This is a genomic window from Paracoccus sp. R12_2 (assembly GCF_017744015.1).
Taxonomy (GTDB): Bacteria; Pseudomonadota; Alphaproteobacteria; order Rhodobacterales; family Rhodobacteraceae; genus Paracoccus.
Genome location: NZ_JAGHRA010000009.1, coordinates 110,433 through 164,096 on the forward strand (window position 1 = coordinate 110,433; position 53,664 = coordinate 164,096).

General features: G+C 63.3%; 48 protein-coding genes and 1 riboswitch (1 of these 49 cut by a window edge). Of the genes, 14 read left to right on the forward strand and 34 right to left on the reverse strand.

Features of this window, described 5'->3' with window-relative positions; all coding sequences use genetic code 11:
- On the forward strand, positions 1–998 hold the 3' portion of the coding sequence (locus J7359_RS12325) for a hypothetical protein (protein ID WP_209056993.1). 25 nt of this gene lie to the left of the window's left edge; the window shows 998 of its 1,023 coding nt (coding positions 26–1,023); the start codon falls outside the window, past its left edge; it ends in the stop codon at positions 996–998.
- Positions 999–1,029: 31 nt separating this feature from the next.
- On the opposite strand, the gene J7359_RS12330 is transcribed toward J7359_RS12325, so the two are convergent.
- Positions 1,030–1,974 (reverse strand): methyltransferase domain-containing protein, encoded by a 945-nt coding sequence (locus J7359_RS12330; RefSeq protein WP_209056994.1) that lies wholly within the window; start codon positions 1,972–1,974, stop codon positions 1,030–1,032.
- An 83-nt stretch (positions 1,975–2,057) separates the two neighbouring features.
- Positions 2,058–2,819 carry an NAD kinase gene (locus J7359_RS12335; RefSeq protein WP_209056995.1) on the reverse strand — a complete coding sequence of 254 codons (762 nt, stop codon included), beginning with the start codon at positions 2,817–2,819 and terminating at the stop codon, positions 2,058–2,060.
- Between the two features lie 179 nt (positions 2,820–2,998).
- Here J7359_RS12335 and glyA point away from each other — a divergent pair, with 179 nt between their 5' ends.
- Both glyA and J7359_RS12345 read left to right on the forward strand, forming a co-directional pair.
- Positions 2,999–4,294, forward strand: coding sequence for a serine hydroxymethyltransferase (glyA, locus tag J7359_RS12340; protein WP_209056996.1), 1,296 nt, complete (start codon positions 2,999–3,001; stop codon positions 4,292–4,294).
- 214 nt (positions 4,295–4,508) lie between these two features.
- Positions 4,509–5,399, forward strand: coding sequence for a DMT family transporter (locus tag J7359_RS12345; protein WP_209056997.1), 891 nt, complete (start codon positions 4,509–4,511; stop codon positions 5,397–5,399).
- A 4-nt stretch (positions 5,400–5,403) separates the two neighbouring features.
- Here J7359_RS12345 and J7359_RS12350 read toward each other — a convergent pair whose 3' ends face one another.
- The 5 genes from J7359_RS12350 to J7359_RS12370 all read right to left on the reverse strand — a co-directional run bounded on the left by J7359_RS12350 (position 5,404) and on the right by J7359_RS12370 (position 11,420).
- Complete coding sequence (locus J7359_RS12350) at positions 5,404–6,186, reverse strand: crotonase/enoyl-CoA hydratase family protein (protein WP_209056999.1); 783 nt, start codon at positions 6,184–6,186, stop codon at positions 5,404–5,406.
- A complete protein-coding gene (locus J7359_RS12355; protein ID WP_209057001.1) occupies positions 6,179–7,042 on the reverse strand; it encodes a hydroxymethylglutaryl-CoA lyase in 864 nt (287 codons plus the stop codon). The genes J7359_RS12350 and J7359_RS12355 overlap by 8 nt, the downstream gene beginning before the upstream one ends.
- Positions 7,035–7,688, reverse strand: a complete 654-nt coding sequence (locus tag J7359_RS12360) for a glutathione S-transferase (protein ID WP_209057002.1) — start codon at positions 7,686–7,688, stop codon at positions 7,035–7,037. Before J7359_RS12360 ends, J7359_RS12355 begins: the two co-directional genes overlap by 8 nt.
- Positions 7,685–9,613, reverse strand: coding sequence for an acetyl/propionyl/methylcrotonyl-CoA carboxylase subunit alpha (locus tag J7359_RS12365; protein WP_209057003.1), 1,929 nt, complete (start codon positions 9,611–9,613; stop codon positions 7,685–7,687). Before J7359_RS12365 ends, J7359_RS12360 begins: the two co-directional genes overlap by 4 nt.
- 202 nt (positions 9,614–9,815) lie before the next feature.
- On the reverse strand, positions 9,816–11,420 hold the full coding sequence (locus J7359_RS12370; RefSeq protein WP_209057004.1) for a carboxyl transferase domain-containing protein: 1,605 nt from the start codon (positions 11,418–11,420) through the stop codon (positions 9,816–9,818).
- A 137-nt stretch (positions 11,421–11,557) separates the two neighbouring features.
- On the opposite strand from J7359_RS12370, the gene J7359_RS12375 reads away from it, so the two are divergent.
- Entirely contained in the window at positions 11,558–12,175 is a 618-nt protein-coding gene (locus J7359_RS12375; RefSeq protein WP_247740363.1) for an OmpW family outer membrane protein, read from the forward strand.
- A gap of 89 nt (positions 12,176–12,264) precedes the next feature.
- Here the strand turns inward: J7359_RS12375 and J7359_RS12380 are convergent, their stop codons facing one another.
- Genes J7359_RS12380 through J7359_RS12390 form a run of 3 tightly spaced genes read right to left on the reverse strand, consistent with a single transcriptional unit; the run spans position 12,265 to position 15,462 of the window.
- Entirely contained in the window at positions 12,265–12,723 is a 459-nt protein-coding gene (locus J7359_RS12380; protein WP_209057006.1) for a lysozyme inhibitor LprI family protein, read from the reverse strand.
- Positions 12,723–14,258: an AMP-binding protein gene (locus tag J7359_RS12385; RefSeq protein ID WP_247740364.1), complete on the reverse strand. Its 1,536-nt coding sequence runs from the start codon at positions 14,256–14,258 to the stop codon at positions 12,723–12,725. Before J7359_RS12385 ends, J7359_RS12380 begins: the two co-directional genes overlap by 1 nt.
- 43 nt (positions 14,259–14,301) lie before the next feature.
- A complete protein-coding gene (locus tag J7359_RS12390) occupies positions 14,302–15,462 on the reverse strand; it encodes an isovaleryl-CoA dehydrogenase (protein WP_209057007.1) in 1,161 nt (386 codons plus the stop codon).
- Positions 15,463–15,503: 41 nt separating this feature from the next.
- Between J7359_RS12390 and J7359_RS12395 the strand changes: the two genes are divergently transcribed.
- Together J7359_RS12395 and cbiB are read left to right on the forward strand one after the other, a co-directional pair.
- The gene (locus tag J7359_RS12395) at positions 15,504–16,190 is read left to right on the forward strand and encodes a histidine phosphatase family protein (protein ID WP_247740365.1); all 687 of its coding nucleotides are present in this window, start codon (positions 15,504–15,506) and stop codon (positions 16,188–16,190) included.
- Positions 16,190–17,092, forward strand: a complete 903-nt coding sequence (gene cbiB, locus J7359_RS12400) for an adenosylcobinamide-phosphate synthase CbiB (protein ID WP_247740366.1) — start codon at positions 16,190–16,192, stop codon at positions 17,090–17,092. Before J7359_RS12395 ends, cbiB begins: the two co-directional genes overlap by 1 nt.
- On the opposite strand, the gene J7359_RS12405 is transcribed toward cbiB, so the two are convergent.
- The 8 genes from J7359_RS12405 to thiC form a co-directional block, all read right to left on the reverse strand.
- A complete protein-coding gene (locus J7359_RS12405; RefSeq protein WP_209057009.1) occupies positions 17,070–18,569 on the reverse strand; it encodes a tripartite tricarboxylate transporter permease in 1,500 nt (499 codons plus the stop codon). The two genes, cbiB and J7359_RS12405, sit on opposite strands and share 23 nt — an antisense overlap.
- Positions 18,566–19,015, reverse strand: coding sequence for a tripartite tricarboxylate transporter TctB family protein (locus J7359_RS12410; RefSeq protein ID WP_209057010.1), 450 nt, complete (start codon positions 19,013–19,015; stop codon positions 18,566–18,568). The genes J7359_RS12405 and J7359_RS12410 overlap by 4 nt, the downstream gene beginning before the upstream one ends.
- A gap of 6 nt (positions 19,016–19,021) precedes the next feature.
- The gene (locus J7359_RS12415; protein WP_209057011.1) at positions 19,022–20,014 is read right to left on the reverse strand and encodes a tripartite tricarboxylate transporter substrate binding protein; all 993 of its coding nucleotides are present in this window, start codon (positions 20,012–20,014) and stop codon (positions 19,022–19,024) included.
- Positions 20,015–20,127: 113 nt separating this feature from the next.
- Positions 20,128–20,913 carry a transglutaminase family protein gene (locus J7359_RS12420; RefSeq protein ID WP_209057012.1) on the reverse strand — a complete coding sequence of 262 codons (786 nt, stop codon included), beginning with the start codon at positions 20,911–20,913 and terminating at the stop codon, positions 20,128–20,130.
- A gap of 106 nt (positions 20,914–21,019) precedes the next feature.
- The gene (locus tag J7359_RS12425) at positions 21,020–22,273 is read right to left on the reverse strand and encodes an AGE family epimerase/isomerase (RefSeq protein WP_209057013.1); all 1,254 of its coding nucleotides are present in this window, start codon (positions 22,271–22,273) and stop codon (positions 21,020–21,022) included.
- 11 nt (positions 22,274–22,284) lie between these two features.
- Positions 22,285–24,612, reverse strand: coding sequence for a Tex family protein (locus J7359_RS12430; RefSeq protein ID WP_209057015.1), 2,328 nt, complete (start codon positions 24,610–24,612; stop codon positions 22,285–22,287).
- 60 nt (positions 24,613–24,672) lie between these two features.
- Positions 24,673–27,192, reverse strand: a complete 2,520-nt coding sequence (locus tag J7359_RS12435; RefSeq protein ID WP_209057016.1) for a cation:proton antiporter — start codon at positions 27,190–27,192, stop codon at positions 24,673–24,675.
- 220 nt (positions 27,193–27,412) lie between these two features.
- The gene (gene thiC, locus J7359_RS12440; protein WP_209057017.1) at positions 27,413–29,212 is read right to left on the reverse strand and encodes a phosphomethylpyrimidine synthase ThiC; all 1,800 of its coding nucleotides are present in this window, start codon (positions 29,210–29,212) and stop codon (positions 27,413–27,415) included.
- Positions 29,213–29,310: 98 nt separating this feature from the next.
- Positions 29,311–29,435: riboswitch (TPP riboswitch) on the reverse strand.
- A gap of 149 nt (positions 29,436–29,584) precedes the next feature.
- Here thiC and J7359_RS12445 point away from each other — a divergent pair.
- Complete coding sequence (locus J7359_RS12445) at positions 29,585–30,652, forward strand: alkene reductase (RefSeq protein WP_209057018.1); 1,068 nt, start codon at positions 29,585–29,587, stop codon at positions 30,650–30,652.
- A 76-nt stretch (positions 30,653–30,728) separates the two neighbouring features.
- Here J7359_RS12445 and J7359_RS12450 read toward each other — a convergent pair whose 3' ends face one another.
- From J7359_RS12450 to J7359_RS12460, 3 genes are all read right to left on the reverse strand, one after another.
- Positions 30,729–30,992, reverse strand: coding sequence for a hypothetical protein (locus J7359_RS12450; protein ID WP_209057019.1), 264 nt, complete (start codon positions 30,990–30,992; stop codon positions 30,729–30,731).
- A gap of 191 nt (positions 30,993–31,183) precedes the next feature.
- Positions 31,184–32,590, reverse strand: a complete 1,407-nt coding sequence (gene glnA, locus J7359_RS12455) for a type I glutamate--ammonia ligase (protein ID WP_209057020.1) — start codon at positions 32,588–32,590, stop codon at positions 31,184–31,186.
- A gap of 80 nt (positions 32,591–32,670) precedes the next feature.
- The gene (locus J7359_RS12460) at positions 32,671–33,009 is read right to left on the reverse strand and encodes a P-II family nitrogen regulator (protein ID WP_209057021.1); all 339 of its coding nucleotides are present in this window, start codon (positions 33,007–33,009) and stop codon (positions 32,671–32,673) included.
- Between the two features lie 155 nt (positions 33,010–33,164).
- On the opposite strand from J7359_RS12460, the gene J7359_RS12465 reads away from it, so the two are divergent.
- A complete protein-coding gene (locus J7359_RS12465) occupies positions 33,165–34,802 on the forward strand; it encodes an NAD(P)H-hydrate dehydratase (RefSeq protein WP_209057022.1) in 1,638 nt (545 codons plus the stop codon).
- A gap of 606 nt (positions 34,803–35,408) precedes the next feature.
- On the forward strand, positions 35,409–35,540 hold the full coding sequence (locus tag J7359_RS20165; RefSeq protein WP_280637508.1) for a hypothetical protein: 132 nt from the start codon (positions 35,409–35,411) through the stop codon (positions 35,538–35,540).
- 1,432 nt (positions 35,541–36,972) lie between these two features.
- Here the strand turns inward: J7359_RS20165 and J7359_RS12470 are convergent.
- The 5 genes from J7359_RS12470 to J7359_RS12490 form a co-directional block, all read right to left on the reverse strand.
- On the reverse strand, positions 36,973–37,641 hold the full coding sequence (locus J7359_RS12470) for a DUF1236 domain-containing protein (protein WP_209057023.1): 669 nt from the start codon (positions 37,639–37,641) through the stop codon (positions 36,973–36,975).
- A 202-nt stretch (positions 37,642–37,843) separates the two neighbouring features.
- Positions 37,844–38,482, reverse strand: coding sequence for a hypothetical protein (locus J7359_RS12475; protein WP_209057025.1), 639 nt, complete (start codon positions 38,480–38,482; stop codon positions 37,844–37,846).
- A 494-nt stretch (positions 38,483–38,976) separates the two neighbouring features.
- The gene (locus tag J7359_RS12480) at positions 38,977–39,324 is read right to left on the reverse strand and encodes a DUF305 domain-containing protein (protein WP_209057026.1); all 348 of its coding nucleotides are present in this window, start codon (positions 39,322–39,324) and stop codon (positions 38,977–38,979) included.
- Between the two features lie 628 nt (positions 39,325–39,952).
- Positions 39,953–40,336 (reverse strand): hypothetical protein, encoded by a 384-nt coding sequence (locus J7359_RS12485; protein WP_247740367.1) that lies wholly within the window; start codon positions 40,334–40,336, stop codon positions 39,953–39,955.
- A gap of 893 nt (positions 40,337–41,229) precedes the next feature.
- Complete coding sequence (locus tag J7359_RS12490; protein ID WP_209057028.1) at positions 41,230–42,348, reverse strand: hypothetical protein; 1,119 nt, start codon at positions 42,346–42,348, stop codon at positions 41,230–41,232.
- A gap of 266 nt (positions 42,349–42,614) precedes the next feature.
- Here J7359_RS12490 and J7359_RS12495 point away from each other — a divergent pair, with 266 nt between their 5' ends.
- The 4 genes from J7359_RS12495 (at position 42,615) to J7359_RS12510 (ending at position 46,369) form a co-directional block, all read left to right on the forward strand.
- On the forward strand, positions 42,615–42,869 hold the full coding sequence (locus tag J7359_RS12495) for a hypothetical protein (RefSeq protein ID WP_209057029.1): 255 nt from the start codon (positions 42,615–42,617) through the stop codon (positions 42,867–42,869).
- Positions 42,870–43,545: 676 nt separating this feature from the next.
- Positions 43,546–43,827: a hypothetical protein gene (locus J7359_RS12500; RefSeq protein ID WP_209057030.1), complete on the forward strand. Its 282-nt coding sequence runs from the start codon at positions 43,546–43,548 to the stop codon at positions 43,825–43,827.
- 364 nt (positions 43,828–44,191) lie between these two features.
- Positions 44,192–44,593 (forward strand): hypothetical protein, encoded by a 402-nt coding sequence (locus tag J7359_RS12505; protein ID WP_209057031.1) that lies wholly within the window; start codon positions 44,192–44,194, stop codon positions 44,591–44,593.
- A gap of 141 nt (positions 44,594–44,734) precedes the next feature.
- Positions 44,735–46,369: a calcium-binding protein gene (locus tag J7359_RS12510; RefSeq protein ID WP_209057032.1), complete on the forward strand. Its 1,635-nt coding sequence runs from the start codon at positions 44,735–44,737 to the stop codon at positions 46,367–46,369.
- Between the two features lie 199 nt (positions 46,370–46,568).
- Here J7359_RS12510 and J7359_RS12515 read toward each other — a convergent pair whose 3' ends face one another.
- The 6 genes from J7359_RS12515 to J7359_RS12540 form a co-directional block, all read right to left on the reverse strand.
- Positions 46,569–46,778 (reverse strand): hypothetical protein, encoded by a 210-nt coding sequence (locus tag J7359_RS12515; protein ID WP_209057034.1) that lies wholly within the window; start codon positions 46,776–46,778, stop codon positions 46,569–46,571.
- A gap of 147 nt (positions 46,779–46,925) precedes the next feature.
- On the reverse strand, positions 46,926–47,549 hold the full coding sequence (locus J7359_RS12520) for an SOS response-associated peptidase (RefSeq protein WP_209057035.1): 624 nt from the start codon (positions 47,547–47,549) through the stop codon (positions 46,926–46,928).
- A gap of 89 nt (positions 47,550–47,638) precedes the next feature.
- Positions 47,639–48,871: a Hint domain-containing protein gene (locus J7359_RS12525; RefSeq protein ID WP_209057036.1), complete on the reverse strand. Its 1,233-nt coding sequence runs from the start codon at positions 48,869–48,871 to the stop codon at positions 47,639–47,641.
- A 406-nt stretch (positions 48,872–49,277) separates the two neighbouring features.
- Positions 49,278–49,418, reverse strand: a complete 141-nt coding sequence (locus J7359_RS12530) for a hypothetical protein (RefSeq protein ID WP_209057037.1) — start codon at positions 49,416–49,418, stop codon at positions 49,278–49,280.
- Entirely contained in the window at positions 49,402–49,755 is a 354-nt protein-coding gene (locus J7359_RS12535) for a hypothetical protein (protein WP_209057038.1), read from the reverse strand. Before J7359_RS12535 ends, J7359_RS12530 begins: the two co-directional genes overlap by 17 nt.
- A 12-nt stretch (positions 49,756–49,767) precedes the next feature.
- Positions 49,768–50,298, reverse strand: coding sequence for a lysozyme (locus tag J7359_RS12540; protein WP_209057039.1), 531 nt, complete (start codon positions 50,296–50,298; stop codon positions 49,768–49,770).
- A 282-nt stretch (positions 50,299–50,580) separates the two neighbouring features.
- Here J7359_RS12540 and J7359_RS12545 point away from each other — a divergent pair, with 282 nt between their 5' ends.
- On the forward strand, positions 50,581–50,844 hold the full coding sequence (locus J7359_RS12545) for a hypothetical protein (protein ID WP_209057040.1): 264 nt from the start codon (positions 50,581–50,583) through the stop codon (positions 50,842–50,844).
- On the opposite strand, the gene J7359_RS12550 is transcribed toward J7359_RS12545, so the two are convergent.
- Together J7359_RS12550 and J7359_RS12555 are read right to left on the reverse strand one after the other, a co-directional pair.
- Entirely contained in the window at positions 50,841–51,416 is a 576-nt protein-coding gene (locus tag J7359_RS12550) for a hypothetical protein (protein WP_209057042.1), read from the reverse strand. The two genes, J7359_RS12545 and J7359_RS12550, sit on opposite strands and share 4 nt — an antisense overlap.
- A gap of 86 nt (positions 51,417–51,502) precedes the next feature.
- Positions 51,503–53,664 (reverse strand): hypothetical protein (locus J7359_RS12555; RefSeq protein ID WP_209057044.1); only part of this gene is annotated, 2,162 nt, incomplete at its 5' end.

Below are 53,664 nucleotides of genomic sequence, written 5' to 3' on the forward strand. Positions count from 1 at the left end.
GGCTCGAGGCTCAGGGCTCGTGGCGCGAGACGCCCCGTGCCAGGCTGCGCGAGGTGGTCGTGTCGGTTGGGGACGCCACGCTGATCCTGACCGATCCGAAATCCGATACACCGTTGTCGCACTGGTCGCTGCCCGCCATTGCCCGCCTGAACCCCGGCCAGATCCCGGCGATCTATTCGCCAGACCCCGAAGGCGAGGGCGAGACGGTCGAAATCGACGACCGGCTGATGATCGAGGCGATCGAACGCGTGCACCGCGCCATCGCGTCGCACCGCGCGCATCCGGGTCGGCTGCGCGGCGGTCTGACCATCATCGCCGCGATGACGATGCTTGGCGCCGCGGTGATGTGGCTTCCCGGCGCGATCATCGGCCATGCCTCCCGGATCGCCCCGCCCGCGCAGGCACGACAGATCGGTCTGGCGACACTGGCCGATCTGGAACGCAGCACCGGCGCCGTCTGCGCACGCAAATCGGGCCAGGCGGTTCTGGACTGGCTGGCGCCCCAACTTGTCGAAGACGACGCGCTGCTGCGCGTGGTGCCCGGCCCTCTGAACGGCGCGCTGCGCCTGCCCGGCGATGTCTATGTGCTGGGCGACGACCTTCTGGACGGCGCCGCCGGTCCCGAAGCCGCGGCCGGACATCTGGTCGCGGCAAGCCTTGCCGCCGATCCCGACGAGATCGCCCACGAGGCGCTGGACCATGCGGGCCTGCGCGCCGCGTTGCAACTGATGACGCTTGGCGATCTGCCGCAGCGCGCGATGACCGGCTATGGTGAGCAGCTGTTGTCACGTGCCGTGCCGCGCCCGGACACACCCGACCTGCTGGCAGCGCTGGAATCGGCCGGTGTTCCGGCTGAACCCTATGCGAACAGTATCGACCCGACCGGCGCATCCGTGCTGCCGCTGATCGAGGGCGATGCGTTTCGTGACCAGTTGCCGGAACGGCCGCTGCTGACCGACGAACAATGGCTGGCACTGCAGCAGATCTGCGCCGGCTGATACCTGCGGCAGGCGGCCTGAAACGCCGGGTTCAGACTGGCAGATGCTGCGCAGACCCGCCCGCCCCGTGCGGGTCTTGCAGGGCCAAAGGCCGTTTGACGGCGTGAATCACATGCCCGTGGATCGGCGCGCCGCCATCCTGCCGCAGAACGCCCGGCATGAAACGGGCTTCGAATCCCGCCTGATCCAGAAGCTCGGCAAGATGCGCCTGTGCGTGGGCATAACGGCGCGTCGGGCGCAGGACATAGGCTTCGGGCCCGGTATGCGCCTCGACCGTGAAGGCGAACCGCCCACCCGGACGCAGGGCCTGCGACACCCATCCGACGATCCGTTCCAGCGCACCCAGATAGGCAAAGACATCGGCGGCCGTGATAACGTCCCAGACCGCCTGCGGCGGCGCCAGCCGGGACAGGTCGTGCTTTTCCAGCCGGTCATAGATGGCCTTCTGCCGCGACGCCCGAAGCATTTCCGTTGAAATGTCCCAGCCCTCCAGCCATTCGGACCCCGCGCGCAATTCGGCACCCATCAAGCCCGTGCCGCAGCCCAGATCCAGAACGCGCCCGTACGGCACGGTCAGCATCTTTGCCATCAGGCACGGTGCGCGATAGTCCAGACGATCCAGCAATGCGCCATCAAATGCCGGCGCATATTGATCGAACAGGGTTTCGACAAAGGCCGACGGCATCGTGTCTGCCAGGGAGCGGTCGCGCAGCAGGTCGCGCCGCAACCCCGCCCCCAGCCGATCGGCGGGATCGGCGGCAATCGCCGCCTCGAAGGCGATTGCGGCATCGGGCAGCCCGGCATCGGCACGGATCTCGCCCAGGCGGAACCACCCGGCGGCCCATCCGGGCACTAGGTCCAGCGCCTGAAGATACAGTTCGGCGGCGGCGTCGGGGTCGCCGGGCAGCAGCGCCTCGGCATAGTCGGCGCGACGATCGGCAAGCAGATCGCCGGACGACAGGGAAATGGGAATCATGACAACTCGGGGAAAGCACGGGACGGTTCGCCCACCAGCGCCATTTACGCCTGACCGTAGGGCGGTCAAGGGGTCACGCGCCGTCAGACGAATTGTTCGCGCAGCAGCCGTTCCTCCAGCCCGTGACCGCGGTCGAACAGCAGCCGATGCCGGATATCCGCGGCGCTGCGGATCGAGACCCGCGTGACATGGCGGACCGACCGCGAATCCGCGTCCGCCATCACCGGACGACGGTCGGGCGTCAGCACCTCGATATCGACATGCGCGGATTTCGGCAGCAAGGCGCCGCGCCATCTGCGCGGACGGAACGGCGCGATGGCCGTCAGCGCCAGCACCTCGGACCCGATCGGCAGGATCGGGCCATGTGCGGAATAGTTGTAGGCCGTCGATCCCGCAGGCGTGGACACCAGCGCGCCGTCGCAGACCAGTTCCGCCATCCGCATCTTGCCGTCCACGTGAATGCGCAGCTTGGCCGCCTGCGGCCCCTCGCGCAGCAGGCTGACCTCGTTGATGGCCAGCGCGTCATGGGTGGTGCCGTCGGCACATAGCGCATGCATCCGCAGCGGGTTGATGACGGCCTCTTCTGCGGCCAGCAGGCGACGCGGCAGGTCATCTTCCGAATAGCGGTTCATCAGGAAGCCGACGGTTCCGCGATTCATGCCATAGACCGGCAGATCGCGCCCCTGCATCGCGTGCAGCGTCTGCAGCATGAAGCCGTCACCGCCCAGTGCGACGACCATCTGCGCACGGTCCAGCGGGGTGTCGCCATAGCGCGCGATCAGCCGCGTCAGCGCCTCTTGCGCGGGTTCGGCATGGCTGGCGGTGAAATGCACTTCTGGCGTCATCGCGGCGCGCGCCCCTTCGTTGATCCGGGCGCAGCATCGGACGCCCCCGCGCCGATGACAAGCCCGCCCGCGCAAGGCACCCGGCGCGGGGTCAACCTTTTTGCCGCTTTTCGCCAGACCGGCGTTGCGGTATGAGAGCGCAGTTTCAGCCGACCACAGCCTGAGAGGATGCGAAGGACATGAACGCTCCCACCCGCGAGACCGGATTCTTCACCGAAACGCTGGCCAGCCGCGACCCCGACATTGCCGACGCCATCCAGAAAGAGCTGGGCCGTCAACGCGACGAGATCGAACTGATCGCATCCGAGAACATCGTCAGCCGGGCGGTGCTGGAAACGCAGGGTTCGGTTCTGACCAACAAATACGCCGAAGGATATCCGGGCAAACGCTATTACGGTGGCTGCCAGTATGTCGATATCGTCGAGAACCTGGCGATCGAGCGGGCCAAGAAGCTGTTCGACTGCGAATTCGCAAATGTCCAGCCCAACAGCGGCAGCCAGATGAACCAGGCCGTGTTCCTGGCGCTGCTGCAGCCGGGCGACACATTCATGGGTCTGGACCTGAATTCGGGTGGCCACCTGACCCATGGCAGCCCGGTGAACATGTCGGGCAAGTGGTTCAACGTCATCAGCTATGGCGTGCGCCAGCAGGACCAGTTGCTGGACATGGAGGCGATCGCCGAAAGCGCGCGTCAGCACAAGCCCAAGCTGATCGTCGCCGGTGGCACCGCCTACAGCCGGGTCTGGGACTGGGCCGCGTTCCGCAAGATCGCGGACGAGGTCGGCGCCTATCTGATGGTCGACATGGCCCATATCGCGGGGCTGGTCGCGGGCGGTCAGCATCCCTCGCCTCTGCCGCATGCGCATGTCGTGACCACCACCACCCACAAGTCGCTGCGCGGCCCGCGCGGCGGGATGGTCCTGACCAACGACGCCGACATCGCGAAGAAGATCAACTCGGCCGTGTTCCCCGGCCTTCAGGGCGGCCCGCTGATGCATGTGATCGCCGCCAAGGCCGTCGCTTTCGCCGAGGCGCTGGAGCCGTCGTTCAAGGACTATGCCGCACAGGTGGTCAAGAATGCGCAGGCCATGGCGGACGAGCTGATGAAGGGCGGCATCGACATCGTGTCGGGCGGCACCGACAACCATCTGTGCCTGGCCGACCTGCGTCCCAAGAGCGTCACCGGCAAGGCGACCGAAGCCGCGCTGGGGCGTGCCCATATCACCTGCAACAAGAACGGCGTGCCGTTCGACCCGGAAAAACCCTTCGTGACCTCGGGCATCCGCCTTGGTGCGCCCGCTGGCACGACGCGCGGCTTCAAGGAAGACGAATTCCGCCAGATCGCCCGCTGGATCGTCGAGGTCGTGGACGGGCTTGCCGGGAATGGCGAGGACGGCAATAGCGCGGTCGAGGACAAGGTCCGCGCCGAAGTCGCCGAACTGTGCGCCCGCTTCCCGCTTTACGCGGGGATGTGATCGCCGGTCCGGTCCCTGTCGGACCAGACGCCATCGAACAGGCCCGCCGCGCAGCAGCGCGGCGGGCTTTCTTGTGGCTGGACGGTCGCGCCGAAAATGAGATTCCCTATCCCCGACCGGTCCGGTGTAATCAGCCGCCGCTCAAATCTGCATTGAGTGCAATCCGCGCAATCTGTAGATGCGACAGGAACGCATCCGATCACCGAGCCTGCCCATGACCTCTGCCCCCGACATCACCCGGCCCGACAGCAAGCCGCTGGTTGCGGCGATCTGGATGCTGGGGGCGGTCGCCTCGTTCACCTCGATGGCGGTCGCGGGGCGTGCCGTGTCGCTGGAACTGGATACGTTCGAGATCATGGCCTATCGATCGGTCGTGGGCGTGTTGATCGTGACGATCGCGATCACGCTGCGTGGCCGCTGGAATGTCATCGAACTGCGCCATCCGATGATGCATCTGGGCCGCAACATCGCCCATTTCACCGCGCAGAATCTGTGGTTCTTCGCCATCGCGACGATCCCGCTGGCCCAGGTCTTTGCGCTGGAATTCAGTTCGCCACTTTGGGCGTTGCTGCTGTCGCCGCTGTTTCTGGGCGAACGGCTGACGCGCGCCCGTATCCTGTCGGCCTGCCTTGGCTTTGCCGGCATCCTGCTGGTTGCACAGCCCGGCGCCGCGCCGATCACGCCGGGACTGATCGCGGCAGCGGCGGCGGCGGTCGGGTTCGCCGCCACCTATATCTTCACCAAGCGGCTGACCGGGCTGACCCATATCCTGTGCATCCTGTTCTGGATGACCGTGATGCAGGCCGTCTTCGGCTTTGTCTGCGCCGGGATCGACGGCAGCGTCTCGGTTCCGTCCGCTGCCGCGCTGCCGTGGGTGGCGCTGATCGGCGCCGCCGGATTGTGCGCGCATTTCTGCATCGCCAACGCGCTTCGGGTTGCGCCCGCGACGGTGGTGATGCCGTTCGACTTTCTACGCCTGCCGATGGCGGCGATGATCGGGATGCTGTTCTATGGCGAGCCCGTCGGCATGGCCGTGATCGCGGGCGCCGCCCTGATCCTGGGCGGCAACTGGCTGAACATCCGGTCCGAGGCAAGGAAGTCCTGACCGCTCAGCCCTGCCAGTTCGGCTTGCGCTTGTCGAAGAACGCGGCGATCCCCTCGGGCGCCTCGTCGCCTTCCCAGACCGCGACCAGACGTTCGATACTGTCCTCGATCGCGGCCATGTCGATGCGCGGCCCAAGCGCGCGGCACTGCGCCTTGGCGGCGGCGACAGCGCCGGGTGCGGCTTGCAGGAACGGCGCGACCTCGGCCTCGATCGCGGCGTCAAGATCGCCCGGAGATACGGCGCGGGCCGCCAGATTCAGCGTCACCGCCTCGTCGGCGCCGAAGATGCGGGCGGAAAAGAACACCCGCCTTGCCTTGTCCTCGCCCATCCGCGCAACGACATAGGGTCCGATCGTCGCCGGGATCAGCCCCAGCCGAACCTCGGTCAGGCCGAACTTGGCGTCGGTGGCCGCGATGGCGATGTCGCAGACCGACATCATCCCGACGCCGCCGCCGAAGGCATTGCCATGCACCCGGCCGATCAATGGCTTGGGCAGGGAGTTCAGTGCCGACAGCATCCCGGCCAGCAAACGCGCGCCGTTGCGACGGGTCTCGGCATCCGCGTCCATCTGCGCCTTCATCCAGCCCAGATCCCCGCCGGCGCAGAAGCTTGCGCCCTCAGCCGCCAGAACCACCACCCGCACTGCCGGGTCGGCGCCAAGCCGGCCTGCAGCCTCGGTCAGTTCTTCCATCATGGTCTGCGACAGGGCGTTGTGCTTGTCGGGTCGCCCAAGGCTTAGCGTGGCCACGCCCCGCGCATCGGTCTCGATCCGTATCGTCTCAGTCATCTTCACCCTCCCGCATGGCGCGCGCCATCGCTGCCGCCTTGTCGATCACCTGCATGTCCAGCCCGTGCGCAAACCCGCGTGCGGCAAGATGTCCGGCGACCTTTTCCGTTGCCACATTGCCTTTCGCGCCGGGGGCATAGGGGCATCCGCCCAGCCCGCCCACCGCCGCGTCGAAAACCCGCACGCCGCGCGACAGGCTGGCGTCAATGTTCTGCAGCGCACGCCCTGAGGTGTCATGATAGTGACCGGCAAGCCGGGTCGCGGGCATTTCGTCCAGCACTGCCGACAGCATGGCGTCGATGGTTTCGGGGCGTCCCTGCCCGATCGTATCGCCAAGGCTGATCTCATAGCATCCCATGTCGCGCAGCGCCGCAGCCACGCGGGCGACATTCGCGGGCGGGGTCGGCCCGTCGAAGGGACAATCGGTCACGACACTGACATAACCCCGCACAGGTATCCCATCGTCGCGTGCGGCCTGCGCGACGGGCAGAAACCGTTCCAGGCTTTCGGCGATGGTCGCGTTCAGGTTGGCCTTGCTGAAACCTTCGGACGCGCTGGCAAAGATCGCGATCTCGCTGGCCCGCGCCGCCTTCGCGCCCTGATATCCCTTCATGTTCGGCGTCAGCACGGCGTAGCTGACACCGGGCACACGGGTGATGCCCGCCATCACCTGCGCCGCGTCGGCCATCTGCGGCACCCATCTGGGCGACACGAAGCTGGTCACCTCGATCCGCCGGAAACCTGCCTGAGACAGCAGGTCCACCAGCGCGATCTTGTCCGATGCCGGGATCAGCCGCTTTTCGTTCTGCAGCCCGTCACGCGGACCCATCTCGAAGATCTCGACGGTGTCAAGCATCGGGCACCTCGTAAAAGTCGCGTTCGTAAATGCTGTCGCCGCCAGCCCGCGCCATGGCCCGCTGATAGGCGGGCCTGGCAGTCATGCGGTCGCGATAGGCGGCAAGTGCGGGATATTCAGCTGTGGGCAGGAAGCGGAAGACCGCGTCGATATTGAAACCCATCATGCAGTCGGCGGCGGAAAACCCGGATGGCAGCAACGCATCCTGACCGGTCAGATGCCGTTCCAGGGCGCGCGCGGTCACCGCCAGCCTTTTGGTGTCCAGCTTCATCAGGGGGATCGACCGTGCGGCTGCTGGACGCAGAAAAATATGCTGGATGTTCAGCGCCTGAAGGATGTTCGCCTGAGTCTCGGCGAAACCGACCCATTCAAGAAACGCGGCGCGGTCGGTCGTGCCGGGTGCCGGGGCCAGGCGACCTTCGCGTTCGGTCAGGTATTGGACGATCGCGCCGGATTCGAAGATCGCGCGGCCATCGATCTGCAACGCGGGAACCCGGCCCGCCGGCGACATGGCCTGAAATTCCGGGCTGCGAAGTCCGCCATCGGTCAGCGACCAGACCTGCAATTCGCAGGGCAGACCAAGCTCTTGCAGCAGCCACAGCACCCGCATGGATCGAGAGCCGGGCACATGATGCAGCCGGATCATGCCGTTTCCTCTTCCTCCAGCCGGATCAGCGGCGCACCGGCCTCGACCTGATCGCCTGCCGCCGCCAGCACCTCGGCCACGACGCCGTCGCGGGCGGCGGTCAGGCTGTGTTCCATCTTCATCGCCTCCAGCACCGCCAGACGGTCGCCGGCCTTGACCTGCTGGCCGGCCTCGACATGGACCGATTTCACAAGGCCCGGCATCGGCGACAGCGTCAGCGCCTCGCCGCCCGCAACGGCGTCACGCGCCAGCGGGTCCAGCGGCACCAGCGTCACCGTCCGGCCGCCGAACACGCTGACACCGGCGCTGTGGCGAACGATGCGGTTGCGGCGCAGCGTGTCGTCCACCCACCAGCGTTCGCCCTGCCAACGCACCTCATGCGGCGTGCCGTCCAGCGTCACACGCGCCGCCCCCGGTCCCAGCACCTCCACCAGCGCGTCACCGCCATCCCAGGATATCGTGCGGCGCAGCGGCTGCCACAGCGTCGCGCCGCCCTTGACCGCCGGATCGGCCAGCCCGGCCAGCCCGATCACCGCCAGCGCCCGCGCCCGCGGATCCGGCTCGGCGGCGGCGATCAGATCATCCAGATCGCGTGCGATCAGGCCCGTATCCACCTGGCCGGCGCGGAACCCGTCATGCCGGGTCAGCGCGATCAGGAAATCCAGATTGGTGACGGCCCCCGCCACTTCGGTATCGACCAGCGCGGTTTCCAGCGCCCGCAGCGCGACGGCCCGGGTCGGACCGTGGGTAACGATCTTGGCGATCATCGGATCGTACCAAGGGCTGATCGTGTCGTCCTGCCGGACGCCGGTTTCGATCCGGGCCCAGTCGGGAAACGCCAGATGCGCCAGCCGTCCGGTCGCGGGCAGGAACCCGGCAGGCACGTCCTCGGCGTAAAGCCGCGCCTCGAAGGCATGGCCGGTGATGTGCAGATCCTCCTGCCTGGCGGGCAGCGGCTCGCCCGAGGCGACGCGCAACTGCCATTCGACAAGGTCGATGCCGGTGATCGCCTCGGTCACCGGATGTTCGACCTGAAGGCGGGTGTTCATCTCCATGAACCAGAAACCGTCTTCGCGCAGCCCGTCGCTGCCATCGACGATGAATTCGATGGTGCCCGCCCCCTTGTAGCCGATGGCCTCGGCGGCACGGACGGCGGCGGCGCCCATGACCTTGCGGATTTCGGGGGTCATGCCGGGGGCCGGCGCTTCCTCGATTACCTTCTGGTGGCGGCGCTGCAACGAGCAATCGCGTTCGAACAGATGCACGGCGCGGTGTCCGTCGCCGAAGACCTGAACCTCGATATGGCGGGGTTGCAGGATGTATTTCTCGATCAGGACCGAAGGGTTGCCGAAGGCGTTGCGGGCTTCGGACTGTGCCGACGCCAGCGCATCGGCAAAATCCCGTGCATCGTCGACCCGTCGCATTCCCTTGCCGCCGCCGCCCGCGACCGCCTTGATCAGCACGGGATAGCCGATCCGACCGGCTTCGGCCTCAAGGTCCGCGGGATCCTGGTTTTCGCCGTGATAGCCCGGCACGACAGGCACGCCGGCCTTTTCCATCAATGCCTTGGCGGCGTCCTTCAGACCCATTGCGCGGATCGCCCGCGTCGACGGCCCGATGAAAACCAGCCCCGCGGCTTCGACCGCCTGCACGAAATCGGGATTTTCGGACAGGAAGCCATAGCCGGGATGGATCGCCTGAGCGCCGGTTGCCCGGGCCGCCTCGATGATCGCGTCGCCCCTGAGATAGCTGTCCGAGGGCGCAGGTCCGCCCAGATGCACAGCCTCGTCGGCCATCGCGACATGGCGTGCGGCGCGGTCGGCATCCGAAAATACGGCGACCGTCGCGACGCCCATTCGCCGGCAGGTGTCGATGACGCGGCAGGCGATTTCGCCGCGATTGGCGATCAGGATCTTCTGGAACATGTCAGCTCCTGCTGGGAAGGACGAGGGCCGGGGGTTTTACATCCCCGGACCGCCGTGGGGTATTTGTGCAAAGAAGATGTCATGGCAGGGCATCCTTGCGTCAGCGCAGGCAGGCCACGTCGGAACCGGTCGCCCTCACGATGCGCGTCGCGCATGCGGATCGTCATATTACGGTCGGACCCGAAGCGGCACATGGCGGCCATCACATCCGGAACACGCCGAAGCGCGTCGGTTCGATGGGCGCGTTCAGCGAGGCGCGCAACGACAGCGCCAGCACATCGCGGGTCTTGCGCGGGTCGATGATGCCGTCATCCCATAGCCGCGCCGAGGCATAAAGCGGGTGCGATTGGCGGTCGAACATCTCGATCGTCGGGCGCTTGAACTCGGCCTCGTCCTCGGCCGACCAGCTTCCGCCCGCGCGTTCGATGCCGTCGCGCTTTACCGTCGCCAGCACGCCCGCCGCCTGTTCGCCGCCCATCACGCTGATCCGGCTGTTGGGCCAGGTCCACAGGAACCGCGGCGAATAGGCGCGACCGGCCATGCCGTAATTGCCCGCGCCGAAGCTGCCGCCGACCAGCATGGTGATCTTGGGCACGCTGGTCGTGGCGACCGCCGTGACCATTTTCGCCCCGTTGCGCGCGATGCCTTCGTTCTCGTATTTGCGGCCGACCATGAAACCGGTGATGTTCTGCAGGAACACCAGCGGAATGCTGCGCTGGCTGCACAATTCGATGAAATGCGCGCCCTTCTGGGCCGCCTCCGAGAACAGAACGCCGTTATTGGCGACGATACCGACGGGGCAGCCCTCGACATGGGCGAAGCCGGTGACCAGCGTTTCGCCGAAACGCGCCTTGAACTCGTCGAAGCGGCTGCCGTCCACGGTGCGGGCGATCACCTCGCGAATATCGTAGGGTGTGCGCAGATCGGCGGGCACGACACCCAGGATCTCGTCGGGATCGTAGGCCGGAGGTTCGGGCGATTGCCAGACCACGCTGTCGGGCATGCGGCGGTTCAGGTTGCCGATCGCGCGGCGCGCCTGGGCCAGCGCATGCGCGTCATCCTCGGCCAGGTAATCGGCCACGCCTGAAAGGCGGGTGTGGACATCGCCGCCGCCCAGATCCTCGGCGGTCACGACCTCGCCCGTGGCGGCCTTGACCAGCGGCGGTCCGGCCAGAAAGATCGTGCCCTGATCGCGCACGATGATCGTCACATCGGACATCGCGGGCACATAGGCACCACCCGCCGTGCAGGATCCCATGACGACCGCGATCTGCGGGATGCCCTTTGCCGACATCTGCGCCTGGTTGTAGAAGATACGCCCGAAATGGTCGCGGTCGGGGAACACCTCGTCCTGGTTGGGCAGGTTGGCGCCGCCGCTGTCCACCAGATAGACGCAGGGCAGATTGCACTGTTCGGCGATCTCTTGCGCGCGCAGATGCTTCTTGACGGTCATCGGGTAATAGGTGCCGCCCTTGACCGTGGCATCGTTGGCAACGACCATCACATCCTGCCCGTGAACGCGCCCGACCCCGGCGATCACGCCTGCGCCGGGTGCCGCATCATCGTAGAGGCCATGCGCCGCCGCCGCGCCGATTTCCAGAAACGGCGAGCCGGGGTCCAGCAGATTGGCGACCCGTTCGCGGGGCGGCATCTTGCCGCGACCGACATGGCGTTCCATCGCCTTGGCCCCGCCGCCGGACGCGGCGGCCAGCGCCGCCTCTTGCGCGGTCTGCAGCAGATCCAGATGCGCCTTGCGATTGGCGCGGAAGGCGTCGGAATTCGTCAGGGCATTGCTGGTCAGCTTCATTGGCGGCTCTTTCGCGTTCCGGCTGCGTGGCAGGTTGTCGCAGCCCGGTCTTCAGGGGCGGTCGGTTGATCTGGATCATGTCCCCCGCAGGCCCCGCGGGTCACAGCGTCATGCGTGAACATCAAAGGAGCCAAGCGATGAACATCTCTTGCATCGCAGTCGCAGCCGCGCTTTGTCTGGCTGCCGCCGCGCCGGTTGCCGCGCAACAGGCCGGGGACTGGACGATCGGTCTGGGGATCCACAATGTCGATCCGCGATCCGACACCGGTACCCTGGCGGGCGGGACCGTCCCGACCAGAATCGACGACAATACCCGGCCCACGGTCACGGTCGAATATTTCCTGCGCGACAATCTGGGGGTCGAGCTTCTGGGGGCGCTGCCCTTCAAGCATTCGATCCGCTCGGGCGGCGTGGAAATCGGCACCGTCAAGCATCTGCCGCCGGTGATCTCGCTGCAGTATCACTTCGACGCCACGCCGCGGTTGAAGCCGTTCGTCGGCGTCGGCGTCAATTTCACCGGCTTCTGGGACGCCGAGGCCAAAGGGCCGCTGGCGGGCAGCGATCTGCGCGTCAAGAACAGCTGGGGCCTTGCCGCGCATCTGGGTGCCGATTACTGGTTGAACGACCGTTCGGCCCTGCGACTGGACGCACGCTGGATCGACATCGACCCCGATGTCGAACTGAACGGCGCGCGGATCGGCCAGGTCCAGATCGACCCGGTCGTGATCGGGGCGGCCTATGTCATGAAGTTCTAGCAAAAGACGGCATTCGGGGGAATGTTGACGGCGCATTCCGCAAGGGGTGCGCCGTGTCACAGAAGGCGGTTTCGGGTGCCGCAGCATCGTCACCCTCCCTGCATGTCGCGCAGGTCCAGCGCCCGCTGCGCGGTACGCTGCAACCTGCAATAAGCGGCGGCGATGACACGCATGGACCCACCGTCGTAGCGATCATAGGCCAGGCCACAATCGGCGTCGCGAAACACGATCCAGGCGCGCTGCGCGGACAGCAGCTGTTCGGCCAGCGCCGGACGGTCGGAGAACGTCTCACGCAGGTTTCCGTATTCGCGGTTCAGGATATCGTCCCACACGGCGTGTTCGGCCATCGCGCATTCGCTGATGCCGACCGTCGTCTGGCCCTGGGGCTGCGTGGTCTGACAGGTGTCTGCCGCATCGCCGATGCAGGCGGCCGAGGACGGGTCGGATTGCGCGAAGCACGCCTCGACCGCCGATGGGTCGATCATGTCGTCCTGCGCCATCACACCGGACGGCAACGACATAATCACGGCCATCAGAAAAGCCCGCATCATTTTTCCTCCTCCGCCAATCGGCGCAGTTCGCGCCGCATCACCTTGCCCGTCACCGTCAGCGGCAGGCTGTCCAGAAAGCCGATCTCTCGTGGATAGGAATGCGCCGCCGACAGGCGCTTTGCGTGATCCCGCAGGCGGGCGGCAAGATCATCGGACGGCGCATAGCCATCGCGCAGGACGACATAGGCCTTGACGATCTCGGTGCGCAGCGGGTCCGGCTTGCCGATCACACCCGCCTGCGCGACAGCGGGATGCTTCAGCAGACAGTCCTCGATCTCGGAGGGGCCGATGCGATACCCCGATGAGGTGATCACATCGTCGTCGCGTCCGACGAAACGAATGTAGTCGTCCTCGATCACACCCCGATCGCCGGTCAGCAGCCAGTCGCCGCGAAACTTCTCGGCGGTGGCGTCGGGGCGATTCCAGTATCCCAGCATCATGCTTGCCGCACCCTTGCGGATCGCGATGTCACCTTCGGCGTCGCCGGGAACCCCGTCGGCATCGATCACCTGAACGTCAAAGCCCGGCACGGCCTTGCCGATCGCGCCGGGCCGCGGCGCGAACAGCGATCCGGCCGAACTGGCGACCATATTGCATTCGGTCTGGCCGTAGAATTCGTTGATCGTCAGGCCGAAGGCGCGCCGGCCCCAGTCCAGCATCTCGGCGCCCAGGGTCTCGCCGCCGCTGGCAACGCTGCGAAGGCCGGAAATCGTCACCTCGCCTGCCTTCAGCATCTTCAGCGCAGTGGGCGGGAAGAACACGTTTCGCACCCCGCAATCAGCGATCAGGCGGCGCGCCGTATCGGCGTCGAATTTGGGCATGCGCGCGGCGACGACCGGAACGCCAAGCGCCAGCCCCGGCATCAGCACATCGAACAGGCCGCCGATCCAGGCCCAATCCGCCGGAGTCCACAGGCAGTCGCCCGGCTGGCCCAGAAGGTCATGGCTCATCCCCACCCCGGGCAGATGGCCGGTCAGGACGCGATGGCCATGCAGCGCCCCTTTCGGCGCACCGGTGGTGCCCGACGTATAGATGATGACAGCAGGATCGTCGGGGCCGGTGTCGCGGGTCGCGAAACCGGGGGCCTCGGTCAGACCGTCCTCGGGCACGATCACCCGCAGATCGGGAAAGTCGCGCAGCATGTCACGGCCTTCGGGATCGGCGATGACCGTCCTCACCCCGGCATCGCGCAACCGCAGTTCCAGCGCGTCCGGCCCGAACAGCTTGAACAGCGGGACCGAAATCGCCGCCGATTTCCAGATTGCCAGATGCGCGGCGGCGGTCCATGCCGACTGGGTGCGCAGCACTGCCACGCGCTCGCCCCGTTCGGCATCCAGCGCGACGGCGAGGCGCGCGGTCATCGTGGCCAGTTCACCGAACCTGACCGGGCGCGGCGCCCCGTCATATTCTATCAGCGCCACCTGCCCTTCGGGATGCGAGAGGCATTGATCGGCCATGTTCAGGCGAGCCGGCAGGTTCCAGCGGAACCCGTCGCGCATCGCCTGATAGTCGGGACCGTCCGGCATCCTCATCGCTTCCCCCTATGGCCACGCCCCGCGGCGCGGCCTTCCGGCCTCAGACCAGGTTCATCAGTTCCCGGCCGATCAGCATGCGGCGGATCTCGCTGGTACCTGCGCCGATCTCCATCAGCTTGGCATCGCGGAACAACCGGCTGACGACGCTGTCGTTCAGGAAACCGGCCCCGCCAAGCGCCTGGACCGCCTGATGCGACTGCACCATCGCCTGTTCGCTGCAGTACAGCACCGCGCCTGCCGCGTCCTGCCGCGTGACCTTGCCCGCATCGCAGGCCCGCGCCACGTCATAGAGATAGGCCCGCGAGGTGTTCAGCGCGACATACATGTCGGCGATCTTGGCCTGCATCAGCTGGAACGATCCGATCGGCTGTCCGAATTGCTTGCGGTCGCGGATATAGGGCATGACCTCATCCAGACAGGCGGCCATGATGCCGGTGCCGATCCCGGACAGGACGACACGCTCGTAATCCAGACCCGACATCAGCACGCGCACGCCGCGGCCTTCATCGCCCAACACGTTCTCGAACGGGATCTCGCAATCCTCGAAGATCAACTCGCCCGTGTTGGACCCGCGCATCCCCAGCTTGTCGAAATGCGGGCTGGTCGAGAATCCCTTCATGCCGCGTTCCACGATGAAGGCGGTGATGCCCTTGCTGCCCGCATCCGGGTCGGTCTTGGCATAGACGATCAGCGTCTGCGCGTCGGGGGCGTTGGTGATCCAGTACTTGTTGCCGTTCAGGACATAGCGGTCATTCTTCTTGTCGGCCCGCAGCTTCATGCCGACCACGTCGCTGCCCGCCCCTTCCTCGGACATGGCCAGCGCGCCGACGGCCTTGCCGCTGCACAGGTCGGGCAGGTATTTGGCCCGCTGTTCATCGGTGCCGTTCAGCTTGATCTGGTTCACGCACAGGTTGGAATGCGCACCATAGGACAGGCTGACGCTGGCGCTGGCCCGCGCGATTTCCTCGGTCGCGATGACATGCGCCAGATAGCCCATGCCACTGCCGCCCCAGGCTTCGGGCACGGTGATCCCCAGAAGGCCAAGTTCGCCCATCTCGGTCCACAATTCGTTCGGAAACTCGTTCCGGCGGTCCACCTCGGCGGCAAGCGGCTTGACCCGCTCTTGCGCCCACCGATGCACCATCTCGCGAAGCGCGTTCACGTCTTCGCCCAGATCGAACTCCATGCCCTGCGTGAACATCGAGAAGCCTCCTCCCGGTTTATTGAACGTACGTTCATTTAATGCCCATTTACGGCATCCACGTCACGCCCGTCAAGCAAAGCCTGCGCCGGAACGGCGGATGCGTCAACACGGGACGGCTTGCCCACGGCCTCATGGCGCGACATGGTCGCGCGGCCGGAACGATGCAGAGAAAAAGCCGCAACATGACCCGATTGCTGATCCTGCGGCACGCCGCGCCGCTGACCGGCGGACGCCTTGCCGGACGGAGGGATGTCGATGCAGATTGCAGCGACGCGGCTGCCTTCGACTGGATCCGCGCCCGGATCGGGCAGATCGGGCATGTTCTCAGCAGCCCGGCGCGACGCTGCCTTCAGACGGCCGAGGCGTTGTCGATGCCGCCCCACGCCACAAGCGAGGCGCTGTGGGAACAGGATTACGGCGCATGGGAGGGACTGGCCTATGGCGATCTGCCCGATCTGGGCCCCCTGCCCCCGGCCCGGCTGGCGCAGCACCGTCCCGATGGCGGCGAAAGCTTTGACGACATGGCCGCGCGGGTCCTGACCGAGCTGCGCGGGATCGACCGCGATACGCTGATCGTCGGGCACGCGGGCACGGTCCGCGCGGCCCTGTCTATGGTCGTCGGACCGGCGGCGCTGTCATTTGCCGTAGCACCACTGTCGCTGACGGTGCTGCGCCGCGCCGGCGACGAATGGGCGGTCGAATTCGTCAACGTCACCGCGCCATGATGCCGCTTGTCCCCCTGATCGCACTTGCGCTGGATGCCGTCATCGGCTGGCCGGACGGGGTCTATCGCCGGATCGGGCATCCCGTGACGTGGCTGGGACGGTTGATCGTGGCGCTGGATCAGCGGATGAACCGCGGCAAGGCGCGGTTCTGGCGCGGGATGGCTGCAAGCCTGCTGGTGATCGCCGCCGCGACCCTTCCGGCGATCATTTTGCAGGATATGCTGGGGGCGTGGCTGGCGGGCATTCTTGCCTGGCCGTTGGTCGCCGCGCGGTCCCTGCACGATCATGTCCGTGCCGTGGCGCGACCATTGCTGAAGGGTGAACTTGCCGCGGCCCGGCAGGCCACCGCGATGATCGTCGGTCGTGACGTGAGCCAAGCGGATGAGGCCGCGCTGGCCCGCGCCAGCATCGAAAGCCTGGCCGAAAACGCTTCGGACGGGGTGGTGGCGCCGCTGGTCTGGGCGGCAATCGCGGGACTGCCGGGGATCGCTGCCTACAAGGCGATCAACACGCTGGATTCGATGATCGGTCACCTGACCCCGCGCCATGCCGAATTCGGCCGCTTTGCCGCGCGGCTGGACGATGTCGTAAACTGGCTGCCCGCGCGGCTGACGGCGGTGCTGATCGCGCTGTGCCGCGGCGGCGCGGCATGGACGGCTGCGCGGCGCGACGCGGGCGCGCACCGGTCGCCGAATGCCGGCTGGCCCGAGGGCGCGATGGCGGGTGCCCTGGGCGTGCGCCTGTCCGGCCCGCGCATCTATGCCGACCGGATCGCGGACGAGCCGTGGCTGAACGGCGGCGCGCCCGATCCCGTCGCCGCCGATATCGACCGGGCGCTGGCGATCTATCGCCGCACGATATGGCTGCTGGCGGGGGGGCTTACGCTGCTGGTCCTGATCTGAACCGCCGCCACGCGCCCCACAGCGACGATCCGATCAGCGCCAGCGTCGCGACGACGAACACCGCCGAGATCGGCCGTTCCAGAAACACCACCGGATCGCCACGAGAGATCAGCATGGCGCGGCGCAGATTGGTCTCGATCAGCGGTCCCAACACGAAACCCAGCAGCAGCAGCGCCGGGTTGAACCGGGCCAGCGCCAACAGATAGCCCAAGGCCCCGATCACCGCGACGGCGGCGATGTCGAAGCCTGATCCGCGCACCGAATAGACGCCAAGGCAGACGAACACGATGATGGCCGGGTACAGCCAGCGAAACGGAATGCGCAGCATCGACACCCAGATGCCGATCAGCGGCAGGTTCAGAATCAGCAGCAACAGGTTGCCGATCCCGAAACTGACGACCAGGCCCCAGAACATCTCGGGCCGGGCCTCCAGCATCAGCGGGCCGGGCTGGACACCGTGGATCACCAGCGCGCCCAGCATCAGCGCCATGATCGGATCGCCCGGAATTCCCAGAGTCAGCGTCGGCACGAAGGCCGAGATGGCGGCGGAATTGTTCGCGGCTTCCGGACCTGCGACACCTTCGACGGCGCCCTCGCCGAACCTTTCGGGACGGCGGGCGATGCGCCGCTCCATCGCGTAGGACAGGAATGACGAGATCGTCGAACCTGTGCCGGGCAGCGCGCCGAAGAAACTGCCAAGTGCACCGCCACGGGCGATGGGTCCGGGCATGCGCCGCAGATCGTCGCGCGTCGGCAGCAACTGGCGCAGGCTGACATGGGGCGGGCTGCCCTTGCGTTCGGCGCTGGTGATGTTGCCGATGATCTCGGCCACGCCGAACAGCCCCATGGCGAGTGCGACAAGGTTGATGCCGTCCAGAAGCTCGGTCCGGCCGAAGGTCAGGCGCGCGACGCCGCTGTTCACGTCGGTTCCGACGCAGCCAAGGATCAGGCCCAGCACCACCATCGCGAAGGCCTTGGACGGTCGCTTGGCGCCGATGGTCGAGGCCGCGACAAGGCCCAGCACCATCATCGCCGCGTAATCGGCCGCACCAAAGCTGGTCGCCGCCCGCGACAGGAAGCCAGCCAGCAGAACCAGGACCACGATCCCGATGATCGAACCGCAGAAGGACGCCACCATCGACGCGAACAGCGCGACGCCCGCGCGTCCCTGACGCGCCATCGGATATCCGTCCAGCGAGGTGACCGCCGATTGCGGGGTGCCGGGCAGACGCAAGAGGATCGAGGCGACGGCCCCGCCATACTGCGCCCCGTAATAGACTCCGCCCAGCATGATCAGCGCAGCTTCCGGGGTGATGTAATAGGTGATCGGCAGCAGCAGCGAAATCGCCGCCATCGCGCCGATCCCGGGCAGCACGCCTATAAAGGTGCCCATCACGACGCCAAGCACGCAATAGATCAGGATGTCCGGCCGCAATGCAACCGTCAGCCCGTAAAGAAGTCCTTCAAGCGTCGTCATGTGCCAAGACGCGGCCAAACCGGCATGGTCATCTGCAGGCCCTCTTTGAACACAAGCCATGTCAGCGCGGCAATCGCCACGGCCAGCATCACCCGCCACCGCCAACCGCGACGCGGCGCAGGCAGGCTGGCGACCAGAACGGCGGCGGCGGTTGTCGGGATCAGCCCGAGACGCTGCAGGCCCAGACCGAACAGGCCGATGGCTGCCAGAACGGCCAGCGCCTCTTGCGCGGCAAAGGGGCGCGCGTCGCCGGACCGGCGCCACGCGGGCAGCGCAATCATCAGCCCAAGCCCGGCCAGCAACGCCCCAAGAACGGTGGGGAAAAAGCCCGGTCCCATCCGGCGCAACGTCCCGAATTCATACTGACCCAACGCATAGAACGCGACCGCCGCACCGATCGCGGCCATTGCCGCACCACCCCAGATGTCATGCCAGTCGCGCCGCATCGCTGATTACTGCGCCGCCTCGATCCGGTCGATGACCGCGCCCCAGACCTGGGTATCGTCGGTAATCCGCTGCGCCAGATCCGCAGGCGCGCCCCCCTCGGCCTTCCAGCCCATCGCCAGCATCCTTTCCTGCACGTCGGGATCTTGCAGGATCTCGTTGATGGCAGTGTTCAGCCGGTCGATGATCGCGGGATCGGTTCCCGCAGGCGCGATGAACGCGTTCCACAGCTCTGCCCGGAAATCGTCCGGCATTCCGGCGTTAGCCGCGATGACCGGCACGTCGGGCACCTGCGCAAAGGGCTGCTGCGATGTGACGCCCAGCATCTTCATCTTGTCCGCCTCGACCTGCGGCAGCGCGGCAGACGGCGCCATGAAGCCCGCGTCGATCTCTCTTCCGATGATCGAGGTCGTGACCTCGGCATAGCTGGTGAAGGGGATATGCAGCATCTCTATTCCGGCAGCATCCGCGAACAGTTCCGCCGTCAGATGCGCGCCCGATCCCTGCCCGACCGAACCATAGGCGATGCCGCCCGGATCGGCCTTCGCCGCCTCGATGAAACCGGCCAGATCGGCGGGTCCGGCGTCAGCGGCCATCGCCAGAACCAGCGGCGCCGTCGCCATCAGCGCGACCGGCGCGATGTCGTTCTGAACGTCGTAAGAAATATCGGCCACCAGTCGCGGCGAGGTGGTCAGCGGGCCATTGATCGTCGTGCCGAAGGAATGGCCGGGTTCGCCCGCCAGCATCTGCTGGACTCCGATCACCCCGCCCGCGCCGGGCTTGTTCTCGACCACCACCGGCTGGCCCAACCTTTCGGCCAGCGGCTCGGTCACCAGCCGCGCCAGCACGTCGGGCGACGATCCGGCGGGAAAGCCGACATAGACATGCACCGGCTGGGTGGGCCATTCGGCCTGCTGCGCGGCGACCAAGGCCGGAAGAAGCGCGCAAGCCCCTGCCAGCGCCGATGCAACCAGCAGGTTGCGGCGGTCGATTGCGGCCATGTTTTCCTCCATCATGCTGTTCGAGCGGCAGTCTTGACCCGCAGCCGGGCAAGGTCAAGCAAGCAGCGGGTCATTTCGACAATCCGAACGCAAGATATTGTAAAGACGTAATTTCAGTCCTGATCCACGCGTGTGACGCGCACCACCTGACGGCGCATGTCCGCAAAGCTCATGGTGGTCATGAACGCGACATCGGTCGCATCGCGGCCAACCGCGATCAGGGCCATCTCATCGGCGCGTGCCATCCCGGTCGGATCGACCAGATGCCAGGCGCCCTGCAAGAACACCTCGACCACGGCATGAAAGTCAGGTGGCTGGACCGACGGTGCATAGGCACTGGCGATCCGCGCGGGGATCTGCGCGGCCCGGCACAGCGCGATCATCAGATGCGCGTAATCGCGGCAGACACCCTGGCGTTGCAGGAACGTATCCGCGGCGGTGGTATCGGCATTGCTGGCGCCGGCGACATAGTCCAGCCGATCCTCGACCCAGTCGCGGATCGCCGCGACCTTCCGGCCGCCTGCCAGATCGCCGAAACGCCGGCTTGCGAAAGCGGCAAACCGTTCAGCCTGGCAATAGCGCGACGGCAGCAGATAGCGCAGCGCGTCCCCGGGCATCTGGTCCACCTCGCAGCCCGCGAGCGTGTTCAGATCGGGACAACCCCGCGTCACCTGAATTTCGGCAGAGTAACGGCATTGAACGCGGTCCTTTGCGCGCAGGATGATCCGTTCGCCGATCCCCTCTTCGCCCGGCACGCGGGCGACGCGTTCGACCGTGCCAAAATCGATGGAGACACGTTGCAGATCCTGGCCATCGGCCCCTGCGGCCTCCAGCATCAGCAGCACCGGCCCTTCTTCGGACAGCGCGTAGTCAAGTTCGACATCAACGCTCATGCGCATCGCTGGCCTCCATGGGTAAGGGAACCCATGCCTGATCGCAGAGGATGGCCGCAGACACAACCCGTGACGTGGGATTGCGCGCAGTCGCGAAGGCTGCTGAATCTGCCTATACGGCCGCACCCAGAGGCGCTTGCCCCGCCAACGCCCGACCCGTCTGAGACAGGCCGGATGCCAGCGGCAGCAGATCGGCCTGCAGCGCGTGATAGATGTCGGGCTTGCCCGCAAACTGCGTCATGGCGGGCTGGTCGTCCGGGCCGATTTCCGGGAACCAGCCGCCCGACGCATGGTCGATCAGGTGCCGGTCGGCGAATGTCCACAGCCTGCGATACCACGCCTCGTCCTCGGGGCGCCGGTCCAGCTTGATCAGCGCGGCCAGCGCGCCGATCGCCTCGGTCACGGGCCACCAGTATCGGGCAGGATTGTCCACCGATCCATCGAAGCGCAGCGTATATGCCAGCCCGCCGCGCTGTGTGTCCCAAGCGTCCGCCAGCGCGGTGGCGACCAGCAGACGCGCCTGCGCCGGGGCATCCGTCGCAGGTCGGCCGGACTGGTCCCAGCATTGCAGATGCAGCCGCGCCATCTCGAAGGAATGGCCGGGCGTGGTGCCTGCGGGACGGAACATGGGATTTCCGGCGTAATCGTGGTCGGGGCGCCAGTCCGCGTCGTAATGTTCGGGAATCCGCCAGCCATGCGCCGCAGCCTGACCGGAAATGAAGAAATCAAGGATGCGCCGGGCGCGGGACAGGTATTCCGCCTGACCCGTGGCCTCGTGCGCGGCCAGAAGCGCCTCGACCCCGTGCATGTTGGCGTTCATGCCGCGATAGGTCGAAAAGGGCTGCCAGGCGCGGGTGAATTCGTCGCGCAGCAGACCGGCGGTCTCGTCCCAGAAATGCCGGTCCAGAATATCCGAGATATCGGCCAGCAGCCGATCGGCATCGGGATGCCCCGCCAGTTTCGCGCTGGACGCCGCCAGAAGAACGAAGACATGCCCATAGGCCAGCTTGGTTCCGTCCGCGACGGCGTCACCGTCCAGCGACCAGACGAAGCCGCCGTGGCGCGGGTCGCGATGCCTTCGCCACAGATAGTCCATGCCCCGGTCGATGATGCCGGCCCGGTCCTGACGCCCGGCCAACCGCGCCAGCGCGTAGGAATGCACCAGCCGCGTCGTCGTGTGCAGCTCCTGCACCGTCGATTGCAGCGGCGCGCCGGCATAGTCCAGCGTGTGAAAACCGCCTGCTGCGCGCGAGCTGGCATCAAAGAAATCCAACGCGCGATGGGCGTCGCGGATCAGAAAGCCGCGATGGGCGGGGTCGTCCAGCCAATGTCCCGCAGCGTCCATGTTTCCGGCTGTGTCAATCATTCCGACCCCTCTCAGCGTTTGCGCATCGCATTCATCAGGGCCGCGCCAAGCGCGCCCTGCCCGCCGTCGTTTCCACGCGGCGCGGGCTTGCCGCCCTTCGGGCCACGCGGTGCCTGACCGGCGGGCGGTCTGCCCGACGCGGTCCCCGCACGCGGCGAACGGTCCGATTGTGCACCGCCATCCTTGCGCATCGTCAGCCCGATCCGCTTGCGCGGGATATCCACTTCGGTCACGCGAACCCGGACCACATCGCCGACCTTCACGACCTCGTTGGGGTCCTTCACGAAACGGTCGGCAAGCTGGCTGATATGGACCAGCCCGTCCTGATGCACGCCGATATCGACGAAGGCCCCGAATGCCGCGACATTCGTGACGGTCCCCTCCAGCGACATGCCGGGTTTCAGATCCTTGATGTCCTCGACCCCGTCGGTGAAGCTGGCGGTGACGAAATCGGGGCGCGGATCGCGGCCGGGTTTTTCCAGTTCGGACAGGATGTCGCGCACCGTCGGCAGGCCGAAATGTTCGTCGACGAACTGTTCGGCCCGCACCGAGTTCAGCGCCGAACCGTCGCCCATGATGCTGCGGATATCGCGCCCGCAGGCCGCGACGATCTTGCGCGCAACGTTATAGGCCTCGGGGTGGACCGAGGATGCGTCCAGCGGCTCGGACCCGTCGCGGATTCGCAGAAATCCCGCGCATTGTTCGAATGCGCGCGGCCCCAGCCCGCTGACCTTCTTCAGCGCCGCGCGCGAGGCAAAGGCCCCCTGCGCGTCGCGATGGGCCACGATCGCGCTGGCAAGCGAGGGGCCAAGCCCTGCCACATGCGCCAGAAGCGGCGCCGAGGCGGTATTCAGATCGACGCCGACCGCGTTGACCGCATCCTCGACCACAACTTCCAGCGCCTTGGTCAGTTGCCGCTGATCCACATCATGCTGATACTGGCCGACGCCGATGGATTCGGGCGGCACCTTTACCAGCTCTGCCAACGGGTCCTGCAACCGGCGGGCGATCGACACGGCCCCGCGCAGCGATACGTCCAGATCGGGAAATTCCTTCGCCGCCTGTTCGGACGCGGAATAGACCGACGCCCCCGCTTCCGAGACGACCACCCTGGTCGGCGTTTTCACACCCTTTGGCAGGTGCTTCAGCACGTCGCCGACCAGCCGTTCGGTTTCCCGGCTGGCGGTGCCGTTTCCGATGGCGATCAGTTCCGCATCGTGTTTCGCGATCAGCGCCAGCAAGGTCGCCTCGGCCCCGCGCAGATCGTTCCTGGGCTGGAACGGATAGATCGTCGCGGTATCGACCAGCTTGCCGGTCGCATCGATGACCGCGACCTTGACGCCGGTTCGGATGCCGGGGTCCAGACCGATCGTCGCCTTCGCCCCGGCTGGCGCCGCCAGCAGCAGATCCTTGAGATTGCGTCCGAAAACCCGGATCGCCTCGTCATGGGCGCGTTTGCGCAATTCGGTCAGCAGGTCGATATACATGGTGTTGGACAGCCGCACCCGCCATGTCCATCCCGCGACCTGCCGCAGCCACTGATCGCCGGGAAGATCGCCCAGAGGCCCGATGGCCTGCGCGACGATCCCCTCGGCCCGCGTGGCGCCGGTTTCGGGATCGGGCGAGATGTCGATGGTCACCACCTCTTCCTTGGCGGCGCGCAGGATCGCCAGCGCGCGATGGGCCGGAATGCCGGCCCACGCCTCGCGGTGATCGAAATAATCGCTGAACTTGGCGCCCGTATCTTCCTTGCCGGCGACCAGCTTGGCCGCGATGAACGCCTCGGTCCGCATGAAATCGCGCAGCCGACCAAGCAGCGTCGCGTTTTCCGACAGCTCTTCCACAAGGATGTCGCGCGCCCCGTCCAGGGCGGACTTCTGATCGGGCACGGCCTCGGTGACATAGCTTGACGCCAGCGCCTTGGGATCGGCGCCACGGTCCTCCTGAATGGCCCGCAGCAACGGCTCCAATCCATTCTCGCGCGCGATCATCGCCTTGGTTCGGCGCTTGGGCTTGAAAGGCAGATAGATATCTTCCAGCGCGGCCTTGGTGTCCGCCCCGGCAATGGCACGGGCCAGGTCGTCGGTCAGCTTGCCCTGCTCGCGGATCGAGCCAAGGATCGACTCGCGCCGCGCCTCCATCTCGCGCAGATAGGACAGCCTGTCCGACAACATGCGCAACTGTGTGTCGTCCAGCCCGCCCGTCACTTCCTTGCGGTATCGCGCGACGAAAGGCACGGTCGCGCCACCGTCCAGCAACTGCGTCGCGGCCACGACCTGCGCGGCATTTGCATTGATCTCGGTCGCGATGATGCGGGCGATGCGTTGGGCGGCGTCCATGCTGTCCTCTCTCACTTCGGAACCGCTGTCTTAGCCGTCACCGCAGCCTGCGCCAAGCGGTCAGTCCAGCGCAAGTTCGGGCAGACGCGCGGCCTCTTCGCGCATGGCCTTGGCCGACACGCTGTCGCGCACCGCCCGCCGCAGCGCCTTGGATCGTTTCAACACCCGGCGGAAGCCTGTCTCGTCCAGCACCAGCAGGCTGGTGGGCGTGATCGCCGTCACTTCGGCGCGACGCGGCTTGTTCATCAGGACGCCCATCTGTCCGAACATGTCGCCCCGTCCCAGCCGCGTCGTCTGACCGGCGATTTCCTGCTCGACCGCGCCGGATGACACAAAGAACACGCTGCGCGAGGGGGAATCCTTGCGGGCGATAACCTTGCCGGCATTGACATAGCGCGTGCGCAGCGCCCGTGACAGGCGGCGCAGTTCGGGCTCTTCGAGATCCGCGAACAGCGGGAACTGGCGGACCAGTTCGTATTTGCGCAGGGCCAGATCCAGATGCGGCCGCCCCTCGGCCTGCTGACGCCGTCGCGTGATGTCGGCCATCAGCGCGGTGTGCAGTTCTGACCCGACCAGCCCGTCCTCGCGCATGGCGCTATATTCGCGTTCCTCAAGCCGCAGGGCCGTCCGACGGATGAAACGACGTTCAAGTTCCTCGGCATAGCCGGGATATTGAAGACGCAAGCCCTCAAGCGCGGTTTCGACGGCTTCCTGCCGGCGGGTCAGCAATTCGTGCAGCAGTTCCGCCACGCGCCGTCCGTGGATGCGGCGGATGCGGGTGTCCAGAAATCCGTGAAGATCGCGCAGGATCAGCCGCCGGGCCAGCAGCGCCTCGAACCGATCCGCGGTCAGGCGTGCCAGCGGGCCCGCGATCCACAGCCGGTTGCGCAGGAACGAAGCGACACGGAACGGCGTGCCATAGCGCAGCCCACGCCGCGCGGCGCGCTGATAACCGGTGCGCCCGCCGCTGCGGGCGGCCTCGATCAGCCGGTCGGCGTCGGTCAGCATGGTTTCCGACAGCCGCGCGCTGATGACCCGCTCGCGAAACCTTTCGAGGATGGTTTCCCGCTCATGCGCGGCCAGCGCGATCAGTCCCAGCGTGATCCGGTCGCGGTCCAGGATCTGCGTGTTGTCTTCGGCCTCGGCGCGTTCGACCGCACCGTCCAGACGTTCGGCGAACCGCTTGGCCTCGGACCTTACGGTTTCGCGGGTCAGCTCATAGCTTTCGGTGGTGCTTGCAACTTCCTCGCGGACAGTCTGCAACGCCACGGCGATCACCTGGTTGGACAGGGCCTCGTCCAGCGGTGACAGCCGATCCAGTCCAAGTCGCCCGATCACCCAACGCAGCGTCGTCCCCTGCACCATCAGCGTGAACAGCGTAAATCCGGTCGCCAGGATACCGACCAGCCGCTTCGTCTCGACCGGCACGTTCAGGTTCTCGGTCACCGCCAGCGCCAGCGCCAGCGTGACCGCCCCGCGTAATCCGCCCCACAGGATGGCGACGCGATACGGACGCTCGACCACAGGCGACAGCTTCAGCAGCGACAACAGCGGCATCAGCCCGAACAGGATGATGGCGCGGGCGACAATGGCCGCCAGGATCACCACCAGGATCAGCGCATAGTCGCCCGGCCGCATGTCGTCCATAAGCCGCGGGATCAGCAATGCCGCAAGAATAAAGATCAGCGCCCCCGCCCAATGGGCCAGCAGATCCCAGACCTCGCGCAGATTGGTCCAGAAGGCCGGCGACAGGCGCGACGGGCCGATCAGGTTCAGCGTCAGCCCCGCCGCGACCACGCCGATCACCCCCGACGCGCCCATGGCATGTTCCGCGCCGACATAGGCCAGATACGGCACCGCGACCGAGACCGAGATCTGCGCCAGCTCGTATCGTGCGAACCAGTGCATCAGCATCAGCGCCGCCCGCGCCGTCAGCCAGCCGCCCAATGCGCCCCCGGCCAGCAGCCATGGGAACTGTCCGATCGCCTCGCCATAGCTGGGATCGGGCACGCCCAGCATCACGAAGCCCATGAACAGCCCGAACAGGGCGATCGCCGCGGCGTCGTTCAGCAGGCTTTCGCCCTCGATGATCCGGGCCAGCCGACGCGGTGCCGACAGAGACCGGAAAATGCCGACCACGGCCGAGGGATCGGTTGTCGATACAATGGCACCGATCAGCAGGCACACGACAAGCGGCAGCCCGCTGACCCATGAAAGCGCATAACCGATGGTCAGCGTCGCGACGAAAACCGCCACCACCGCCAGAACCAGGATCGGCACCCAGTCATCGACCATCCGGCGGACATTCATCCCCAGCGTGGCCTGAAAGATCAGCGTTGGCAGGAAGACATACAGGAACACGTTCGACCGGATCGGCAGGGCAAGAATCGACTCGGCCACCGGATTCAGCGCATCGGTCAGATCGGTGCGCAGGAAGAAGATCGCCCCGGCCCCGATCATCATGCCCAGCACGGCAAGGATCACACTGTAGGGCAGCGACAACCGCGCCGCCAACGGCTCGGCCATGCCGATTACCACGAACAGACAGGCAACGATGGTGGTCAGAAGAACGATGTCCATGACCTTGGGATAGCTGGAAAAAGCGCCTCAGGGAATATCGTCCATGGCAGATCCCGACGCATTTTCGTGAAGGTCGCGGCCAATGCGATCCGTATGCGATGCGGCCCGCGCCCGCAGTCCGGCCCCGGCGCAGGGGGACCGGGGGGAGCGAACTCCCCCGGCCATCGCGGAACGCAATGGCGCCGCGGGTTTCCCGCGGCGCCTGCCCCTTTCGGTGAGATCAGTCCTCGACCGGCATGTACAGATCGCCGCCCGCACGATACCTGGCCGCCATCTCCTCCATGCCCCGCGCACGTGATTCCGCACGGATGTCATGGCTGATCTTCATCGAACAGAATTTCGGCCCGCACATGGAACAGAAATGCGCGACCTTGTGGGCGTCCTTCGGCAGGGTCTGGTCGTGGAAATCGCGGGCTGTGTCGGGATCGAGCGACAGGTTGAACTGGTCTTCCCACCTGAACTCGAACCGGGCCCGCGACAAGGCGTCATCGCGCAGCCGCGCAGCCGGATGTCCCTTGGCCAGATCGGCGGCGTGGGCCGCGATCTTGTAGGTGATCACGCCGGTCTTCACATCGTCGCGGTCGGGCAGGCCCAGATGTTCCTTTGGCGTGACATAGCACAGCATCGCGGTGCCGAACCAACCGATCATCGCCGCGCCGATGGCGCTGGTGATGTGATCGTAACCCGGCGCGATGTCGGTCGTCAGCGGCCCCAGCGTGTAGAACGGCGCCTCGCCGCAATGGGCCAGCTGCTTGTCCATGTTCTCCTTGATCTTGTGCATCGGCACATGGCCGGGCCCCTCGATCATCACCTGGCAGCCCTTCGCCCAGGCGATTCGGGTCAGTTCGCCCAGGGTTTCCAGCTCGGCGAACTGCGCCGCGTCGTTGGCATCGGCGATCGCCCCCGGACGCAGTCCGTCGCCAAGGGAGAAGCTGACATCATATGCCGCCATGATGTCGCAGATCTCGTCGAAATGCTGATACAGGAAGCTTTCGCGGTGATGATGCAGGCACCATTTCGCCATGATCGAGCCGCCCCGGCTGACGATCCCGGTCACCCGCTCGGCGGTCAGATGGATGAACGGCAGGCGCACCCCGGCATGGATGGTAAAGTAGTCCACGCCCTGTTCCGCCTGCTCGATCAACGTGTCGCGATAGACCTCCCATGACAGGTCCTCGGCGACCCCGTTCACCTTTTCCAGCGCCTGATACAGCGGCACGGTCCCGATCGGCACCGGGCTGTTGCGGATGATCCATTCGCGGATGTTGTGGATGTTGCGCCCGGTCGACAGGTCCATGACGGTGTCCGCGCCCCAACGCGTCGCCCAGACCATCTTCTCGACCTCTTCTTCCATCGACGATGTGACGGCCGAATTGCCGATATTGGCATTGATCTTGACCAGGAAGTTGCGGCCGATCGCCATCGGCTCGATCTCGGGGTGATTGATATTGGCCGGGATGATGGCGCGACCGCTGGCGACCTCCTGCCGGACGAATTCCGGGGTGACGTGATCGGGGATCGCCGCACCCCAGTCCTGACCGTCGCGGGCCAGCTTTTCCTTCGCGGCAAGGCGTCCAAGATTCTCACGGATGGCCACGAACTCCATTTCCGGCGTGATGATGCCTGCGCAGGCATAGGCCATCTGCGTGACGACCTTGCCGGGCTTGGCCTGCCAAGGCCTGTGCCGGAACGGAAATTCCGGTGTAAGCCGGTCTCCGCTGACAAATCCGTTGTCCTCGGGCCTGACCACACGGCCGTCATGGCGTTCCACATCGCCGCGCCCGTCGATCCAGCCTTCGCGCAACCGCGGCAGGCCGGCGGAAATATCGATCGTCGCCTCTGGGTCCGTATAAGGGCCTGACGGATCATAAACGGTCAACGGCGGCTCCATCGCCGAGGGATGCAACGCGATCTCGCGCATCGGCACGCGAATGTCGGGGTGGATGTCGCCCCGATGCCAGATCTTGCGCGATGCGGGCAGCGGGCCGGTTGTGATCCGGGGGGTGGTTTGGTCTTTCATGCGCGTCTCCTCAAGCACGACTCGAAAAGACCCGGATGATGATTGAGGCAGAAAGCGGGCCTTGCGACCCGAAAAGGGCCGCGACGGCCCAAAGAACGACGCTGCGCCCTTCGGTCTTCCTACGCCAGTATCAACTGGGTCAGGTTCAAAGGGTCGCCGCACCGTGGGTTGCCCCACCAATCGGCCTCTCAGTCCCTTGGGCGGGACTCCCCTGACGCGGCAAAGGCTCACAGAGGCGGCGGGGCTTGTCAAGCCGCGTGTCGGGCAGGCTTGCACCGGGCGGGACGCCGGCTTGCGGCGCGCGGCATTGAAAGCCGGCGCGCCAAGTTACAATTCGATCATCACACCGCATCGAAGGCGAAAGGAAACTTCATGCCCTCATTGTTCGACCCGCTTCCGCTGGGACCGCTTACCCTGAAAAATCGCATCGTCATGGCCCCGCTGACCCGCAGCCGCGCCACCGCTGACCGTGTTCCAAGCCGGCTGATGGAAACCTATTACAGCCAACGCGCCGAGGCGGGGCTTATCCTGACCGAGGCGACCAGCGTCACGCCGATGGGCGTCGGCTACGCCGATACGCCGGGGATCTGGAACGATGCGCAGGTCGAAGGCTGGCAGCGGATCACCAGCGCCGTGCACGAGCGGGGCGGTCTGATCTTCCTGCAATTGTGGCATGTCGGGCGGATCTCGGCGCCCCTGTTCCTGAACGGAGATTTGCCGGTCGCACCCAGCGCCATCAAGCCGGACGGCCATGTCAGCCTTGTGCGCCCCAAGCAGGAATATGTCACCCCCCGCGCGCTGGACAGCGACGAGATCCCGGGTGTGATCGAAGCTTTCCGCAAGGGCGCCGAAAACGCCCTTCGCGCGGGCTTTGACGGCGTCGAAATTCATGCCGCAAACGGTTATCTTATCGACCAGTTCCTGCAGGACAGCACCAATCTGCGCACGGACCGCTATGGCGGTTCGCTGCAAAATCGGACTCGTCTTCTTGAGGAAATCGCGGACGCGGTGATCGGCGTCTGGGGCGCGGATCGCGTCGGCGTGCATCTGGCCCCGCGCATGGACGGTCATGACATGGGCGACAGCGATCCCAAGGCGCTGTTCACCCGCGTGGCGGACCAGATGAAGCAACGCGGCGTGGCCTTCCTGATGCTGCGCGAACACCTGGCCGAAGACAGCCTGCTGGACGACATCAAGACCGCGTTCGGCGGCGTGGTGATCGCCAACGAAGGACTAACGCGCGACAGCGCCCAGAAACTGATCGAACAGGGACGCGCCGATGCCGCGGGCTTCGGCAAGGATTTCATCGCCACCCCAGACCTTCCCACACGATTCCGCACGGGATTGGCGTTGAACGAACACGACCCCTCGAGTTTCTATGCCGGCGGGCCCGAGGGCTATGTCGATTATCCGACGGCCGACGCTGTCGCCGCCGAATAGTGCAGCCCGTTTTCAGATAACTTGGCGCGCGCAGGCAGTGCTGCGCGCGCCTCCGGGATCATGCATTGGCCGGATCCTACAGATCACCACGGCTTGGCGGGTCGATCCGGTCGCTGGAGGGAAAGACGGTGATCGAGATCACGTCGTCGGCCTTCAGCCCCAGCCGCGCAAGTTCCGCGCGGGTGTGGATAGTGCCCGCAGTCACGGATTTCTTCTCGTTGTCATGAACGACGGATTTGTAGGTATCCGGGCGCTCGTGCTGCGGAGTATACGCGGCAGCAGGCGATGCGGCGGCCAGCGTCAGCGCAAGCGCGGTCAGCGTCGAAAATTTCGAGATCATGGTCGTATCCTCTTGGTTTATTGATCAGACCTTCAAGCGGTCCTGATTATGGATACGGTGCCGCGCAGGCTTTCATTACATCAATCGCGTCGTCGTGATGAGGCGAGAGGATGTCGTGACAGCACCCGCGCCGACGAAAAAGGGCGCCCTGCGGCGCCCTTTCCAGTTCGTGGATCCTGTCCCCCGACGGATCAGCAGCTGTAATACATCTGGTATTCGACCGGATGGGGGGTGTGCTCGTAGGCATACACTTCTTCCCATTTCAGCGCGATGTATCCTTCCAGCTGGTCGCGGGTGAACACGTCACCGGCCAGCAGGAAGTCCATGTCCTTTTCCAGCTCTTCCAGCGCTTCGCGCAGGCTGCCGCAGACGGTCGGGATCTCGGCCAGTTCCTCGGGCGGCAGATCGTAGAGATCCTTGTCCGAAGCCGAACCCGGATCGATCTTGTTCTTGATGCCATCAAGGCCCGCCATCAGCAGGGCGGCAAAGCACAGATAGGGGTTCGCCGAAGGATCGGGGAAGCGAGCTTCCACACGCTTGGCCTTGGGGCTTTCGGTCCACGGAATGCGGACGCAGCCCGACCGGTTGCGGGCCGAATAGGCACGCAGCACCGGCGCCTCGAAGCCCGGGATCAGCCGCTTGTAGCTGTTGGTCGAGGGGTTCGTCAGGGCGTTCAACGCCTTGGCGTGCTTCAGGATACCGCCGATGAAATACAACGCCTCCTGCGACAGGTCGGCATATTTGTCACCTGCGAACAGCGGCTTGCCGTCCTTCCAGATCGACATGTTCACGTGCATCCCCGACCCGTTGTCGCCCTTCATGGGCTTGGGCATGAAGGTCACCGACTTGCCATAGGCGGCGGCGACGTTGTGGATGACGTATTTGTATTTCTGCAGGTTGTCGGCCTGTTCGGTCAGCGACCCGAAGATCAGCCCCAGCTCGTGCTGCGCGCTGGCAACCTCGTGGTGGTGCTTGTCGACCTTCATGCCCATCCGCTTCATCGTGGACAGCATTTCGCCACGGATGTCCTGACCGGCGTCGATCGGGTTGACCGGGAAATAGCCGCCCTTGTGACCGGCGCGGTGGGCCTGGTTGCCCATCTCGTATTCGGTGTCGGTGTTCCAGGCGGCATCGACCGCGTCGATCTGAAAGGCCACCTTCTGCGGCGTGACCGAATAGCGCACGTCGTCGAAAATGAAGAACTCGGCTTCGGGACCGAAATAGGCCGCATCGCCGACACCCGAGGATTTCAGATAGGCCTCGGCCTTGACGGCGGTGCCACGCGGATCGCGGCTATAGGCTTCTCCGGTGTCCGGCTCGACCACGTTGCAATGCACGCAGATCGTCTTCTCGGCGTAGAACGGATCGATATAGACCGACGACGGGTCGGGGATCAGCTTCATGTCGGACTGATCGATCGACTTCCAGCCCGCGATCGAGCTGCCGTCGAACATGAACCCCTCCTCGAAGAAGTCCTCATCGACCAGATCCACGTCCAGTGTCACATGCTGAAGCTTGCCCTTGGGATCGGTGAAGCGGACATCGACATAGGCGACCTCCTCTTCCTGCATCAGCTTCAAGACGTCCTTGATTTCCATCTCTTCCCTTTCTCCGTAAATGCTGCCCGGCTGCCGTGGCTGCCGGGCGCGGAAGTTCGTAATTTTCGGGCAAGCGCCCGTTACAGCGCGTCGTCGCCGGTTTCGCCGGTGCGAATGCGGATCGACTGCTCGACGGGAGACACGAAGATCTTGCCGTCGCCGATCTTCTCGGTGCGGGCGGCGCCCACGATCGCGTCAATGGCCGCCTCGACCTGATCATCGGGCAGAACCATCTCGATCTTCACCTTGGGCAGGAAATCGACGACATATTCGGCGCCACGATACAGTTCTGTATGTCCCTTCTGACGACCGAAACCCTTGACCTCGGTGACGGACAACCCCTGCACGCCCACTTCCTGCAGTGCTTCCTTCACATCGTCCAGCTTGAACGGCTTGATGATCGCCTCGATCTTTTTCATCGCAATTGATCCTTCCTCGCGGCTTGCCTGAAGACTGATTGGCGGGTTTCATGGGCGGGGTAAATGAAGCACGGCGAGGTTCGTGCAGCCAAGCCGTTCTGCCGGAAGGTTATGCACAAATTTTGCGCTTGTCGCCCAATTAATAGGCATTCGCCATGCTGTTCGGTACGGAAATTCTGACGACCGCCCAAATGCGCGCCATCGAATCCGGCGCCATGGCCAGCGGTGGGGTCAGCGGCGTTCAGTTGATGCAGCGCGCCGGCGCTGCCGTGGCGGGCCAGATTCGGCTGCGCTGGCCCAAACCGGGACGCGTCACCGTGCTGTGCGGACCGGGCAACAACGGTGGCGACGGCTATGTGGTCGCGCGGTTGCTGGCACGCGCCGATTGGCAGGTCCGCGTTCTGGGGCTGGACAATGAACCCGGCCCCGATGCGGCGGACATGAAGCGGTGCTGGCAAGATGCGGGCCCGATCCTGCCGCTGACCCGCGCCGAACTGCGGCGCAACGAAGCCGACGTCTATGTCGATGCGATCTTCGGTACCGGGCTGACCCGACCGCCGAAAGGCGAGATCGCGGAAATTCTGGGCTATCTGGGCGGATCGGGCGGGCAAGACGGCCATTTCCGTCAGCGCCTGGTGGCCGTTGACTGTCCAAGCGGGCTCTGCATGGACAGCGGCGCGTTCCTTGGCAAAGCGCGACAGCCAGGCGCAGAAGATCTTCACGCACGACTGACGGTCACCTTCGACAGCCCCAAACCGGGACATCTTCTGGAACGCGGCCCGGCCTGCTGTGGCGAACTGGTCGTGGCCGATATCGGCCTGCATGACTGGCGCATCCGCGCATCCGAACCACACCAGGATCCGCGGACGGCACCTCTGACGGCGATCTGGCCCAGGTTCTGCCTCCCGGATGCCCGGCGCCCTGCAGCAGCACAGGACAGATGGGCCGAGTGGTTGGAGAAGCGTCAGGGCAACGGCGGGCACAAGTTCAGCCATGGCCACGCGATCGTCCTTGCAGGTCCGGCCGGACATGGCGGCGCAGCACGGTTGGCGGCGCGGGCGGCGCTGCGGGTTGGTGCCGGTCTGGTGACGATCTGCCCGCCCGGCGCAGCGTTGATCGAACATGCCGGCCCGCCCGATGCGCTGATGCGGCGCGCCGTGGACGACGCCGCGGCGCTGAGTGACCTGTTGCAGGATCAGCGGATCGGCGCGCTGTGCCTTGGTCCGGGATGCGGCGTCCAACGCGCCAGGGAACTGCTGCCACCGCTGCTGGATTCGGGCCGGGCCTGCGTGCTGGACGCCGACGCCCTGACCGCCCTGGCCGCGATGGGCTTCCACGGGCTGCATGACCGCTGCGTGCTGACGCCCCATGCAGGCGAGTTCTCGCGCCTGTTCCCCGATCTTGCCGAACGGCTTGCAGCGCGCCCGGATCACGGTCCGGCCTTGTCAAGGCTGGACGCGACCCGCGAAGCGGCCAAACGCAGCGGCGCTGTCGTCCTGCTGAAAGGGCCGGATACGGTGATCGCCGCACCACCGCGCCGCGACAATGCGAACGCAACTGGCCAAGCCGTCATCCATTCGGCCTTCGACATTCCCTGGCTTGCAACAGCGGGGGCAGGTGACGTTCTGGCAGGGATCATTGCCGGGCTGCTGGCGCGCGGCCTGACGCCGCAAACGGCGGCCAGCCTTGGCGCTCTGCTGCACGGTGCAACGGCGCGTGGTGTCGGGCCCGGCCTGATCGCGGACGATCTACCTGACCGGATACCGGGCGCGTTTCGCGATCTGGTGCCTTAGCAATCCCTTCGCGCCGGATCGCGATCCTTCCGACATCGGGCCGCGCAATTCACATGCCGCACGCAGTTCAGGTGACGCAAGCCGACCGACCTGCCCCGTGCGACACCCTGTGTGATCTCCTCTTGCCTTCGCAGGCGATGTGCAGGAAAGAACATCCCAAGATGCACAGCGACGCTGGTTCCCTGACGACACCCAAACCACACGACAGGCTGTCAGCTGTTCGTGCAGCTATCATCATTTTCGCCATTCTCTTGGTCGTCGCGGTCAGTTCCTGGGCGCAGGCTTCAGCAGCGTCTTCGTCTGCCAGCGCCCCTGGGCATTACATTTTCGACACGTTCTTGTCGGCTTCTCATGCCGTTCAGGATCGCGCCGCCGCGCAGGTCAAGACAGACACATCGGCGGATATGCTGCATCCTCGGGTTCTTGGGAATCAGAGACACAGCGACCGGTATTCCCTCATCGGCTGTTGCTTTCGGGCACTCACCGTCGCGACGGTGTTTCGCACCACCATCAACAGGCCTCGTGCGCCGCCAGTCTCCCTCTCCTGACAGTTTGGTGCGGGCACGCCCTCAGGCGCGCCCTTTCTCAAGTCCTGCGGAGAATACCTTGGAACAAGAACCGAATAATGTGAAAGACCAGCCCGCTGGTCGAACGTCATGGTGGGCGACACTGACCCACTGGATGATCTTCGTTTCACTTTTGACAGCCCTGATCGGCGGTGCCGCCCTGATCTTTTGATCCGGGCGGAAAAGCCACGTCGATCCTGTCCTGCATCATCGCCGACATGGCTTACGGGAAGGCCGAAGGTTTGCAATATCAACGGCGGTCTGACCACCAATTCAACAAGGCCTTCGGACGAACCGCCAGCTTGTCGTGCAGGCACACATGATCGAATTGAGACGCAGCAATGCCCCTCGGCCAAAGCGTTTCACACTCCTGGCGCGGGTACACCGGCGCCGAGCAGAACCCGGGCGTCGTCTGCTTGTAGGCACGCCCGGGTTCCCATACTGCTGCCTGACAGTGCACCAGCTTGACGCAATTGCGCGTACATAACCTAACCAGCAGGATGCAGTTTGTGCAAGTCAGCGGCCGTTGCCAGCGGCGAAATGCGAGAGTTCGGGCTCCGATCGTTCAGCAACCAGGTCCCGCGCCATCCCCGATCGCGCCCCAGGCCACACCCCGTCAATTTTGGAATATCACGCAGCAATTGATTGCGAGATACGCAAAGGACCGCGGACAGATCCTTGCCGCAAGCGGCAGAAGGAATTTCTGGCGACCGATTTCGCACCGTAGCGCGCCGACGATGCCTTTGCGGCAACGACAAATGCAGATGCAAACCTGCGGTTACCTCGCCTTCAAGTTGGGAAATAAGTCCGTTTCAAGCGACTGCGTGAAGCACGATCGTACCGTTGCCATCTTTCAGTGAGATGCCCGGCAAGAAGCGGCCCGGATTTTTGTCTAAATGTACAGGCTGACAGGCACCCCGGACTAAGACATAACGCACCTAACGACCGGGCGGCGTGTGTTGCGTTTTACGAGTATTGCCGCCCGGTTGTTTGATCACTGCGGCCTCATTGATGTTCGGTCTGGTCCGATCATCCCCCTTTTTGCCGCGTTTGAAGCTCAGCGACGAAACAACTGTTCCCACGGCGTGCTGCCCCGTGATGGCAGCAGAACATGCACCTCGCCGGGGTCCTCACGGCTCTGACCTGGCGTCCAGAGGAACGCGGTACGGCACATGATCGTAGACTCCAATTGTGAATTTTTCCCCTCGCCTGCCGATTTCGGTTCTGGTATTGCGCCGTAGTTCAATTGCCTTCAGGCAGTTGACGGCATGTGCGGGTGTGGCGAAATTGGCAGACGCACCAGATTTAGGTTTTCGCGAAAATTCAGCGACGGCAGCTACTTGGCCTAAATTATTTACAGGACAAAACTAGAACAAAACGAGACTCTGAAAACCCCATTGCTTGCCCGAAACCCTGCGGTAGGTTGACGATCCGCCGAGGCCTCCAAACGGCATGCACACTTTGACTTTGTTTTTCTGAATATTGCTCGTCGGCTAAGAATCACGTGAGGCGAAGCTCGGCGTCTAGACCACATCTGACAGAATCGATCAACGCCGAGCAAGAGCCTCGCGCTCTACGCGCAAAGCAAATATAGACGGCAATACTTAGCGGAAAATGTACACGATATTGCGGTTCTCAGGGTTGATGAGAACGGTCTGCCCGTTGATCTCGGCATATCGATAATCAGGCTGCTCGGGAATATCGTAGATGGTAACGGTCTCCGGGACACCAGCCCCTATGACGACTTCACCTTCCAGGTAAACCGGATCGACTGAGTTGGTAGTGACGTACGTTGTTACTTCTTCGGCCGGCTCCACATTGGCGACCGACGCACTTGTGCCCCCTATTGCTGCACCTGCCACGGCTCCGACTGGTCCACCAATCAACGCGCCCATCGCGGCGCCGCCAACGCTCCCAACGGCCACGTCTTGGCCAGAACCGCTTTCTTCGGCCGGTGCTTCGATAACAGCGATGCCTACCGTTTCACGGTTGGGATACAGGGACACCACCTCATCTCCGGCCTTGACATTCAGGTAGTCGCCGTAGGCCCAGCCCTGAAGGTCACCAGAGTTCACCTTGCACCAATTTGCACTTTCGATGCAGCCCTCTACCACTACATCTGCATCGGTCGAGATGGCACCGACTACCTCGTGCTGGACGCCGGGTCCCGACCGGACGTTTAGATCGGTGGATACAGTCGCCGATGTTTGTGCGAATGCCGTCCCCGAAATCATCAAGGTAACAAGGGTAGTACTGACAGCCAGTTTCTTCATGGTCGTTCTCACTATGGATCGTTATCAGACTGGCAGAACAACTTCCGGCCGGATCAGGCGGTTCCCTGTCTGGCAGCCCGCTTCCCTATGTTGTCACGTCTGTATGAAGAATTTCGCGAAGGCATCTTAATTGATGGGCCGTATCATTACGAATAGCGTCGTAGCGTTCCGAAAGCAGGTTCACCGAGTTGCAGATGCATGATTATGCGCGACGATCTGAGGACCTGAAGAACTTGCTGATGAAGGCATAGAGGGCCTCGCGTGCCGCGGTCAGGTCGTCCAGGCCCGGGTACCACCTGGCCAAGTCGCCGAGCAGCATCTTGCTTGCGATGCCATAGGCGTAGGTGTGAGCCATGGCGACCATCAGCGGCAGGTTCTCGTCCGGGTCAAGAGCACCGCACTCTTGAGCTCGAACCAGCATCCGCAGCATCAACTCGTGCAACGCCTTTTCATATTGCATGAGCTGCCCATTCAGCTCGAATTGACTGGCCGGCATCGACCCGATGATGCGAAATTCCCGAGGGAAGTGATAGGCCCACTCAATATAGGCGTCGGCCAGCGCCTCGAACTGAGCGACAGGATCCTGCTGGTCGACCTTTACAACGGTTCTGACGCACTGATCGTGCAGCAGCGCAATCGCCCGTTCAGCCATTGCGACCAAGAGCTGTCGATCATCCGCGAACAGCCCGGAAAGCGAGCCGTCCGGAATCTCAAGTCGTTCCTCGACTTTGCTCAGGGCCGGCGGGTGAGGCGATTCCGACATGAAAGCTGTGACTGCCTCAACCGCCTCGTCATAAAGCCTTGCCGGCGCAACCGCTTGATCATGCATGTAATGGTCCATCCAGTTGCCCGCTGGCGCGAAAACAACGAAAAAACGGGAACCAACAAAGACGCGCTTCTCAATAGCCTAAAGTTGGGCAACATGGCTGGCAAGATAATGTCTGCGCAAATGAAACGAAGGACGTAGTGGAGCAACAGAAATCGTGGTCCGCTCAACAACCATGGATATCCACGTGGAGCTATGGTCCTGTCGCTGCGCGTTGCTGCCACTCGTGGCCTTCACCGCATTGCAAGAGTGGGCTTGAAGCAGTTATGCGGCAGAGTTGCGTTTGGAGCTGGTCACATACGCAATCCCGCCGAAGCTCGGCGACCCAGAGCTGACCTCGGTTTTGAGATCAGACGCCGCGCCGCAGCTTCACCAGACCGGCCATTCGTCCATCCCGCAGCATTTTGGACAGCCAGGGGTCGATTGCGCGGACGAAGCTGCCTTTTCTGGCTGAGTAAGGAAGCATCATGGGTAAAACGGAGCCCGCATTGCAGGCTCCGTCCAGTAGGTCATTCGGGCGCTTCGACGCCCATGCGTTGCAGCATCGCTCTCATGTCGGCGATCTCGCCTTTCTGCGCATCGATAATCTGCCGCGCCATTTCTCGCGTTTCGGCATCCGAACCATGTTCCAGCTCAACTTCGGCCATATCGATGGCAGACTGGTGATGCGGGATCATCATGATCAGGAAATCCGCATCGGCGTTGCCGGTGGTTTCCATCTCGTTCATGGAGGTCATCATCTTGTCCATCGCCGCCATATGGCCGGGCATAGCGCCCATTGTATGGCCGGATTGGTCTTGTGCGAGTGCGCTGCCTCCCATCAAAACGAGGGCTGCCAAGGGTTTCAGGATGTTCATGTTTTCTCTCTGTATCGGGAATGATGGATTTATACGGAGAGGGTGGCAATCGGTGGTCGAAATGGTGGCTTGACGTCGGTGGAAGGCAGGTTCTTCGGGACGGGGACGTGCGAAAGAACCATCGGAATCTGGTCTGCTGCGGCCTGCGTTCGAGCAAGCACGACTGCGCAACAGATATGACTGGCGCAAATTGTATCAGATGTTTCACCGTGTCGGCTGTGATCCAACCCGGTGCTTATCGCCTGCGTGTGCGGGTAGCAGGCCGCTGCAACAGTAGTCGGCCCGCCAAAGCTGGTCAGGACGATCAATATAAGGGCGACGACCGTTCTCATGGCGAGATCATCTATCAGAGGTTGCCTGATTTGCAGATCACGATGATGTGCCGACCGGCGGCAATGGACTCAATGCGGTGATGCAGCGGCGTCAAGCGGCGGAGTGGAACTAGTTGGTTGAGGCCAAGACAGAACTTTCCTGCCGTTTGCAGTAAACGCGACAGGCGTTTCCTGCTTTGTCAGCTGTGCGCAGGATTCGAGGGCCAGGAGGTTGGACCGGCTGCTGGAAGAAATCAGGCCCAAGCGCCCGTATTGTAAGCGGCTGACGGTCGCGCGGCTGGCCAGGATGCCCGGCGTCAGTTCGTGAAGGCATCCACGAGATTGAGGACCGCCAGAATTTTGCGCGTGCCGCTGTCTACGCGATAGATGTGATTGTCATCGCGGTAATAGTCCCAGCCCCTGCGATACTCCAGGTCATGACGGCGAGGATCGCGAATGATCCGATAGTCACCCACACGTAGAATATCGCCGATGACCGGATAGTTGCCTTTCCGCGCCTGACCGGGCGGGACGCAAGGCGGGTTTTTCTTGGCAAGTCCCGGCGGGCAATCAGCGACGTATCGGGAATCCCCGTGCCGCTTGCCGTTGTGCTTGATGACATGCTGAGGTCCCGCGTGCTTGCCATTACCCTTTCCCTTGCCTTTGCCTGGATCGGCAAAGGCGGGAAGCGCCGTTCCCATCGCCACGACAATTGCCGCGGTTGTCAGATGCCGATGAATGTTCATGGCTTCGCTCCGTCTCTGTATCCTGCGCATCCATAACCCATGAGGCGGGCGAAGGATGCATCACATCTGGCGGACCAGCACTTTTTCGCCTGATGAGAACTCTGCCGACATTGGCCTGAATGAATGCAAACGCCCCGACTGCCGGACCAGTCGGGGCATCACTCGCAACCACTGTCCCAGTGTTGTGCGTCGTGGGACACAGAATGAACGCGGGGGTTGCGAGGCAGTTGCTAGGTAAAATTACCTGTGCCTGACAAGGCCGTGAAATAAGCCCGCGCGGACTCCTTTGCCAGCTTCTCAACTCAACAGCAGAGATCATGCTGACGACATATTCCAGCAACAAGCAGAGGTTAGCGACGTCAACGGCGATGATCGGCGAACGTTCACGAACCCGACGAAATCCTGCAACTCCTTTGCCGAAGCAATGCGTAAGGGCGCAACCGTGCAATTTAAGGGATGCGGGTCAGTTTATGTGCTGACCGACATGTAGGGATCGGAAGGGCGGGCGGCGCTACAGGAGACGCGCCGCCAAACAAGGGGTGGGCGGGTTTGCCTGGATTGGCAGCTAACGAATGCAACTGCAGCGGCGGTTCGGCAAATGTGTGGTAGATTGCGCTCACTGCCGACCTCGGATGAGGGGCGGCATCGGCACTATCTGGCACGCCCGGCGATGAAAGGACGGCCCTTGTTGATCGATGCTGCGGCGCTCGCGAACGGCGGGTTCGACGGATACTGCTGCATGGGATTCAAATCAGATCTAGACCCGCACCTGCTGACGTTTCAAATGCTACGACTAGCCAATGTGAAACGGCGCGACCGTTTCACTCGGCCATCCCAGAGAAGTGCAGTCATTGCGACGCGCGTCGGATCGCATCCGGCAGCTCCATTAGCTTCGCGACCATCTTGCCCTCAAGCGGTATGAACCCCCGCATCATGTCAAAAATCCGTCCATCAACGCGGATGAGGTCCACGTCCGGATGGTAGGCGAGGTGACAAAGGTCCACCGCCTCTGACGGCAATGGATCGCGCTCCATACGGAACAGAGCTTCACAATAGGCGCGGATGTAATCGAACCGGGGACCGCTCGCATGAGACCATGACGAGCGGGACACGCGCTTGGCCTCGCGCTCGAACGCGGCATGCTCACCCCGAGCACGTCCCGCCTCATCGGAGGTCTCGCCGTAGGTCCGCACAGCCTGGGTGACGGCGGCCTCATGGACGAGTCGTATTCCTTCGTCCCGCGCACGCTTGAGGCGGATTCTGGCCACGAGTGCGTTGAGCTTCGCGCGGGGCTCCGCGAGGTTCTCGTCCAAGATCCGGCGCAACGGGTTCTCGCCGCGCCGGACGGACGCGACTGCGGTGCAGTAGTGCCGTGGGTCGGTGAAGAAGCGCATGAGCTTCGAATGGAACGCCCGTCGCCCACGTGGTGGATCGCGAACAAGGGCGCAGAATTCCGACTTTGTCATGCCGATCATCGCTAGCTCGGGCGGCAGGTCGAACACCGTGTTCGCCATGAGGCGGGCGAGCGTATTCGGATTCGCAATCATCCGCCGCTGCTGACGAGAAAGCGGCGCCCGATCCTGAAGTGCGTCTCCAACCATACGCTTGATGGATTTGGCGTCGATTAGCGCCTTTATGCGCTCCAAGCTTGATGCAGGTGCCCACATCCCATCGTTTGGGAACACAGCTCCGCTTATAATGTCGCCCACATGGGGGAACGCGGCGCCGCCTGTAAGCGCATGGATCACCTCGCCGCAATGGCGCTGGTAGTTTTCGAAGCCCTCGCTGTCGGGGTTTAGCACCTCGACGACGTGGAAGAGAGATACCCCGAACTCGGCCACGCCATTAAGCCGGAGGCTAACGAGCTCTTCGAAGAGCGCCGCCTTACGCTCGGAAAGGGGCCGCGCCGAGAGAGAGATGAAGTCCTGGGAATCGAGATAGACTCGTATCGGTTCGCGCTCTGTCATACGGTGGTCCCATTCGGCGATACTGTAATGAAGCAGACCTTTGCGCAAGTCGCAGCGAAAGTCCGTTCTGTCCCCCTGAGTTGACCTTCGTCCGACCTGGGGCGAATGTCCGCATCCCGCCCAACGCCCCCCCCAACGCGGGGTGTGGCGCGCCCCTCTTGCCTAACTAGGTTGGATCGACGAAGCGTCGCGGGAACCACCTGCGCAACTGATTGACAAGGTGCATGCCACATCGTTGCTTGCACCCTGCAAGTCGGGAGCAGACCATGGAAGAAGATCGCAGTCTTATCCACCGCGAAATCATGACCATCTTGAATGGTGCCTCAGCGGACAAGGCCACGCTGATCAGGTTCCTAGCAAAGTTGCAGATCTTCATCGACAGAAACGCCGCAGCCTGGCCAGAGGAGCGGATCGAGCGCCTTGAACTGGCGATACAACAGGGCCTCCAGTTACGCCGAGCGGGAAGAGTCGTTCCTGAATCCATCAAGACCGAGATCCGATCCACATTGCTCGACGGATGAGAGTCTTATGGCCGGCTCAGACGAGATCAAGTGTCAGTGAGCCAGCGCACCCTATGCGCACGCGCTCACTATTGGCGCACCGGTGGAGAATAGAACCTGGGCGTCGTCTGCTTGTAGGCCGCCCAGGTTCCCATCCAGCCGCTTGGCAGTGCGGCATCGTGACGCAAAAGCGCAGACAAATGTAACCCGGTATTTGCAGTTTATGCAACCATACCTTCAGCCCGCAGGACCATCAGCATGCACCGGGGTCTCTGCTGCGAAGTTTGCATTCTGCGCCAGGGGCACGACTGACGTGCCGACCTTGCCCGCTATCGGTCACACCATGACAGGATGCAAGCGCCTCCCCCGCAATTGCGCGGAGGAGAACGCTTAATTATCCGATTTCAGCTTCAGCAAGTTGATAAGTTTATTGGATCGCGATCAAGGATAACGCTACAGCGGCATTGTTAATTAAATGACAAGAAATCTTTAACATCGAGTTAATTTCGATTTTTTTTGCCTCGGTGCCTGGGGGCAATGACAGCACCGTTCGACGTTGATGTGTAAGCCGCATGATCTCTCCGTTCGATGCAGCAACGCACAGCATATTAGGATTTGGGTAACTAAGCCATGGCACGTTTTCAGTGTGATTCGCGCACCAGCCACATTCGCATAAGGAAACCCAATGCGCCGGACAATGAACTTCGATACACTGAACGAATATCTGACCGCTGCCCACGTCACCGTCATGTTGTGTCGGGCACATGCCGATCAGTTCGACCTGGATCAGGAAAGCTCTTCAGATATCGAGTTCAGGATTTCTCAGCACATATCGGAACTCGAAGACCTGAGGAATCAAGTCTTGACGAGGAACGTCAGCAACAGAAGAGCGGCACCGAGCGGCGGCGGGCAAATTCTGCCGATGCGCCTCAATCAGGCCGAGGCCGGGCGCACCCCGAACCTTCCGTCAACGATGTAGCGCGCGGGTTTCAGAGCAGTCCGCCCCAAGACGCTATTCATCTTCAGCGTGCAGGTCACTCAACCATGTCGCGCTTCCGCAGGATACCGCAAGTGATGTCCACGGTTGCTTCCGGCCTGGACAGGCGGACGTAGCGCCAAGAAATTAGCTATCATCACGGAATCGAAAGGAATTCAGTAGGCCGGCATGCTTTTCATTCAAGGCGTGCTTTTTGAGCAACAGCACGGTGGCACATCTCTACCCGCAGTTGTTTTAGGGAACCAATCTGTTCGATCTCCGTTTGTCGAGCGATGCTCCACCTAGCTTGCTAGTGGCCGTCGCCTCGGGCCTGAACCCAACCAACGGTTTACGGATTTTCGCTGAAATGCTGGCCGCCTGCTTAGTCTCCTCTGTCGTCGCGGGTGCGCTGGGTGCACTCATTGCCTGGCTTGCCGATCTTGGTGTGGGCATGATCTTCCTGTCATATTGGGCGACGGGGACCACAGCATTGATCCTGACGGCGTCACTGCAAATTATGTGCAGTGTGGTGTCTCAATGGTGGTGGGCGCAATCAATCTCGTTCCGTTTCCATATGATCCTGTTCCAATCCTGCATCGTTGCTGGCGTTGGATTTGGCTCGCTTATTCTAGTCCTACTTGGATCTGTTTCGACTTCAGCGGCCTTTTTGGGTTTCGTTCTCATTCTGGCTTCACCGGCCTGGCTAACATACGCGCTGGACAGCCATCTTGGTCCGCCGATGTCGTCACGGCCACCAGAGTATCTTTAGCACAATTAATCTCAGCGTAATTTCATCTTCGTAAAATTTCGACGATATCGATCCGCAAAATGCATTCGATTTTGCGGCCTAGAAGAGGTGTGCGCACTCTCAGAATATGCGCGCTCTTGGCAACGAACGAGGACGGCACTGATGGCGAATGTCTATGGAACACACGGGAACGATCACCTGATGGGAACTGCCGCCTCTGATCGGCTGGATGGCCATTGGGGGGTCGACATGCTGCACGGGCTGGGTGGCGACGATCTGATACACGCCGGCCGGCTTGGCGGTATGGTGAGCGGCGGCGACGGAGACGACATCATCCATGGCTACGGTTTTGGAGGGCCAACGCCTCACCGATATCAGACCCACATCATGGGAGGGTTCGGGAATGATGTTTTCAAACTTCATATGGGTCGGTTCAATTCTGACGACGCGACCTACCGCTTCGGTCACCATGTCTTCGGAGGTCAAGGCAGTGATCGGTTCGAGTTCGTCGGTGTCGGCGGCTCAAACCAACGCGTGATTGGTCGCATCGACGATTTTGACCCCAGCCGCGACACGATATGGGTCGATGGTCAGCTGGTCGATTTGTATGATCCACCCGAGAATGTCCGTGTGGTGGCCCTGAACGGGCAGCAATGGCTTCTGATCGACGAGCGTATTCTGTATTCGCTTGATGGGGCGCGTCACCGCTCGGCTACGGTGGCGGCAGACGGCAAGAACGCAGACGAGTTGCAGGAAGATCATTTTATCGACTGGCCGCGGCAATGGGCGAAACATGTCCCTCAGTCCGCGACGGTAAGATACGACGATCCGGTAAACGCTGTTCCAGAAAAATACTTCGCGGATGTTCCCGGTGATCGAAACCGCATATCGGCCTCTTCGAAACTCGTGGAAGGCACAGGCGGAGCAGATTTCATCCTTGGCGCGCAGAATGTGGACAACCTGATCCGTGGTGGTCAGGGGGGCGACTATATCTGGGCAAACCGCGGTGACGACTCGATCAACGGTGGCGCTGGGAACGACACGATAGACGGCTTCTTCGGCAACGACGTGATCTACGGTCAATCCGGAAATGACATCATCAACGGGAACAAATCGCACGACCTGATCTATGGCGGTGCAGGCAACGACACGATTTCGGGTGGCCTGGACAACGATACGATCCACGGTGGCATCGGCTGGGATCTTGTTTTCGGTGGCTCCGAACATGACAAGGTATTCGGAAATGCCGGAAACGATCGCCTGTTTGGCGGCCCCGGAAACGACACCATCGTCGGATCGGAAGGGCACGACAAACTCTATGGCGACTTCGGAAACGATATCCTGCGCGGCGGCAGCCACAATGACCTTCTTGTCGGCGGTTCGGGTCACGACCGCTTGGCAGCCGGCACTGGCGCAGACAGTTTGACGGGGGGATGGGGTCGAGACCTGATTCTTGGGGGAGAGGGCGTCGATTTGCTGCGCGGCGGCCCTGGTGCAGACACGTTCATCTTCCACTCTCCTCGCGACGCCCCGACTGGCAGGACGATAGAGACGATCATCGATTTCCAGCAGGGCATCGATACGCTTGACCTTCACGTCATCGACGCCAACGTGTCGCGTCGCGGAAACCAGGCATTCGACTTCAGTGACAGCGGTCCTGCCGCACACTCGGTCTGGGTCGTTCGACATCAGGACGACGTTATTCTCCGTGGAGACGTTACTGGCGATCGCAGCGCCGACTTTGCGATCAAGTTTCTGAACGAGTCTGACCTCCGCGAGGCGGACATCCTGATGTAGCCTGGCGTCAAGGTCCGGTATCCGGATCCATTCGACTCAAAACAGGAAAGAAACGGATACCAGCGCGTTCCACAGGAAAAGCGCGGCCGGCAGAATAATAAGCGTTATGGCGAGGGACCACGCCGCCACGATCACGCATCCGCGCAGACATGCACAGAACAGATCTTGGGCGGCTATCTGCGGGCGCAACGACATCAATTTACTGTTCGGATAGTGGCTCGCGCACAATCGCAAGTATCGCAAGAACGCGATCATGATCCCGCCTGATTTTGAACAGGCGCCGTTCGATGTCCGTCCGCTCGTCTGCGGTGAACTTGCCGCGACGAGCAATGGTCACGCATGAAGAAGCAATCCGCGCTTCGACCGCGAGTTGCTGAGCGACCTTCGTATGATCCGAGTATCTCTCCATCCTGCACCTCCTTGGCAATATGGTGCACGTGACTGGTTAATATTGGGTTAATTGCAGGAGTTATAGCGGCGCCGCTTCGACTCAATGCATTCTTAGTGATCGACCCGGCGGCAAACGGTGCGTTCGTGATTTCGCTGCGACTGTCGGTCACGCCTCCGCTGCCTCGATCAGCTCTGGTCCATCGTCGCGGATCCCGAATGGCGCAACGGTATGATGCCGGAGATTGGCACCTGCACCGATTTCCGGATCGCTGGCGCCGTTCAGCCAGGCGTCGCGCTCATCCAAGTTCAGGATCACCGGCATCCGCGTGTGGACGCTGTCGACTGTATCATTGGCCGGACGGGTCACGATCGTGCAGGTCAGCGTGTCATGCCAGCGCGAGGACAGGCCCGCGAACCAAAGCACCTCCTCGTTGCCGGCCGACTGGATGAAATGCGGCTGCTTGCTGCCCTTCTCGCCGGTCCATTCGTAGTATCCCGCGGCCGGTATCAGGCAGCGTCCATACTTCCAGGACCCGCGGAATGTCGGCTTGCTGGCTGCGTCCTCGATCCGGGCGTTGAAGGTCGTCGCTTTCCATTCCTTGGGGTTGTCGCCCTTGAACCATGACGGGATCAGCCACCAGCGCGCATGCTCGCCGACTCCGGAGGAATCGATCGTCAGGACGTCCTGCGTCGGCTTCACGTTGAATCTGCGCGGGATCGGATTGATCTTCAACTCCGAGAAGTCATGCTCGGTCCCGCGAAGGTTCGGATCTACGAATCGTCCACACATGGCCGCAGCATAGCACCACTCCTGCCAGCGTCCCGCTAGATGTAGCGAGGCGGCTCGGCCTTAATTGACCGGACACCTATCGGGAAGAGTTAGAACGATCCGAACAGCTCGCGCCCATTCTGAACGTGCCGTGATACAAGCTTTCTGGCGCGTTTTCCGGAGGGAATGATGCGTGCGGTTTCCCGAAGAACGTCCCGATCTCTGAGCTGTGGGAAAATCGAAAATATCTCTTCGCGCGCGGCTGCACCAACGGCGTTCAGGGCCTGCTCACCCGTATGCATGGTCTCAGTTGCCGCACCGTTGGAATATACTACTTCATGCTTATCACAGAGGAAATGAAAGTACTCGACCTCGTCGATATCGTCGACAACGTCGATGCCGTCGATCGTCAGAAGTTGCTTGGCGGCGACCAGAATTTCGTCTGCACCGAACATGCGCACCGCTACCTTCGAGCGAACCAGGATTCGATGTTGTGGCGATACAGTAAGGTCGTACGCCGGCGTGTTCTCACCCAGTGCGCCCGCGCGGATCCTGATCGGATAGAGTTTCGCCTTCTTGCGCAGGGATTTGGCGTCAAGCCGAGCACAACCGATCCAGCGAATTGCCTGTAGACCATGATCCCTGGTCACGACCATAACGTCAAGCCTGAGATCCTCGACAGCCACGCTGCCCGTCTCCGTCTCAATCAGGGTGCCTCGAACGAAGCAGGGCACCACCTCGTCATCCTCCAGCGCCAATGTACCAGCATCATCATGTTCCAGCGTCACGATGGCGGTGTTCGCGGTGGTTTGCAGAAGATCGGCGGTGCCCCTGATTGTGGTTGCAGCCGTGCCGCCAAGGAGGGGAACATTATCCTCGACGGCTTGCGCAAGTTGCTCGGTGATTCCAGAAATCGGGCCTGTGACCGAGACCGGAATTCCGGCTACGGTTATCGAGGCCGTGACCTGCAGGTGGTCATCGTCGACCGGTTCGTCCGAGATGAAATAGAATTCGCTGTCGTCGCCTTCAAAGATCTGGCCGGAAATCGGGTTCACCTGCAGAGACACTGATGCCAGGAGGGGTATACCCACCGATACGGCAGCATTGCTTATCTCTGCGGAGCCGAGATACGTGCCCGAAGCGAGTGTATTGCCATCAGCGTCCACCGTCGCGATGTCATCTCCATTGCTCAGTGTCGTTCCGCTGGTCGCATCTACATCATACTGCTGGAATTCCTGCGATATATCGAACGCATTCAGCAACGATGTATTTGGAACATAGGTCAAATTACCATCGACACCGACGTTGATCAGAGAGGCGGGAATTTGCGTGACATAGGTCATGACATAACCTTCTTGCAGACCACCCCGAATGCGGAGCAAGGATCGATCAGGTTAGCAGGGAGAGGGACCAACGATTTTCTGCGGGCACGCTGCACTTGAACCGCCGCGATACTTGAACTGACGACTCAACCAAACTGTATCGTTCACCTTGGCGCGCAAACCAGAGGTTGTAAAGCGACAGCTAGCTGCGGACGTTGAAACAGCTCTAAATTCAGGCAAATAGCCTGAGAATCGAGTCCCTCAGTCATTCGCCGAATAAGATGCACCAACTCCTTGCCCGGAATGATACGGTCTTCATTCATCGTTTTCGCCGTTCGGCATAAATTGATCGTCACCGCACAGGAGAATGGCCAAGGTCACATCTGCGTCCCCGGCATTCATGATCCTCACCTATTCCCGCTCGAGGTCAGCGATCAGGCACTGCTTCGATCAGGAGCCGCAAACCGGTCTTGTCGATGACCAAAACCGGATCCTGCCTGCGCGCTTTCGGCCGATCAGCTTCCACCAGTTTGGCCTGATCTTGCGCTGCCTCACCGCGCCCCTGCATCGCGCAGCGCCTTGCTGAGGGCGTCGGCCTCCTGGACGGCCTTGCGCGCCTGGTCGCCGTTCCAAACCGCGCGGGTCTTGCCGCGCAGCCGCTCCCACAGCGACCAGCCCTGCGCCAGCATGTAACCGACCAAGCCGATGATCTCGGCCACGTCAGCCGCGTCGATCGGCAGGAAGACACCGAAGATCGCCAAGAGGGCGAAGATCAGCGCCACGACCTGGGCGATGAAGCTGCGGTTGGTCAGGAACAGCGTCCAGCGGGGCCCGTCGCCCGCTTGGGCGGCGATGTCGTTGGCCATCTTCACCGTGGCCGAGATCTCTCGAATGATACGGAACATCAGGTCAACTCCTTACAGATCGGACAGGCAGAGCTTCTGCTCGGCGGCGCGGCGGTTGGTCAGGCCGCGCACGACCTTTCCGCCGGCCTTGTTCCAGCGGGGCAGCTGGTTGCACGCCCCGCGCCAGTCGCCCGCGTTAGCCAGCCGCGCGAGGGTCGAGCCGCACGCGGCCCCTGCCCCGACATTGTAGGTCCAGCTGGTCAGCGCGACCTGCACGCCCTGGGGCTGCTGCGGCAGCGCCGGCACGCAGCGCGACAGCTGATCGCGATACTCGCCCAAGGCGGCCATCAGCATCTTGCTGCACTCGGCCGAGGTGTATCTGTCCCCCGGCTTCACGCCGCGGGTCTCGCCGTAGCAAACCGTCCAGACCGGCGGGCTGGCGATCCGATCGAGATAGGCTTCCGTGCGCTCCCCTTCCCAAGGCCCCACGAACGCCGCGGCGGCGGCGAGGACAGCGGCTGCACCGGCCGTCGTGGCCGCGCGCTTCCTGGTCGAGAACATCGATTTGAACCACGCGCCAAGCGCGGCAAGAAACTGCGTCATCGTCATCTCTCCATGAAAAAGCCCCGCGCGAGGCGGGGCTGGTTAGGATTGAAATTGCGGCCTACGGCGCTGTCTCTCAGGGCGCTCCGGTTTGGGCTCTAGAAAAGCCCCGCGCCAGGCGGCGACCGTGCGGCCGAAGCTCCCAAGAAGGCCCGTCCTGGATCACAAGGCACCATTTCTGGTTGAACGTGTTCGGCAGATTTCTGCCATTTTCGCTTTTGCTAAGTCGCGCAGTTCAGTTGGCCGTGATAAACTAAGGTTTCCAAGCGCATGGAGGGGGAAATGGGCCAGAAATTTGTGGCAGAGCTGCACGACCCGGATTACATGCGGATGGAGGGACAGGACACGGACCGGCTGTCAGAACAAGAGATCGACGCCCGCTTTGAGGCGCTGGTCGCGGAGCTGGATCAGGAACCAGGGACAGCTCGCCGTACTGACGAGGCGTGCCCGTCAGAGTCGGCTTGGCTGGATTTGCATTGGCCGAGACCTAAGATGGAAGCCATGCGCGGCTCGCGGCTGGGTTGCGACAGGTCAGGATCTGATTAGGGTCGCGGCAGCAGCATGAACGGGACCGGCCTGGTCCGATCGAACACGCGCTTGTCGCCACACTCGAATTCCAGCGACAGATAGACCGTCACCCTGCCCGGCCTGACCTGCGGCGGAACGTCGAGGACCAGCCGCATCGGCGTCTCTGTGGTGCCGACCTGCCGCGCGGGCTTCTGAGAGCCTCCGGCGGACGGGATGTTCGTCTCATCGGTGAACAGTGCGGTCCGGGTCAGCAGCGTGCACCCTGCCCCGGTCCGCGTGCGCTTCACCACCATGTTCAGCGTGATGGCATCGCCCAGATAGACCGGCTCCTTCACATAGCTGAACCCCGGCGCCTCGTTGATCACGCGGTCCTCGCCGTTGGCGCGCTTCACCTCCTGGGTCAGCACGTCCAGCTTCTGCGCGATCTCGGTCAGCTTCTCGGGGCTGGTCCAGATCGCTGCCAGCCGATCCGTGGTGGGCGTGAACACCAGGACCAGCGAGGCGGCGAACCCGGCAAAGGCGACACGTGTCGCCCATTTTTTCGCTTCGTCCGCCACGAACGACCAGAACGGGTGTTCCTTCTCTGCCATGGTTTTCCTTTCAGGCTGAGGAGTTTCGCTGGTCCGAGGTGCGGGACGGCAGGACGCTGCCCCTGGAGTGCCGGAGTGTTCGCAGATCACCCATACGCTTCGGGAAACCACAGCGGCCCGCCCAACACGCTTTCCAGACGGGCATAGACCTTCAGCCTATCTTTGTTGGCAGGCGCGGCGCTGCTGACCACACAGGCGTAAAGGCTCATCTCGGTGGATTCCGCGCCGTTCGCCGGCCCGCCGATCGTATAGGTCGACTTTGTCCCGCTGAGCGCGTTGCCATCGTGCAGCTGCCGATAGAATTTGGTGTTCGTCACCTCTTCGGATACGTCGGTGACCTTCAGGAGCGTATTCTGCCCACTGGGCTTCAACTCCCATTCAATCATCAGCAACCGGCCATCGAAATATGCCAGGGGAATCCCTGTATAGGTGTAGTTCCCGTCATTGGTGATCGCGACGATCGAGCCCAGAAACTCGTTGTCGGCATCGACCTGCAGATCAAAGACCGTTCCTCCGTCAGCGGCACGGAAGATCGTTTCAGGATCGGTCATCGCATCGTTCAGCGCGACCAAAAGCATTCCGTAGTTCGGGCTGAACGGGCTCATCGTGGCCGAAATCGGATCGTCGGTCATCACAAGATGATCGTCGGACAGGAGTGGCCGGGCCCCGGTCGCCGCTGCCTGATAACCTGCCACATTGCCAACCGGATCGCCGTCGCCCGCCGACACCGTGCCGGCCAGGTCGGTGAACTTGTCGGCCGTCGGCACCTCGAAGCTGGTCGAAGCTGCTGGCAGAAGCGCCGGAAGCAACTCGTTTGCATAAGGCTCCCAGACCACCTCTTCACCCGTCGTGCCGCCGAGGCCGGTCGGGTAGTAATCCTGCGCCAAATCCCAGGCGAGTTGCTGAAGATAGGCCGCCTCGTCCGAGGCGATGGAATGACCCGTCGCCGCATTCGATATGCCGACCGGCGTGGTCGCGAACAGAACCGAGTAGGCGAGACACCAATCCGCGTAACTGCCGAGCCGCGAGTGCATGTAGGCGTGGTGACCGTTGTTATTTGTCCATCCGGCATCCTCCGAATGGTAATCGTAATAACTGGTGATCGTTGCAGGCTTGGCGGGATCGTCATTCATGACGTCGTCATGCAGCTTCAGTTCAAGCAGATGGAATGGAATGACGAACACCGATACGTCGGTATAACCTGCGCCCCGAAGCTTGTGCTGCAGATACTGCTGCCGCGCGCGGACCCGAGCATCGGACAATAATTGGATGTCGCGCCATTCGGAACGGACCCCGCTGACGGGCGTCGCACCGTCGTCGATCATCGCCTGGCGCGGACCGGCGAGAAAGATGCTCTTGATACCGTTCTGCGCGGCGCGCTCGGCGAAGTACCACTCACCGCGAAAATCGCTCGCCGCACCTTGCAGGTGACCGAGGTCCTGCCAGCCGAACGGATCGGCGAGCGTGCCGGAATGACCGCCGCCGGCCCGCTCCCAGATCACCAGCGCCTGAAAGCTGGCCAGGTCGCTCCGGGGGCTGTTGCCGGCCGGAAACGAACCAGTAAGCCAGTTGCTTTCGGTGCCGTTGCCGGGCCCGAGGATGCAACCATTTCCGATTCCGGGCAATCCGCCCGGCAGCGACCCCGCGCCACCCGTGACCGGCCCGAAATGCGAGCCGCTATAGGCCGACCGGAAAACCTGCGACCACTCATGCGAGGGTCGCGCGGGATCCTCGTCGACCGCCCATGTGTCATAGAGCCACGAACAAGCCTGGCTTTCACCCTCGATCATGATGTTGGCCGTAGCGGGGTTCAGGCCTGTGTTGTTCAGCACGAAGGCACTGACCGCGACGCTGGCGCTGGAGACGGCCGGGCCGCCCGCAGCGTTCGTGGCTGAGAACGTGATGATGAACTCACCGGTTACCGCCGGCGTGTATTCGTAGAGGCTGCCGGTGACCGAAACCGAACCAGCCACGTCGTTGCCATCGAGCGTGGCCGTGAAGGTGATTGTCAGCGGCGTGTCGCCCGTCCAGGTCGGCGGCGTGATCGAGATCGTCTCGCCTTGCGCCGGGCTGGCCGGAGACAGGGACACGTGAGTGTCCACCGAAGGTGCGACCGGAATGCGCTGGACCGTCACCGTGACCGTCTCGGTCCTCGTGCCAGCGGCATTCGCGGCGGTCTCGGTGACGGAGACGACGCGGTTCGCGCCGGTGATCGGGGGCGTGTAGCTCAACTCGCTGAACTCGGCAT

What these genes read in the sequence shown, in the direction of transcription:
- J7359_RS12485 (WP_247740367.1), bottom strand. Translation starts at nt 40,336, where the DNA reads ATGGGAACGGCGCTTCCCGCCTTTGCCGATCCAGGCAAAGGCAAGGGA.
- J7359_RS12460 (WP_209057021.1), bottom strand. Translation starts at nt 33,009, where the DNA reads ATGAAAAAGATCGAGGCGATCATCAAGCCGTTCAAGCTGGACGATGTG.
- J7359_RS12490 (WP_209057028.1), bottom strand. Translation starts at nt 42,348, where the DNA reads ATGACAGAGCGCGAACCGATACGAGTCTATCTCGATTCCCAGGACTTC.
- J7359_RS12510 (WP_209057032.1), top strand. Translation starts at nt 44,735, where the DNA reads ATGGCGAATGTCTATGGAACACACGGGAACGATCACCTGATGGGAACT.
- J7359_RS12405 (WP_209057009.1), bottom strand. Translation starts at nt 18,569, where the DNA reads ATGACGACGCTTGAAGGACTTCTTTACGGGCTGACGGTTGCATTGCGG.
- J7359_RS12505 (WP_209057031.1), top strand. Translation starts at nt 44,192, where the DNA reads ATGCTGGCCGCCTGCTTAGTCTCCTCTGTCGTCGCGGGTGCGCTGGGT.
- J7359_RS12420 (WP_209057012.1), bottom strand. Translation starts at nt 20,913, where the DNA reads ATGCGCATGAGCGTTGATGTCGAACTTGACTACGCGCTGTCCGAAGAA.
- J7359_RS12480 (WP_209057026.1), bottom strand. Translation starts at nt 39,324, where the DNA reads ATGAACATCCTGAAACCCTTGGCAGCCCTCGTTTTGATGGGAGGCAGC.
- J7359_RS12415 (WP_209057011.1), bottom strand. Translation starts at nt 20,014, where the DNA reads ATGGCCGCAATCGACCGCCGCAACCTGCTGGTTGCATCGGCGCTGGCA.
- J7359_RS12335 (WP_209056995.1), bottom strand. Translation starts at nt 2,819, where the DNA reads ATGACGCCAGAAGTGCATTTCACCGCCAGCCATGCCGAACCCGCGCAA.
- J7359_RS12525 (WP_209057036.1), bottom strand. Translation starts at nt 48,871, where the DNA reads ATGACCTATGTCACGCAAATTCCCGCCTCTCTGATCAACGTCGGTGTC.
- J7359_RS12365 (WP_209057003.1), bottom strand. Translation starts at nt 9,613, where the DNA reads ATGTTCCAGAAGATCCTGATCGCCAATCGCGGCGAAATCGCCTGCCGC.
- J7359_RS12355 (WP_209057001.1), bottom strand. Translation starts at nt 7,042, where the DNA reads ATGCTTGACACCGTCGAGATCTTCGAGATGGGTCCGCGTGACGGGCTG.
- J7359_RS12360 (WP_209057002.1), bottom strand. Translation starts at nt 7,688, where the DNA reads ATGATCCGGCTGCATCATGTGCCCGGCTCTCGATCCATGCGGGTGCTG.
- J7359_RS12330 (WP_209056994.1), bottom strand. Translation starts at nt 1,974, where the DNA reads ATGATTCCCATTTCCCTGTCGTCCGGCGATCTGCTTGCCGATCGTCGC.
- J7359_RS12425 (WP_209057013.1), bottom strand. Translation starts at nt 22,273, where the DNA reads ATGATTGACACAGCCGGAAACATGGACGCTGCGGGACATTGGCTGGAC.
- J7359_RS12450 (WP_209057019.1), bottom strand. Translation starts at nt 30,992, where the DNA reads ATGATCTCGAAATTTTCGACGCTGACCGCGCTTGCGCTGACGCTGGCC.
- glnA (WP_209057020.1), bottom strand. Translation starts at nt 32,590, where the DNA reads ATGGAAATCAAGGACGTCTTGAAGCTGATGCAGGAAGAGGAGGTCGCC.
- J7359_RS12495 (WP_209057029.1), top strand. Translation starts at nt 42,615, where the DNA reads ATGGAAGAAGATCGCAGTCTTATCCACCGCGAAATCATGACCATCTTG.
- J7359_RS12535 (WP_209057038.1), bottom strand. Translation starts at nt 49,755, where the DNA reads ATGTTCCGTATCATTCGAGAGATCTCGGCCACGGTGAAGATGGCCAAC.
- thiC (WP_209057017.1), bottom strand. Translation starts at nt 29,212, where the DNA reads ATGAAAGACCAAACCACCCCCCGGATCACAACCGGCCCGCTGCCCGCA.
- J7359_RS12550 (WP_209057042.1), bottom strand. Translation starts at nt 51,416, where the DNA reads ATGGCAGAGAAGGAACACCCGTTCTGGTCGTTCGTGGCGGACGAAGCG.
- J7359_RS12465 (WP_209057022.1), top strand. Translation starts at nt 33,165, where the DNA reads ATGCTGTTCGGTACGGAAATTCTGACGACCGCCCAAATGCGCGCCATC.
- glyA (WP_209056996.1), top strand. Translation starts at nt 2,999, where the DNA reads ATGAACGCTCCCACCCGCGAGACCGGATTCTTCACCGAAACGCTGGCC.
- cbiB (WP_247740366.1), top strand. Translation starts at nt 16,190, where the DNA reads ATGCCGCTTGTCCCCCTGATCGCACTTGCGCTGGATGCCGTCATCGGC.
- J7359_RS12380 (WP_209057006.1), bottom strand. Translation starts at nt 12,723, where the DNA reads ATGCGGGCTTTTCTGATGGCCGTGATTATGTCGTTGCCGTCCGGTGTG.
- J7359_RS12435 (WP_209057016.1), bottom strand. Translation starts at nt 27,192, where the DNA reads ATGGACATCGTTCTTCTGACCACCATCGTTGCCTGTCTGTTCGTGGTA.
- J7359_RS12410 (WP_209057010.1), bottom strand. Translation starts at nt 19,015, where the DNA reads ATGCGGCGCGACTGGCATGACATCTGGGGTGGTGCGGCAATGGCCGCG.
- J7359_RS12515 (WP_209057034.1), bottom strand. Translation starts at nt 46,778, where the DNA reads ATGGAGAGATACTCGGATCATACGAAGGTCGCTCAGCAACTCGCGGTC.
- J7359_RS12520 (WP_209057035.1), bottom strand. Translation starts at nt 47,549, where the DNA reads ATGTGTGGACGATTCGTAGATCCGAACCTTCGCGGGACCGAGCATGAC.
- J7359_RS12540 (WP_209057039.1), bottom strand. Translation starts at nt 50,298, where the DNA reads ATGACGCAGTTTCTTGCCGCGCTTGGCGCGTGGTTCAAATCGATGTTC.
- J7359_RS12530 (WP_209057037.1), bottom strand. Translation starts at nt 49,418, where the DNA reads ATGCAGGGGCGCGGTGAGGCAGCGCAAGATCAGGCCAAACTGGTGGAA.
- J7359_RS12430 (WP_209057015.1), bottom strand. Translation starts at nt 24,612, where the DNA reads ATGGACGCCGCCCAACGCATCGCCCGCATCATCGCGACCGAGATCAAT.
- J7359_RS12395 (WP_247740365.1), top strand. Translation starts at nt 15,504, where the DNA reads ATGCCCATTTACGGCATCCACGTCACGCCCGTCAAGCAAAGCCTGCGC.
- J7359_RS12475 (WP_209057025.1), bottom strand. Translation starts at nt 38,482, where the DNA reads ATGGACCATTACATGCATGATCAAGCGGTTGCGCCGGCAAGGCTTTAT.
- J7359_RS12445 (WP_209057018.1), top strand. Translation starts at nt 29,585, where the DNA reads ATGCCCTCATTGTTCGACCCGCTTCCGCTGGGACCGCTTACCCTGAAA.
- J7359_RS12375 (WP_247740363.1), top strand. Translation starts at nt 11,558, where the DNA reads ATGAACATCTCTTGCATCGCAGTCGCAGCCGCGCTTTGTCTGGCTGCC.
- J7359_RS12345 (WP_209056997.1), top strand. Translation starts at nt 4,509, where the DNA reads ATGACCTCTGCCCCCGACATCACCCGGCCCGACAGCAAGCCGCTGGTT.
- J7359_RS12470 (WP_209057023.1), bottom strand. Translation starts at nt 37,641, where the DNA reads ATGAAGAAACTGGCTGTCAGTACTACCCTTGTTACCTTGATGATTTCG.
- J7359_RS12350 (WP_209056999.1), bottom strand. Translation starts at nt 6,186, where the DNA reads ATGACTGAGACGATACGGATCGAGACCGATGCGCGGGGCGTGGCCACG.
- J7359_RS12370 (WP_209057004.1), bottom strand. Translation starts at nt 11,420, where the DNA reads ATGAAGCTGACCAGCAATGCCCTGACGAATTCCGACGCCTTCCGCGCC.
- J7359_RS12500 (WP_209057030.1), top strand. Translation starts at nt 43,546, where the DNA reads ATGAACTTCGATACACTGAACGAATATCTGACCGCTGCCCACGTCACC.
- J7359_RS12545 (WP_209057040.1), top strand. Translation starts at nt 50,581, where the DNA reads ATGGGCCAGAAATTTGTGGCAGAGCTGCACGACCCGGATTACATGCGG.
- J7359_RS12390 (WP_209057007.1), bottom strand. Translation starts at nt 15,462, where the DNA reads ATGTTCACGCAGGGCATGGAGTTCGATCTGGGCGAAGACGTGAACGCG.
- J7359_RS12385 (WP_247740364.1), bottom strand. Translation starts at nt 14,258, where the DNA reads ATGAGGATGCCGGACGGTCCCGACTATCAGGCGATGCGCGACGGGTTC.